62 protein-coding genes (1 of these 62 cut by a window edge) are annotated in these 54,958 nt (G+C 71.5%); 18 read left to right on the top strand and 44 right to left on the bottom strand.

Annotated features, from left to right (window positions below; genetic code table 11):
- The 3 genes in view from ACFY12_RS34355 to ACFY12_RS34345 are tightly spaced (each overlapping or abutting the next) and all read right to left on the bottom strand, a layout consistent with a single transcriptional unit that may run on beyond the window.
- A protein-coding gene (locus ACFY12_RS34355; protein ID WP_390719909.1) for a hypothetical protein crosses the window boundary here: on the bottom strand, positions 1-91 show its beginning. 821 nt of this gene lie to the left of the window's left edge; the window shows 91 of its 912 coding nt (coding positions 1-91); it begins with the start codon at positions 89-91; the stop codon falls past the left edge of the window.
- Positions 88-714 (bottom strand): hypothetical protein, encoded by a 627-nt coding sequence (locus tag ACFY12_RS34350; protein WP_390719908.1) that lies wholly within the window; start codon positions 712-714, stop codon positions 88-90. Before ACFY12_RS34350 ends, ACFY12_RS34355 begins: the two co-directional genes overlap by 4 nt.
- Positions 711-968 carry a hypothetical protein gene (locus ACFY12_RS34345; protein ID WP_390719907.1) on the bottom strand — a complete coding sequence of 86 codons (258 nt, stop codon included), beginning with the start codon at positions 966-968 and terminating at the stop codon, positions 711-713. Before ACFY12_RS34345 ends, ACFY12_RS34350 begins: the two co-directional genes overlap by 4 nt.
- Positions 969-1,189: 221 nt before the next feature.
- Here ACFY12_RS34345 and ACFY12_RS34340 point away from each other — a divergent pair, with 221 nt between their 5' ends.
- Positions 1,190-2,167, top strand: coding sequence for a tyrosine-type recombinase/integrase (locus tag ACFY12_RS34340; RefSeq protein WP_390719906.1), 978 nt, complete (start codon positions 1,190-1,192; stop codon positions 2,165-2,167).
- Positions 2,168-2,214: 47 nt separating this feature from the next.
- Here the strand turns inward: ACFY12_RS34340 and ACFY12_RS34335 are convergent, their stop codons facing one another.
- Together ACFY12_RS34335 and ACFY12_RS34330 are read right to left on the bottom strand one after the other, a co-directional pair.
- The gene (locus tag ACFY12_RS34335; RefSeq protein ID WP_390719905.1) at positions 2,215-3,639 is read right to left on the bottom strand and encodes a hypothetical protein; all 1,425 of its coding nucleotides are present in this window, start codon (positions 3,637-3,639) and stop codon (positions 2,215-2,217) included.
- 609 nt (positions 3,640-4,248) lie between these two features.
- Positions 4,249-5,319, bottom strand: coding sequence for a transposase (locus ACFY12_RS34330; RefSeq protein ID WP_390719917.1), 1,071 nt, complete (start codon positions 5,317-5,319; stop codon positions 4,249-4,251).
- 274 nt (positions 5,320-5,593) lie between these two features.
- Between ACFY12_RS34330 and ACFY12_RS34325 the strand changes: the two genes are divergently transcribed.
- From ACFY12_RS34325 to ACFY12_RS34295, 7 genes are all read left to right on the top strand, one after another.
- Positions 5,594-5,770 (top strand): hypothetical protein, encoded by a 177-nt coding sequence (locus ACFY12_RS34325; protein ID WP_390719904.1) that lies wholly within the window; start codon positions 5,594-5,596, stop codon positions 5,768-5,770.
- Positions 5,771-5,820: 50 nt separating this feature from the next.
- On the top strand, positions 5,821-6,054 hold the full coding sequence (locus tag ACFY12_RS34320) for a hypothetical protein (protein ID WP_390719903.1): 234 nt from the start codon (positions 5,821-5,823) through the stop codon (positions 6,052-6,054).
- Between the two features lie 49 nt (positions 6,055-6,103).
- Positions 6,104-7,030, top strand: coding sequence for a hypothetical protein (locus ACFY12_RS34315; RefSeq protein WP_390719902.1), 927 nt, complete (start codon positions 6,104-6,106; stop codon positions 7,028-7,030).
- A gap of 129 nt (positions 7,031-7,159) precedes the next feature.
- Positions 7,160-7,792, top strand: a complete 633-nt coding sequence (locus tag ACFY12_RS34310; protein WP_390719901.1) for a hypothetical protein — start codon at positions 7,160-7,162, stop codon at positions 7,790-7,792.
- A gap of 171 nt (positions 7,793-7,963) precedes the next feature.
- Complete coding sequence (locus ACFY12_RS34305) at positions 7,964-9,334, top strand: exonuclease domain-containing protein (RefSeq protein ID WP_390719900.1); 1,371 nt, start codon at positions 7,964-7,966, stop codon at positions 9,332-9,334.
- On the top strand, positions 9,334-9,609 hold the full coding sequence (locus ACFY12_RS34300; protein WP_390719899.1) for a hypothetical protein: 276 nt from the start codon (positions 9,334-9,336) through the stop codon (positions 9,607-9,609). The genes ACFY12_RS34305 and ACFY12_RS34300 overlap by 1 nt, the downstream gene beginning before the upstream one ends.
- Positions 9,610-9,643: 34 nt before the next feature.
- On the top strand, positions 9,644-10,228 hold the full coding sequence (locus tag ACFY12_RS34295) for a hypothetical protein (protein ID WP_390719898.1): 585 nt from the start codon (positions 9,644-9,646) through the stop codon (positions 10,226-10,228).
- Between the two features lie 5 nt (positions 10,229-10,233).
- On the opposite strand, the gene ACFY12_RS34290 is transcribed toward ACFY12_RS34295, so the two are convergent.
- From ACFY12_RS34290 to ACFY12_RS34210, 17 genes are all read right to left on the bottom strand, one after another.
- Positions 10,234-10,434 carry a hypothetical protein gene (locus ACFY12_RS34290; protein WP_390719897.1) on the bottom strand — a complete coding sequence of 67 codons (201 nt, stop codon included), beginning with the start codon at positions 10,432-10,434 and terminating at the stop codon, positions 10,234-10,236.
- A gap of 109 nt (positions 10,435-10,543) precedes the next feature.
- The gene (locus ACFY12_RS34285) at positions 10,544-10,837 is read right to left on the bottom strand and encodes a hypothetical protein (RefSeq protein WP_390719896.1); all 294 of its coding nucleotides are present in this window, start codon (positions 10,835-10,837) and stop codon (positions 10,544-10,546) included.
- Positions 10,838-10,878: 41 nt separating this feature from the next.
- Positions 10,879-12,420, bottom strand: coding sequence for a hypothetical protein (locus ACFY12_RS34280; protein WP_390719895.1), 1,542 nt, complete (start codon positions 12,418-12,420; stop codon positions 10,879-10,881).
- A 75-nt stretch (positions 12,421-12,495) separates the two neighbouring features.
- Positions 12,496-13,056, bottom strand: coding sequence for a hypothetical protein (locus tag ACFY12_RS34275; protein WP_390719894.1), 561 nt, complete (start codon positions 13,054-13,056; stop codon positions 12,496-12,498).
- Positions 13,053-13,436 (bottom strand): hypothetical protein, encoded by a 384-nt coding sequence (locus ACFY12_RS34270; RefSeq protein WP_390719893.1) that lies wholly within the window; start codon positions 13,434-13,436, stop codon positions 13,053-13,055. The genes ACFY12_RS34275 and ACFY12_RS34270 overlap by 4 nt, the downstream gene beginning before the upstream one ends.
- A 35-nt stretch (positions 13,437-13,471) precedes the next feature.
- A complete protein-coding gene (locus ACFY12_RS34265) occupies positions 13,472-13,819 on the bottom strand; it encodes a hypothetical protein (RefSeq protein ID WP_390719892.1) in 348 nt (115 codons plus the stop codon).
- Positions 13,816-14,580 carry a hypothetical protein gene (locus tag ACFY12_RS34260; RefSeq protein ID WP_390719891.1) on the bottom strand — a complete coding sequence of 255 codons (765 nt, stop codon included), beginning with the start codon at positions 14,578-14,580 and terminating at the stop codon, positions 13,816-13,818. Before ACFY12_RS34260 ends, ACFY12_RS34265 begins: the two co-directional genes overlap by 4 nt.
- Positions 14,577-15,665, bottom strand: a complete 1,089-nt coding sequence (locus ACFY12_RS34255) for a DnaB-like helicase N-terminal domain-containing protein (RefSeq protein WP_390719890.1) — start codon at positions 15,663-15,665, stop codon at positions 14,577-14,579. Before ACFY12_RS34255 ends, ACFY12_RS34260 begins: the two co-directional genes overlap by 4 nt.
- A complete protein-coding gene (locus ACFY12_RS34250; protein ID WP_390719889.1) occupies positions 15,662-16,225 on the bottom strand; it encodes a DUF1643 domain-containing protein in 564 nt (187 codons plus the stop codon). Before ACFY12_RS34250 ends, ACFY12_RS34255 begins: the two co-directional genes overlap by 4 nt.
- On the bottom strand, positions 16,225-16,677 hold the full coding sequence (locus tag ACFY12_RS34245) for a DUF4326 domain-containing protein (RefSeq protein ID WP_390719888.1): 453 nt from the start codon (positions 16,675-16,677) through the stop codon (positions 16,225-16,227). Before ACFY12_RS34245 ends, ACFY12_RS34250 begins: the two co-directional genes overlap by 1 nt.
- Positions 16,674-16,898 (bottom strand): hypothetical protein, encoded by a 225-nt coding sequence (locus tag ACFY12_RS34240; protein WP_390719887.1) that lies wholly within the window; start codon positions 16,896-16,898, stop codon positions 16,674-16,676. Before ACFY12_RS34240 ends, ACFY12_RS34245 begins: the two co-directional genes overlap by 4 nt.
- A complete protein-coding gene (locus ACFY12_RS34235; RefSeq protein ID WP_390719886.1) occupies positions 16,898-17,332 on the bottom strand; it encodes a hypothetical protein in 435 nt (144 codons plus the stop codon). Before ACFY12_RS34235 ends, ACFY12_RS34240 begins: the two co-directional genes overlap by 1 nt.
- Positions 17,329-17,643, bottom strand: a complete 315-nt coding sequence (locus ACFY12_RS34230; protein ID WP_390719885.1) for a hypothetical protein — start codon at positions 17,641-17,643, stop codon at positions 17,329-17,331. Before ACFY12_RS34230 ends, ACFY12_RS34235 begins: the two co-directional genes overlap by 4 nt.
- A complete protein-coding gene (locus tag ACFY12_RS34225) occupies positions 17,643-17,933 on the bottom strand; it encodes a hypothetical protein (RefSeq protein WP_390719884.1) in 291 nt (96 codons plus the stop codon). Before ACFY12_RS34225 ends, ACFY12_RS34230 begins: the two co-directional genes overlap by 1 nt.
- Positions 17,930-18,217, bottom strand: coding sequence for a hypothetical protein (locus ACFY12_RS34220; protein ID WP_390719883.1), 288 nt, complete (start codon positions 18,215-18,217; stop codon positions 17,930-17,932). The genes ACFY12_RS34225 and ACFY12_RS34220 overlap by 4 nt, the downstream gene beginning before the upstream one ends.
- A gap of 91 nt (positions 18,218-18,308) precedes the next feature.
- Complete coding sequence (locus ACFY12_RS34215) at positions 18,309-18,440, bottom strand: hypothetical protein (protein ID WP_390719882.1); 132 nt, start codon at positions 18,438-18,440, stop codon at positions 18,309-18,311.
- A gap of 5 nt (positions 18,441-18,445) precedes the next feature.
- On the bottom strand, positions 18,446-18,778 hold the full coding sequence (locus ACFY12_RS34210; RefSeq protein ID WP_390719881.1) for a hypothetical protein: 333 nt from the start codon (positions 18,776-18,778) through the stop codon (positions 18,446-18,448).
- Between the two features lie 267 nt (positions 18,779-19,045).
- Between ACFY12_RS34210 and ACFY12_RS34205 the strand changes: the two genes are divergently transcribed.
- The 4 genes from ACFY12_RS34205 (at position 19,046) to ACFY12_RS34190 (ending at position 24,829) form a co-directional block, all read left to right on the top strand.
- Positions 19,046-19,339 (top strand): hypothetical protein, encoded by a 294-nt coding sequence (locus tag ACFY12_RS34205; RefSeq protein WP_390719880.1) that lies wholly within the window; start codon positions 19,046-19,048, stop codon positions 19,337-19,339.
- Positions 19,340-19,366: 27 nt separating this feature from the next.
- Positions 19,367-21,358, top strand: coding sequence for a DUF2637 domain-containing protein (locus ACFY12_RS34200; protein WP_390719879.1), 1,992 nt, complete (start codon positions 19,367-19,369; stop codon positions 21,356-21,358).
- Positions 21,359-21,691: 333 nt separating this feature from the next.
- Entirely contained in the window at positions 21,692-24,196 is a 2,505-nt protein-coding gene (locus ACFY12_RS34195) for a type IV secretory system conjugative DNA transfer family protein (protein ID WP_390719878.1), read from the top strand.
- Positions 24,197-24,829: a hypothetical protein gene (locus ACFY12_RS34190; RefSeq protein WP_390719877.1), complete on the top strand. Its 633-nt coding sequence runs from the start codon at positions 24,197-24,199 to the stop codon at positions 24,827-24,829.
- Between the two features lie 70 nt (positions 24,830-24,899).
- On the opposite strand, the gene ACFY12_RS34185 is transcribed toward ACFY12_RS34190, so the two are convergent.
- From ACFY12_RS34185 to ACFY12_RS34145, 9 genes are all read right to left on the bottom strand, one after another.
- Complete coding sequence (locus tag ACFY12_RS34185; protein WP_390719876.1) at positions 24,900-26,081, bottom strand: hypothetical protein; 1,182 nt, start codon at positions 26,079-26,081, stop codon at positions 24,900-24,902.
- Positions 26,078-26,749, bottom strand: a complete 672-nt coding sequence (locus tag ACFY12_RS34180) for a plasmid partition protein (RefSeq protein WP_390719875.1) — start codon at positions 26,747-26,749, stop codon at positions 26,078-26,080. The genes ACFY12_RS34185 and ACFY12_RS34180 overlap by 4 nt, the downstream gene beginning before the upstream one ends.
- Before the next feature lie 99 nt (positions 26,750-26,848).
- Positions 26,849-27,337, bottom strand: coding sequence for a hypothetical protein (locus ACFY12_RS34175; protein WP_390719874.1), 489 nt, complete (start codon positions 27,335-27,337; stop codon positions 26,849-26,851).
- Positions 27,338-27,433: 96 nt separating this feature from the next.
- Positions 27,434-32,491 (bottom strand): MobF family relaxase, encoded by a 5,058-nt coding sequence (gene mobF / locus ACFY12_RS34170; protein ID WP_390719873.1) that lies wholly within the window; start codon positions 32,489-32,491, stop codon positions 27,434-27,436.
- A 921-nt stretch (positions 32,492-33,412) separates the two neighbouring features.
- Complete coding sequence (locus tag ACFY12_RS34165) at positions 33,413-33,871, bottom strand: HNH endonuclease (RefSeq protein ID WP_390719872.1); 459 nt, start codon at positions 33,869-33,871, stop codon at positions 33,413-33,415.
- 149 nt (positions 33,872-34,020) lie between these two features.
- The gene (locus ACFY12_RS34160; RefSeq protein WP_390719871.1) at positions 34,021-34,602 is read right to left on the bottom strand and encodes a hypothetical protein; all 582 of its coding nucleotides are present in this window, start codon (positions 34,600-34,602) and stop codon (positions 34,021-34,023) included.
- Positions 34,599-34,916: a hypothetical protein gene (locus ACFY12_RS34155; RefSeq protein ID WP_390719870.1), complete on the bottom strand. Its 318-nt coding sequence runs from the start codon at positions 34,914-34,916 to the stop codon at positions 34,599-34,601. Before ACFY12_RS34155 ends, ACFY12_RS34160 begins: the two co-directional genes overlap by 4 nt.
- Positions 34,913-35,197, bottom strand: coding sequence for a hypothetical protein (locus tag ACFY12_RS34150; protein ID WP_390719869.1), 285 nt, complete (start codon positions 35,195-35,197; stop codon positions 34,913-34,915). The genes ACFY12_RS34155 and ACFY12_RS34150 overlap by 4 nt, the downstream gene beginning before the upstream one ends.
- Positions 35,197-35,826 carry a hypothetical protein gene (locus ACFY12_RS34145; protein ID WP_390719868.1) on the bottom strand — a complete coding sequence of 210 codons (630 nt, stop codon included), beginning with the start codon at positions 35,824-35,826 and terminating at the stop codon, positions 35,197-35,199. The genes ACFY12_RS34150 and ACFY12_RS34145 overlap by 1 nt, the downstream gene beginning before the upstream one ends.
- 251 nt (positions 35,827-36,077) lie before the next feature.
- Between ACFY12_RS34145 and ACFY12_RS34140 the strand changes: the two genes are divergently transcribed.
- Positions 36,078-36,818, top strand: coding sequence for a hypothetical protein (locus ACFY12_RS34140; protein WP_390719867.1), 741 nt, complete (start codon positions 36,078-36,080; stop codon positions 36,816-36,818).
- A 58-nt stretch (positions 36,819-36,876) separates the two neighbouring features.
- Here ACFY12_RS34140 and ACFY12_RS34135 read toward each other — a convergent pair whose 3' ends face one another.
- From ACFY12_RS34135 to ACFY12_RS34075, 13 genes are all read right to left on the bottom strand, one after another.
- Positions 36,877-37,620: a nuclease-related domain-containing protein gene (locus ACFY12_RS34135; protein ID WP_390719866.1), complete on the bottom strand. Its 744-nt coding sequence runs from the start codon at positions 37,618-37,620 to the stop codon at positions 36,877-36,879.
- Between the two features lie 104 nt (positions 37,621-37,724).
- On the bottom strand, positions 37,725-38,279 hold the full coding sequence (locus ACFY12_RS34130; protein WP_390719865.1) for a hypothetical protein: 555 nt from the start codon (positions 38,277-38,279) through the stop codon (positions 37,725-37,727).
- Positions 38,276-39,226 carry a hypothetical protein gene (locus tag ACFY12_RS34125; protein ID WP_390719864.1) on the bottom strand — a complete coding sequence of 317 codons (951 nt, stop codon included), beginning with the start codon at positions 39,224-39,226 and terminating at the stop codon, positions 38,276-38,278. Before ACFY12_RS34125 ends, ACFY12_RS34130 begins: the two co-directional genes overlap by 4 nt.
- Positions 39,223-39,660, bottom strand: coding sequence for a hypothetical protein (locus tag ACFY12_RS34120; protein WP_390719863.1), 438 nt, complete (start codon positions 39,658-39,660; stop codon positions 39,223-39,225). Before ACFY12_RS34120 ends, ACFY12_RS34125 begins: the two co-directional genes overlap by 4 nt.
- A gap of 22 nt (positions 39,661-39,682) precedes the next feature.
- The gene (locus ACFY12_RS34115; RefSeq protein WP_390719862.1) at positions 39,683-40,147 is read right to left on the bottom strand and encodes a Pycsar system effector family protein; all 465 of its coding nucleotides are present in this window, start codon (positions 40,145-40,147) and stop codon (positions 39,683-39,685) included.
- Between the two features lie 6 nt (positions 40,148-40,153).
- Positions 40,154-40,897: a hypothetical protein gene (locus tag ACFY12_RS34110; RefSeq protein ID WP_390719861.1), complete on the bottom strand. Its 744-nt coding sequence runs from the start codon at positions 40,895-40,897 to the stop codon at positions 40,154-40,156.
- Between the two features lie 1,469 nt (positions 40,898-42,366).
- Entirely contained in the window at positions 42,367-43,101 is a 735-nt protein-coding gene (locus ACFY12_RS34105; RefSeq protein WP_390719860.1) for a hypothetical protein, read from the bottom strand.
- On the bottom strand, positions 43,094-43,462 hold the full coding sequence (locus tag ACFY12_RS34100; protein WP_390719859.1) for a hypothetical protein: 369 nt from the start codon (positions 43,460-43,462) through the stop codon (positions 43,094-43,096). The genes ACFY12_RS34105 and ACFY12_RS34100 overlap by 8 nt, the downstream gene beginning before the upstream one ends.
- A gap of 74 nt (positions 43,463-43,536) precedes the next feature.
- Positions 43,537-44,796 (bottom strand): hypothetical protein, encoded by a 1,260-nt coding sequence (locus ACFY12_RS34095; protein WP_390719858.1) that lies wholly within the window; start codon positions 44,794-44,796, stop codon positions 43,537-43,539.
- Positions 44,797-44,980: 184 nt separating this feature from the next.
- Complete coding sequence (locus ACFY12_RS34090; protein WP_390719857.1) at positions 44,981-47,215, bottom strand: hypothetical protein; 2,235 nt, start codon at positions 47,213-47,215, stop codon at positions 44,981-44,983.
- Positions 47,216-47,552: 337 nt separating this feature from the next.
- Positions 47,553-47,828, bottom strand: coding sequence for a hypothetical protein (locus tag ACFY12_RS34085; RefSeq protein WP_390719856.1), 276 nt, complete (start codon positions 47,826-47,828; stop codon positions 47,553-47,555).
- Between the two features lie 477 nt (positions 47,829-48,305).
- The gene (locus tag ACFY12_RS34080) at positions 48,306-48,887 is read right to left on the bottom strand and encodes a GNAT family N-acetyltransferase (RefSeq protein ID WP_390719855.1); all 582 of its coding nucleotides are present in this window, start codon (positions 48,885-48,887) and stop codon (positions 48,306-48,308) included.
- Positions 48,884-50,191: a hypothetical protein gene (locus ACFY12_RS34075; protein ID WP_390719854.1), complete on the bottom strand. Its 1,308-nt coding sequence runs from the start codon at positions 50,189-50,191 to the stop codon at positions 48,884-48,886. Before ACFY12_RS34075 ends, ACFY12_RS34080 begins: the two co-directional genes overlap by 4 nt.
- A gap of 195 nt (positions 50,192-50,386) precedes the next feature.
- Here ACFY12_RS34075 and ACFY12_RS34070 point away from each other — a divergent pair, with 195 nt between their 5' ends.
- The 5 genes from ACFY12_RS34070 to ACFY12_RS34050 all read left to right on the top strand — a co-directional run bounded on the left by ACFY12_RS34070 (position 50,387) and on the right by ACFY12_RS34050 (position 54,736).
- Entirely contained in the window at positions 50,387-50,881 is a 495-nt protein-coding gene (locus tag ACFY12_RS34070) for a hypothetical protein (RefSeq protein ID WP_390719853.1), read from the top strand.
- Entirely contained in the window at positions 50,878-51,279 is a 402-nt protein-coding gene (locus ACFY12_RS34065; protein WP_390719852.1) for a DUF6415 family natural product biosynthesis protein, read from the top strand. Before ACFY12_RS34070 ends, ACFY12_RS34065 begins: the two co-directional genes overlap by 4 nt.
- Positions 51,280-51,453: 174 nt before the next feature.
- Positions 51,454-52,683, top strand: coding sequence for a phosphotransferase (locus ACFY12_RS34060; RefSeq protein ID WP_390719851.1), 1,230 nt, complete (start codon positions 51,454-51,456; stop codon positions 52,681-52,683).
- Positions 52,680-53,606, top strand: a complete 927-nt coding sequence (locus tag ACFY12_RS34055) for an NAD(P)-binding domain-containing protein (protein ID WP_390719850.1) — start codon at positions 52,680-52,682, stop codon at positions 53,604-53,606. The genes ACFY12_RS34060 and ACFY12_RS34055 overlap by 4 nt, the downstream gene beginning before the upstream one ends.
- A complete protein-coding gene (locus tag ACFY12_RS34050; RefSeq protein ID WP_390719849.1) occupies positions 53,603-54,736 on the top strand; it encodes a hypothetical protein in 1,134 nt (377 codons plus the stop codon). The genes ACFY12_RS34055 and ACFY12_RS34050 overlap by 4 nt, the downstream gene beginning before the upstream one ends.
- Positions 54,737-54,958: the final 222 nt, after the last annotated feature.

Here is a 54,958-nt window from a genome sequence, read left to right as displayed (position 1 = left end):
CGTCGTAGTGCGGCGGGTTGTCCTCTCCGCATGGGCATCCCCACGCGCGGCCGGCGCGTTTGGCGGTGGCGAGGTCGGTCTCGTACGTCATGCGGTACCCCCTGTGGTCTGCGATTCGATGGACGACGCGGTGACCACGGTGCCGTCGTCGAGGAGGACGGATCCGTGCGCGACGTAGTCGTGCTTGCGCTCGTGGCGGTACTGCAGGGTGCCGGTGGCGTCGAGCAGCGCGGCGAGGGCCTCGTCCAGCGACCCGTCCGGGGTCAGGACCACGTGCAGGCGGGGAGTGCCGTGCTCGTCGTACATGTGAACGCTCTCGGCCCACCGTGTCCAGCTCTGCCGGGACCACGGGATGAGGGTGCGGATCCGGCGGCTGAGCTCGGTGGCCGGGTGGGTGCACGGCTTCTCGATGTGCGGCCGGTCCGCGTAGAGGTGGCTGCCCGAAATCAGGGTGCCGTTCCATGTCCCGTGGACCTGGGCGTATCCGTAAGCGTTGGTGCGCTCGTGGGTGATCGGCGCCTTGAGGACCGTACCGATCCGGTCCAGGGGGCCCACCTCGTCGGTGTAGGGGAGACCCGTTTGGACCAGCAGGCGGACACCCTCCGGGAGGGCTGTGTGGAGCCCGGCGCGTAGCCCGGCGACGTCCCCAACGTGGTCCAGGAGGTCGGCCGCGGCGTCGAACAGCTCGGGGAGCTGGTGCAGGTGCGGCTTCATCGGGTGCCCGCCTCCGTGAATCCGAGGGTCTGGGCGGCCAGCTCGGTACGGCGCTCGTGCGCCTGGTCGAGGTTGTCGCGCAGCTGTTGGGCGCGGGCCGCGGGGTCGTAGTCGAGGGGCTCGACCGTGGGGTGGCCGGCGGCGAGGACCTGCTCGTATGCCCAGCGGTCTTCCTGGCGGATCCGGCCCTCGACCTTGGTCGTGGCGACGGCTCGTTCCTCCCACATGTCGATGGCGATGCGTGCGTCGGCCACAGCAACGACGTAGGCGGGGTCTGAGGAACATCGGTGTCAGATCGTGCGCTAAGCCTTCGTCGGCCCTGGTGGGCGGCCGGCGGGCCGTCGGCAACGGGGCCGGTCTGAAGTCATCTCCCAGATAACACCCCAATATCTGCGGTAGCGTGATTCGTCACCTGCGGTGACGTTCTCCGGCCGCTACGTGAAGCGGCCCTGTTATCTGCGGCAAGGGGGAAGCGGTGTCCAGCGTCGTGCAGCTGCCGATCGGGAAGGCGCTGACCGTCCGGGCGGCGGCCGACGTGTTCCTCGACTCGCTCGGCAACCCGAACACGGTCCGGAACTACGGGATCGGGGTCGGCAAGACCGCCGAGCGGATCGGCGAGGGCCGGCCGCTGGCCTCGGTCGCGGACGACGAGATCGGCGAGGCCCTCGAACTGCTCTGGGGCACCGCCGCGGTCAACACTTGGAACTCCCGTCGGGCCGGGGTGCTGTCCTGGCTCGGCTGGTGCCGCGAGCGCGGCTACGAGGGCCCGGCGGTCCCGGCCTGGGCGAAGCGGCTGGCGGTGCCGGAATCCGAGACCCCGGCCCGCTCGAAGATGGCGATCGACCGGCTGATCGCCCGGCGCGAGGTGCACCTGCGGGAGAAGACGCTGTGGCGGATGCTCTACGAGACCTCCGGGCGGGCGGATGAGATCCTCGGCGTCAACATCGAGGATCTGGACTTCGCCGGGCGCCGCTGCCCGGTTAAGGCCAAGGGTGCCCGGACCAAGGCCCGCCGCCGCGGCCAGGCCCGCGAGGACTATGTGCTGGAGACCGTGTACTGGGACGCCGGCACCGCCCGGCTCCTGCCCCGGCTGCTGAAGGGCCGCACCCGCGGGCCGGTGTTCGTCACCCACCGCAAGCCCGGCCCCGGCAAGGTCGTCAGCTCGCGCGACGTCTGCCCGGACACCGGGTTCGCCCGACTGTCGTACGGGCAGGCACGCGCCCTGCTGGACGAGCACACGGCCGTACGCGGGCCGGGCACCGGCTGGGACCTGCACGAGTACCGCCACTCCTCCCTGACCCACCTCGGCGAACAGGGCGCCTCCCTGCTGATGCTGATGGCGAAGTCCAGGCACAAGAAGCCGGAGAACGTCCGCCGCTACTTCAAGCCGTCCCCGGAGGCAATCGCCGAGCTCACCAGCCTCCTCGCACCTCGCACCGGCACCCGGCGCTGAAGACCACGATGACTCCGATGCCAGGGCCATCCCTGCATGCCAGGTCGTCAGGCGTTCGACTCTCTCTCCCACCGCTCCAGCACGCCCCGTTTTGCCTCGTCGAATATCGCGGCGAGCAGGACGATGCCCGATTGGTCTCGGTAGGTGTACCGCAGCGGTGGCTCCTCGTCGGACCACAGACGCTCCGCCGCCTGTAGCGCCCGGCCCCAGGCCGTGATGAGGGAGGGATCCTGGATGATCTCCTCTTGGCCTTCAGGGCCGGGAACGGTAGCCCGCCAGAGTCCCAGGGATGACAGGTCGAAATTCACATCGCGCACCCCGGGCGGAGGCGGTGGGGCCGGGTCGGTTGCGAGATCATCGAAGTTGGTCGCCTCCACAAAGTGCCTGACGAAATCGTGGCCGTCGTCAAGAGACGTGGTTTCGGCCCTCAGGAGATCTGGCTGGAACGCGCGTCGGCGGACAAGATCGTCCATACGGCCACGGACCACATCTTCGGCTTCTTGGCGGCTTGCTCCGTTGGCCTCCTCAGCTTCGATCTCGGCCTTGAGCTGGTAAAGCCGTTGGTTGTTCCACTGGAGCACGATCCCGTGGTTGTCCACGAGCGCCTCGAAGGTCTGGTCGGCCGCTTGCTGTTCATCAGCCGGCAGGGAAGGCCGTGCCGCGGGATGGCGGGTGAGCATCAGGGAGGCCAGGTAGTCCTCAAACCGTTTGGCCTTCAAGCGCGGCTCCCCCCGCATCACGCTGCGGACGCCGAGACGGACCTGCCGCTCGCGTAGCGCCCTGCTCTCGACCAGGTCTCGGAGATTCGAGTCCATGGCCTCGACGAAGTGCTCCGACAGGGAGAGATAGGACTGGAAGACCATTGCAAGCACCGCGATCCGCTTCGCCTTTAGGTCATGAAGCAGGCTGGTGGTGACCGCACCGAAGTCGTCGATCATGGAGGCCAGGCGGCGGAAGCGGTAGATGTCGGCAGGAAATGCCGCATCCTCTGCGAACCGGTGGAAGACGTCGCGTGGCTCCATCGCGGGATCCAGCCCACAAGCCTGGACCACGGCCCTCAGGTACTGGTCGATCTCGGCTTGCATCTCCAGGATGCGGTCACGAACAGGGTTAGAGGTCGCTCGGCCCGCGGGTTTCTCGTTCAGCCCCTTCACCGTCTGCCTCAGTTGCGGGGGCTGCGGCAACCCTGCCTCGTCCTTGGGCCAGGAGGCCAGCAACGGGTTCTCTGAAGCCCATCGTCGGCGGGCGTCCACCCAGGCCCGAGCAGCGACCCACTCGTCCTCGACGTCCTCCGCGTCCCCGCCCAGGTACCCCGCGACAGCCACGGTGACCTCGCGGCTGCTCAGCTCTGGCCCGGTGAACACCGTCCCGATGGTCGGTCGGGCGAAGGAGATCGCCTTCTCGATCTCGGCGAGGCTGGGGTTCCCGGCTGCCTCCTTCAAGTCCCGCATCCGCTGGATCAGATCACGCACCGGACCGGGCTCTGCCTTGATCGGTGCCCGAGACCCCTCTCCCCGGCGGGCGCCGTTGCCGCTCGGTGTTCCCATGCCTTCCCCTCCCGTTTGCTGTCGGCCCATCAGCTCATGGCTGCTGACTGCCCGTTCCAGACAATCCCCAGACAGCCAGACCGTCATATCGCCCCTGGCCACGGGCCACACTGACGTCGTGCCACTTGGCACGTCTCCCACACCTGCAGGTGCGCCCGCTGCTCCTTGGATTGGCCTCCCGGGCAGCGGGCGCGGGGCAGCCAGTCAGAAAGGACGCCCGATGTCCAACATTCCCACGGAACCACGTACTGCGCCGGAAGTTGCCGAGCCAGCGGCTTGTGCGGACTGTGCAGCCCGCGCCGCGAAGCGAGCGCGGAGGCGCCGACGCCTCCGTGTCTGTGGCCAGAGTGCCGCAGGGGCATTTGCAGTCATCGCCGCCGCTGGCACTGTGGCTGCTCTCGTCATGGGACTTCCGCTCTACGCCGGTCCGCTCGCAGCGCTCGCCGCTGCGGGGATCTCGTCGGCGGTGGCTATGCGGTCCTCGCATTAGCCAGCCTTGCTGACACCGACTGCACGCCGGGTGACGAGACATCGTCACCCGGCGTACTTCATGCCCTTCTCGTCGTCGGTGGCGTCCGGGTCACGCAGGGGCCGCAGCCCGCCGGGCAGGTCGGGGAGCTGGAAGGAGTACCGGCCGAGCATGTTGACGTGGTGCCGGACGAACGGGGAGAGGCGCGCGACGTCCTCGTCGCGGACGTCGAAGCCGTCGGTGCGGAGCTGGGTGACGGCGGCGTCCATGTACCGGGTGTTGAAGAGGACCAGGGCGTTAAGGACGAGGCCGAGGGCGCCGATCTGGTCCTCCATGCCGTCCTGGTAGCGCTGGTAGAGCTGTCCGGCCCGGCCGTGGAAGATCTTCCGGGCGAGCGCGTGACGGCCTTCCTGGAGGTTGGCCTGCACCTTGATCTGGCGGCGGTAGCCGGGCTCGTCGGCCAGGCGCAGGATGTGCAGGGTCTTGGAGATCCGCCCGTAGTGGGCGATCGCGTCGCCGAGCGGGGTGGGACGGCCGTCGCGCGAGAGCATGCGGATGACGTCGTAGGCACGGACAGCGCCGGTGTGGATGGAGCCGATGATCCGCAGGACGTCCTCCCAGTGGCGCGCGATCCGGGCGAGGTCGATCCGGCCGCGGGCCGCGTCCTGGAAGGCGCCGTAGTCGGCCGTGCGGTCGATGCGCCACATCTTCTGGTCCGGCAGGTCGGCGAGCTGCGGGGCGTACGCGAACCCGGCGAGGGTGAGCAGGCCGAAGACGATGTCGCTGTACGAGGCGGTGTCGGTGACGATCATCTCCGGGCGCTTGCCGCCGTCACGGTCGTAGAGGACATCCAGCACGTACAGGGAGTCGCGCGGGGTACCGGCCACGACCTTCCCGCCAAGCCCGGCGGCCTGGTCGTTGATCATGTTGAGCCAGGTGGCGCCGCCCCGGCGTCCGAAGTACCTCGGGTTCGGCCGCGCGTACACGCTCGGCACCGGGACGACGAACCTCATCCCGTCGACCGAGGCGACCAGGCCGCCGCCCCACGCGCTCGCGAGGCCGATGGACGCCTGGTGCTCGATCAGGGTCGCGTTCGCGGCCCGCCATCCGGCCGGCCCCACGGCGTTCCGGCCCAGGCCGCGTGCCGGGGCGCGTGGGCGGCCGGCGGGCCGTCGCCCCGGGGCGCACCATCTGGGGTCTCAGATACACGAGGCACTTCCAACTCCCCCAGAACCCGTACGGCCCCGATTGCCTGCCCGGCAACCGGGGCCGCTGTGTTGCCCGCCCTCAGCAACGACCCCGTACGACACCGAAGTCACGCCGCCCTGGAGCCAGCCGGGGCGGCGTTCTCGTTCCCCGATTCACCCGTGCCGTGCGTCGATCCCGCACGCCCAGACGAAGGAGATCCCCGTGACCGCTTCCCAGCCCGGCCCCTTGATGGCCAAGCCCTCCGCCGATTCCTCCGGAGCGAGCCCGCGGCGGCGCCGGATAAAGGTGCTGCTGTGGCGGGCGGCGCTCGGGGCGGCCTCCGCCGTGGGCGCCGCCCTCGCGACGATCGGCGTGGACCGGCTCAATGCCCTGTTCTGACGCTCCCGGCGTTCCTGGGGGTGTCCGCTTTCGATGTGACCGTCCGCCCCATGAACAGGACAAAGATCCGCCTGCCCCGCTGGCTCCGCCCGGACTTCACCGCGCCCCACTGGATAGAGCTATACGCCTGGCTGCTCGCCGGCCTGGTCGTCGACCTCGCCGTCCGCAGTGGCGGAGACGGCTTCGACCCCGGGTCCGTCTGGCACATGGGCGTCGGGCTCCTGGCCATCGCGGCGGTCCGCACCGGGCTGCTGCGGTGGCTCGCCGTCTTCAAGCGGGACTGAACCGGCCGTCCTGCGGGCGGGCCACCGGGCCGTACGCGACAATCGGCGCGTGCCGGAGTTCCCCTCGATCACTGCCCTGGACAGCCTCCTCGACGACCTGGTCGTCGGCGAGGCTCGGCGCCGTCAGCTGGGCATGGTCCGCGGGGAGCTGCAGCGGGCCCTGGTGCGGGGGTCGCTGCCCATCACGGCACGCGGAAGTCTGCGGCGGCTCCTCGAGGGGGAGGCGCTCACCGCGTACAAGCGGCTCGCCGAGTCGGGCGAACTGCGGGCCCGCCGGGTGGGCGGCGGCTATCCGCGCACCTCGGAGGCGACCAACGAAGCGCGGGCGCAGTGCCTGGACCTGCTGCGCGCGGCGTACGGGCTGCCCGCGCTGCAGCTCGGCGCCGGCGGACGAGTGCCGCCCCAGCCCACCCCCGACTTCAGCGAGCTCGCGGCCCTGCGCCGCCAGCTCGACCAGGACCTCGGCGAGGCGCTCTCGCCGGGCCGGACCCGGCTCACCGCGGTGCTCGCCCTGGTCCTGGACGCCGCGCCGCGCGCCGGGGAACTGGTGGCGATGCGCCTGACCGACATCGCCCCCGACAACTCGGCGGTGTACGTCGACCGGCGCCCGCAGCACGGGGGAGGGGAGGCGGACGGCGACTGGTTCGAGCTGTCGCCCATCGGCCGGGCCGCCGTCGAGCGGTGGCTTCCGCTGCGCGCGCAGCTCGTCGAACGCGCCCACGGCACCTCGAAGTTGTGGGTGAGCCTGCACCCCAACCACGACGGCGTCCTGCACGGCGAGGGGCAGGCGATCCTCCGCCCGCCCGGGATGCCGCTGGAGGAGAAGGGCCTGATCCTCAGCTACGGCTCCGGCCGCAGCCGGTACGGCCTGACCGGGCTGCTCCCGGCGAAGCTGGAGGCGCTGCGGCGTGCAGTCCTCGACCACGCGCCGCCCGTCACCCGTGGGGATGCTCCCTCGCTCGCCCCGGCCGAGTAGTTCTCTTCTTCCTTTGTTGCTGCTGACCTGGTCTTTTGCCGCGCGAGGCGCCGGGGCGCCCCGAAGGGCCTGTTATTACGGTGAGCGGGTCACTTGCGGACGATCTAAACGACGTCGTTTACTGACCCTATGGCAAAGAAGCGCATCACCCTGCACCTTGAGGTCCGGCAGGCGGGGCGTCTGCGGGCGTTGATAAAGAAGCACCGGAATGCCGAAACGCAGTTCGTCGAGGAACTCGTGGCCGAAAGGGCGGAGGACCTGACGGCGGAGGAGGGGTCGAGGGAGTGGGAGAGGGCGGTCGCGCGGCTTCGGCGGCAGGCCCGCATAGAGGCGGCGGTGGTGCGGCCCGAGCGGTGGCCCTCGCTCGACGTGCTGATGGGCCAGGCCCTGGCGGCGCGGCTGCAGCTGCCGGACACGGCGGGCCCGTGGCGACCGCTGAGCCGGGCCGAACAGACCCGGCTGTCACTGTCGGGGCGGTGGCCGGCCTGCCTGTCCGGGTGCGAACTCGGCACGCGGGAGCGGGCGTTCACGCTCGATGACGACCAGGTGCTGCAGCTGCGCACGGCGGCCTGGCGCATCTCCGAGCCGGTGCTCAACGAGATGGAGGCGAAGAACCTGATCGGCCCGCAGCGGGACCTGAGCGAAGAGGCCCGCGCCGAGCGCGAGCAGCTGGCCGCGAAGCTGTTCCCGTCCAGCCGGATCGCACGTCAGGCGGTCGAGGACCACTTCCCGATCCCCCTGGTGGCGGAGCCCGCGGCGTGACGCGAAGCCGGAAACATTTAACGACGTCGTTTACTATTTCCGGCTTCGCGCGCGCGTATCTATACGAGCGACTTTCGGCCGCAATTCCCCTTTCCGGGAATGTTTGAAAAAGCGGCGGAAAGGGTTTATGACTGCTACGGTTTCAATTCCCTCGACGTTCGGGAGGTATGAGTGAGCAGCACGACCACGGCGGCGGCAGCGGAGGCGGAGATCCCGGCCTGCCGTACGGAGCCGGAGGCGGCCCCGGCCGCGCCAAAGGTGTACGGCTGGGGGCAGGCGCCGGCGCATCTGCGGACGCAGACGCAGCTGGCCGCTGAGCGGCTGAAGCTGGCTCCGGGGCAGAAGCCGGTCGCGTACCTGTACATCCAGCGGCACGGTCAGTTCGATCTGTACGACCCGGCCGACGCGGTGAAGATGAAGCCGCTGGGGTCGTCGACCAAGGCGCAGATGACTGCGCGGCGTACCTGCCCGGAGTGCGGCAAGGTCCGCAAGTACCCGGTGCGCAAGCGGTGTTCGGTCTGCCAAACCAAGGCGTATGAGGCGCAGCGTCGTCGTGAGGCGCGGACGTGCTGGGACTGCCGGACAGTGCGGGAGCGTCCGCTGCCGGCGGCGCACCACCGGTGTCCGGACTGCCGTCGCAAGCAGCTCGACAAGCAGCGCGAGCAGGCGGTCGCCTGGGTCGAGGATGTCACCGTGTGCGCTGGGGAGGGCTGCACGGTGAAGCTGCTGACGAAGAAGGAGGCCCGCTCCCACCAGAAGCAGCAGGGGCTGCAGCGGGGCTGGTGGAGCAGGGCCTCTCACTGGCCGCGCCGGTGCGCGCCGTGCACGGAGGCGGAGGAGCAGCGGCAGGCCGAGCAGCGGGCCCAGTGGGAGGCGGAGGACCAGGCACGTCGCGAGGCGGAGCGCCAGGCGGCGCAGGCCCGGGTGCGGTGGGCGGCCGAAGCGCTCGCCGACCCGGACGTCCTGGTGCTCGACACCGAAACGACCGGACTGGACGATGACGCGCGGATCGTCGAGATCGCGGTGCTGTCGTCCAGCGGCGAGGTCCTGCTGGACACGCTGCTGAACCCCGGCGTGCCGATCCCGGTCGACGCGTCGCAGATTCACGGCATCACGGATTCCGACGTCGCCTCGGCGGACCGGTTCTCGGACGTCCTCGCGCGGCTCGCCGCACTGCTCAACGGCAAGCGGGTGCTGATCTACAACAAGTGGTACGACGTCGGCGTGCTGCGGCACGAACTGACGCTGCACTTCCTCGACTGCAGCCCGGTCGAGGCGACCGAGGAGGAGGCGGCGGCCTGGGCGCGGGAGCAGGCGGCGGCCTGGCTGGGCGCGCTGGACGTCGAGGACGTGATGATCCCGTACAGCGACTGGGTGGGGGACTTCTCCGAGTACCACGGCAACAACAGGTGGCAGCCGCTCGACGGCGGGCACCGGGCCGCGGACGACTGCCGTGCGGTGCTGGACTGCCTGCGGGCGATGGGGCGCAGCTACGAGACGGCGGCTGTCGGCGGCGGCCTGGACGAAGGGGAGGTCGGCTGATGCCGCAGATTCGGCTCATGGGCTCGGACAGCGCCGACGTGCAGCGCACGGCCGACGCGGTCGTGCGGGCGCTCAAGGCGTGGCCGGAGACCCGGGTGGGTGACGTCTCGAGCCCGGTGCCCAACCGGCGCGGGAGCGGCTGCCGCATCTACATCGAGGTCCTGGCGGACGTCGCGACCGACGGGGTCGAGGTGGCCGTCGAGCGGGACGACCAGCCGCAGCAGTCCGTACGTCGAGAGCTGCCCTCCGGGCGCGGCCGTCGGCTGACGCAGTAGCGCCCACCCCCACCCCCGACACCGAAGGACCGCGATGCCTGAGACCACCACTCGACCCGAACCCCGCACCACCGCGCTCTCACTGATCAGGACGACCGCCCTGGATGAGGTCGCCCGCCGCGAGCACAGCGGGGACGCACCGCCCCCGGCCAACTGGGAGATGTACAACGGCCTGACGGCCACTCTGGGGAACTGGCACGCCGCCGACACCCTGCGCGAGGACTCGCTGCTGCTGACCGAGTGGCTGGCGGTCGAATTCTGTGGCTACCTCTTCCAGCAGCTCAATCAGGACCGGGCCCGGCTCGACCGCTGGCTGCGCGACTTCGGCGACCAGGTGTGCCAGAGCCAGCAGCACGAGCATCCGGCCGGCCCCACGGCGATGGAGATCATGTCGGTCGTCGCCGGTGACGTGGCCGCCCACCCGGAGGGGCCCGCCGGAGCGGAGCGCCTCGCCGGAATCGGGCTGTCCTACCTTTGGTATCTCCGAGAGGACCACGAGGTGGAGGACGCACGGGAGATGGCCTTGACGTTCGCCCTGTGGGCGGGCCAGCAGTTGGCCGCGCTGATGCACCACGACGCCGAGCGCATCAGGTCCTGCATGGACGCGCGCGACTGCTGAGCAGGTCAGACGGCCGGGGGAGGAGCGCCGAGCACGCCCCTCTCGCGCAGCCGGGCGAGGTGCTCCAGTCCGCCGGGCCGATACAGCGAGGTCGCCTCGACGTCGGCCTCGGCTGCGCGGATCCGGCGGGCGGTGCCCGTGGGCTGGGCGGCGGCGGGGGCCTGGGACTGCGGGCCGTGGCCCAGTGGCCGGCGTGCGGTGCTCATAGCGGCTGATCGTACGGATTCCGCCCGGGTACGGGCGAGTTGGACGTCTGGGGCCCTCATTCGGGGCCCGTTTCTATAAGAGGTCTGGGAGAGCGCAGGTCAGGGCCGGTTATCCGGCGATCCGGTCGGCGGCCTGATCGAGGGCCGTGGCGTCGTCGAGCGAGGCGTTGTAGCGCGCGGCCCGCTCCGGTGACCAGTGCCGACGCCGGTAGGCGAACAGGCTGACCAGCGTGACGAAGCGGAAGTTGCCGCGCTGCTCGACGGCCAGGTGCCCGCCCTCGATGAGCTGCCCGACGGCGTACGGGCGCACGCACAGCAGGGACGCGGCCACCGGCACAGGGACGGTCATCTCCTCCCACGCCCCCGACCACAGCGGCTCGCCCTCCGGCTCCACCTCGTCCATAACCTCCCCCTTCTCGTCGGTGCGGCGCGTGCCGCCAAGGTTCAGCGTCGGTTCGGTGCGTTGTTCAAGAAGTCCATGCGCTGCTGCGCGGCGAGCAGCTGCCGGGGGTCCAGCGAAGGAAGCTGTCGCAGCAGGTTGATCAGCTCCGGGCCGGTGCTTCGTCCCTCGGCCGGATCGGTGATCTGCTCCCAGCAGTAGTGGGCGCTGCGGGCCGCGTCGAGGACCTCGACGGCGTCCGGCGACTGGTGGGCCAGGCGGGTGCGGGCCGCCGCGATCCACAGCTGCGTGGCGAGCAGGTTGTTGCCGGACATCTTGGCGAGGTCCGCGCGGATCTCGGTCCACTGCGTGGCCTGCGGGGAGCTGATCCCGTACTTCTGCAGGGCGTACTGCTCCCACGCAACGGCCATCTGTGCGGCCTCCCGGTGGTTCCCGGCCTGGGCCGCCGCGGCGATGTACGGGCGGGGGTCCTGCTCCTGCTGAGCCACGACCGGCTGCTGCTGGACCGGGACGGGCTGCTGGCGAACCGGCGCCGGAGCAGCCGGGGCGGGGGCGGCCTGCTGGACCGGCGGGGCCTGGGCCGGAACGTGCTGAGCGGGAGCAGCGTACGGGGCCTGCGGCTGCGGCTGCGGCTGCGGCTGCGGTCGAGCCTGGGGCGCCGTCTGCTGGGGGACTGGGCCCGGCGGGGGCTGCGGGTGGTAGGCGGACCGCGCCGGGTGGTGCGTCTCCTCGACCCGCTGGTGGGTGGCGGACGGCAGGTAGTGGGCGAGGGCCTGGTCCTCGTCCCACTGCTCGTCGGCCTGGGGCGCCGGGGCGGGCGGCTCGGGCTGGCGCCGGCGGGGCAGGAAGCTGGTGTCCCCGGCGAGGAGGCGCTGCACGTTCGTCATCGGGCGCCGCGGCTCGGCCGGGCGCTCAATCTCCGGCGTGGACGGCAGGACCACGGCGCCCGGCGGGAGCGGCGCGGCGGCGATCGTGAAGGCGTGCAGCCGGGAGTTGGCGGGCCGGTCGGGGTTACGACGCAGCTGGTCGATCCAGGCCCGGGTGTAGGGGCTGACGCCCCCGTCACCGGGGAAGCCGGGCGGGGCGATGACCCCGTACGCGTCGACGGAGGGGGAGGCGGGCAGCGTGCCGTACTCCTGCACCAGCTCCCAGGCCCCCTTGTCGGCCGCGACGTCGAACATGACGGTGGTCAGGCCGGCCGGACGGTGGCGCAGCTCGGTGCCGAGCCATTCCCAGGGCAGTGCCGTGTAGCGGGTGGTGGCGGTCGTGGTGCCCGGCAGGGCGAGATAGAGCTGCCGGCCTCGGCGGTCCACGGTCAGGCGGCCGGAGAGGTAGATGAGCAGCGGGCCCGGGGTGGCGGCGGCGGCGCGCAGCCGCATCAGCAAGGCGTTCTGGTCGCGGGCGCCGTCGAGGTACGTGGTGTCGGTCGGGGCGTCGCTGCCGAGCAGGGCGGGCACGGGAACGATCGACAGGGCGGCGAGGTTGGCGCCAGGCTCGACCTGGACGCTGCGGCGGCTCGCGGCGACGTCTCCGGCGATCAGTAGTACGTGCCCCCGCTGCTGCTGTTCCGCCCCGTTGATCTGCATGTCAGCACCGTACTCACACGCGAAAAACCCCGGCGGACACTTTTCGCCGGGGTTCTTCGGGTTGGTGCAGCTCTGTCACATGCCGATGTCGGTCTCGTCGGTGCGCTCGGCGTACAGCTCGGTGACGGTGTTCAGGCCCCAGCTGTCGGGGTTGCGCTCGATCCGCTCGGCCAGATCGGGCCCAACTTCCTGCAGGATGCGCGTGGAGCGTTCCTCGACGAACCGCTGGAACTCCGCTTCCTTCGCCGGGTCGTTGCTGGTGAGCGGGTCCCATCCGCCCTGCTCGACGGGGCGCTGCTGCCAGTACTCGCCCATGGCGTGGGAGCGGGCTGCCTCGCGGGCCTGCTCGGCAGGGCTGACCGGCTCGATCGGCCGGGCCGGGATGATGCCGGCGGCCTCGGCGGCGGGCACGATCATCTCGTCCCACTGGCAGGCCGCGTACTCGGCGTCCTGGCCGGAGCCCTCGATGTAGCGCTGGCGCTGGGTTTCGCCGTACCCGGCAGCATCCACGTCCTGCTCGTACGCGGCCAGCTGACCCTCGTAGGTCTCCGGCTCGGCGGTGGACACGGTGACCGGTGCCCACAGGTCGTCGGCCGTGGGCTGCGGCTTCTCGCCGTTGTGCTTCTCGCCGTTCACAGGTCGATCTCCACTTCGTCGTCGATGTCCTTGTCTTGCGCGGTCTCGGGCGGCGGGGTCGCCTCGAAGGAGCGGGTGTGGGAGGCGTGGTCGAGGGCGCGCTCGGCGGTCCTGCGGGCCGCCGAGCCGCCGTGTTCCGCTGCGGCGTCCTTGATGTCGTCGGCGCTGAGCCCGCCCGCGCCGATCAGGTGCTTGGCGTGCTGGGCGGCCAGTTCGTACGAGACGACGCTGCCCTGGTTGATCTGCTCGCCCTTCTCGCCGGCCCGCTGTAATGCGCTGGCCTGCTGGTCGAGGGAGGTGAGGACGGGCAGCACGGCGGCGGTTGCCTGCTCGCGATTGGCGGCGTCCGGGTCGGTCGGGGTGCTGGCGGTGTCGCTCATCGGTGTTCTTCCTTCCGGAGTAGGGGAGTTGGGGGTCACAGGTCGATGTCGAAGTCGTCGTCGACCTCGGGTGCCGGCGGCTGTGGTGCCGGGGGGTCGTGCTGCTGTTCGGGCGGCCAGAGGGTGCCGGTGGGCCCGTGGACGGTGACCTCCTGGGGGTGGACCTCGGCCTGGACGTGGCCGCGGTAGACCAGCGCGCCACCGGGCAAGAACTGCAGGCTGGGGTGGGTCCGTACGTCGTCGGCCGGGCGCAGCGCGTCCTCGGCGGCGAGCGGGGTGGGATCGACGGTGCGTCCGTCGATGGCCAGCCCCCGCTCGCTGACCTCGACGGTGTGGCCCTGCCACTGCCTGACGAGCCGCCCCTGGGGCGCGGTGGGCTTCACCGGGTCGTCTCCTCGCGCTCGGCGGCGGTCAGCTCGACGGGCGCTTCGTGCCCGGCGGCCTTGAGCAGCGCGGCCACGTTCAGCTCGTCGCCAGCGGCGATGGTGCGGCTGTCGCGGGCCTCGTTCGCGGTGACCAGGGCCTCGACGGTCTTGCTGATGGCCTCGACCCGGGCGACCTCGGTGCGGTGCTCCCACTGCTTCTCGGCGATGCGGGTCCGGCCCTCGACCAGGGCGACGGCGACCTCCGTGCGGCTCTGCGTCTCCAGCAGGGCCCGCTCGTGGCACATCTCGCGCTCCAGGCGCCGGTCGCCGCGCCACAGCGGGGCGCACACCGCGTAGACGGCGGCGGTGCCCAGCAGCCACATGAGGGTGCGCAGCGGCCAGATCGAGGTCCAGGCGGTGATGCCGAGCAGTACGGACACCCCGCCGGCCGCGAAGGCGATCGAGGTGGTCTCTTTGTCGCCGTTGGGCTTGGCGGCAGAGATGGTCCCGGCGGCGCCCGCGAGGAGGGTGAGCAGTCCGCAGATCCACAGGGGCTGGGTGGAGCCGTCGGGCAGCTGCTCGTGCCATCCCCACGCCAGTGCGGTCGCCGCGGTGGTGACCAGGCCGGGCGCGATCCGGCCGAAGTGCTCCCACAGCACCCGGGCCGCGCTCTTCACGGGCGGGAGCGGCTCGACGTTCGGTACGTACGGGGCGGTGATCTGGTGCTCACGGCTGATGAGGTACTCAGTCGCGTCGAACGGCACGGGCTCGTGGCTCACAGGTCCATCTCCATCTCGGGCTCGGGGGAAGGGATTTCGGGCGAGGGGTCAGGAGTGCCTGGGGCTGGCTCCTTGTCGCTGGCCATCTCCGGCTCGCGCTCGGCGTGCCGGATGCGCTCGTGGTCGGCGATGACCGGCTGCAGCGCCTGTTCGGCGTGGTCGACCAGGGCGCCGGGCGCGAGGCCCGGGTGCCGGCCGTAGTTGCGCATGTCGAATCCGGCCGCATCGAGGTGGTCGAGGGCGGCGGTGTGCAGGACCTGCTCGCCGGTGTAGGCGGCAGTGCCGCCCATCCCGGCCTGCTCCAGCTCGGCCAGGACCTGCTCGCTGGGCTGGGCCCCGGGCTGGCGCTGGGCCTCCCACGCCACGGTCAGCGCGTCGATCGGCGCGTGCCGCTCGTCGAGCGTGACCATCGCCTGGTAGACCGCCGCGAGTTCGGGGTGGGAGAAGTCGTTCTTCTGCAGCCAGCCGGTGACCTCGGCCAGCTGGCCCGGCTGGTAGAGCAGCGAGGCGACGGTCTCCGCCTCGGCCTGCAGGTCGGTGCGGGCCCGCCCGGTACGCGGCACCGGAGTCACCGACTGCTCGGGCTTGGTGTCGAGCAGGTTGCGCACCACTTCGGGCGCCGCTTTCCAGGCGGCGTCCAGCGCGGCGAGACGCTGCCCGGTCTTGTCGGCGTGCTCCAGCGCCTGGCGGGCCTGGTCGACCTCGGCCTGCCGGGCGGTCTCCCGCAGCTGCTCGCCGGCGTGCTCGACGCTGCGGTGGATCGCCGCCTCGAGCGTCATCCCGCCATACAGCGGCGCGGTGCGCGGGTCGGGGCAGGAACTGGCGAGTTGGGCGAGCCGGGACGGGGTGAGCAGCTGGCGGATGCCCTGCTCCTCGATCCCGGCCACGGCCGCCGTGACCGTGGCCGGGACCTCGTTGGGGGAGACCTTGGAGAAGTCAATGCCGTGGAGGGTCTGCCACAGGGCGGCATGGTCCGGGCGGCTGAACGCCCCCGGCGGTATCCAGCGCATCGAGGCCAGCGCCTCGGGACGGAACAATGCCGCCCCGAGCAGCGCTTCCTCCGCCTTGCGGGTGAGCCCCTTCACCGGGCCACCCCCGGCTCGTACCGGGTGAGCGGCGCGGCCTTGGCCAGGTACAGCGGGTGGCGCGGGTGCCCGTCCTTCGTCAGCCCCAGCGCCCACAGGCGGGCGCCGTTGCCGGTGAGCAGCTGCTCGACGGCGGCGGCCCGGGAGAAGACCCGGCCCCAGATGCCCCAGCCCACGACGACGTCGCCCGCCTCCTGGGCGAGTAACTGCAGCAGCTCGTCGTTGTGCTCGCCGACGGTCGCGGCGAGCGCGGCCGGGCTGTGCGTGTCGAGGATGTACGGCGACTTCGACCGGACCGCGAAGGCGTTGGCGAGGACCAGCCCGCCGTGCCCCTCGCGCCGGGCGAAGCCGACCAGGCGGCGCAGCGTCGCATCGTCCTGGTAGGCGGTCGCCTCGGACGGGTTGAGCAGCACGAACACCGCGTGCGTGCCCGCCTCCCAGGTGCGGGTCAGGGCATAGCGGTGGGTGTAGCGGGCGCCGAACACCGCGGTGCCGGCCGGGCTCTGCTGCAGGGTGAGGCCGCGGGCGGCGGCCCATACGGCGATCTGCTCGGGCAGCATCACGGCGTCACCTCCACCGCGTCGGCCAGCTCGGCGAGCACGCGCGCGTGGCACGGCTCGCCCTCGGCGCACCAGCAGCCCAGCCGCTGACCCTTGAGCTTGGGGAGTTCCCGGGCGACCAGATCGGAGTGCTGGTCGAGCCACTTGCGGTACTTGTCGACGACCGTCTCGGCGTTGCCGTGCTTGCCGACGACGTACGGGTTGGCGAGCAGATGCCCGGCCAGCGTCCAGCCGCCCCGGTACATCGGCCGGCCGACGTAGACGACGCCTTCGATCTCCGGGTCGTCGCGGCGGCCCTTGAGGCACACCACGGTCGTCGGGCCGACGGCGGCCGGGGCCGCGGGCGTCTCCTCGACGGCGGCGCGCTGCTCCTGGTGCTCCTCGTCGAAGAGGTCGAGGCCCAGCTGCAGCCCGCCCTTCATCTCCGGGTCGAACACCTTCCTCGGCGTCACCGGTCTCCCTCCATGACCAGGGCGTGGGCGTGCAGCGGGTAGAGGGCGAGGTCTGCGGGCCGGGCGCGGCGGCTGATCCGTCGGGGCCGGGGCCGCGGGCAGCAGCACGGCGGCGACCACAGGGGCGGGATGACGGTGGCGACCTGTCCGCAGGTGCGGCAGTCGGCGACCTGGAAGGTGCCGGTCACTCGGCTAGCGAGGGTCTGCAGGGCGGTCTTCATCAGTCCGCCTCCGACTCGTCGAGCAGTCGGACCGCGGTGAGGTCGTCGAGCTGCAGGCGGACCTTCTCGACCAGCTCGGCGGGCGGGGTCCACAGCTGCAGGGCGCCCTTCCAGGGCACCGGGAGCGGCAGCGGGGTGACGTCGTCGAGGACCCAGTGGTGGTGGCCGCTATGCGACCAGGCGGTGCATTCGCCGTCGTCCTCGTGGACGTCGGTGATCCGGGCCACGGCGATGACGGCTCCGAGGTCGAGCTGCAGACCGCGCACGATGGCGGCCATCGGCGCGTGCCGGTTGGCGGCGCGGTCGATGCTCTTGGAACTGTGGAGGAGGAGGGTGCCCCGGTACGGCGTCGTCCAGGTGCGGTTCTCGACGCTCTTGTCGGCGTACGCGATGGCGGCAGCCCAGGGCTGGCGGACGGTCAGGGCGCGGATCACCGGCCCACCCCCGCCCACCAGTCGCCGACCAGCTCGGCGGCGAGGTCCTCGCTGATGGCGAGGGCGAGGGCGATCTCGGCGGTGGTGCGGCCGGCGGCGTTCATCTCGCCCGCCATCCGGGTCCAGGCGATCCGGCGTTTGGCGGGCGGGACGTAGCTGCTGCCCGGCTCGACGGCCAGCTCCGGTTCGTCGTCCTCGGTCTCGACGGCGACGCCCAGGGCGAGCAGCAGGTCGCGGGCGTCGTCGGCGTCCGTGGCGAGCGCGGTGACCTTCTTGGCGAGGTCGCGGTCGGCGGTCAGGTGGAGGGGCATCACACCAGCCCCTTGAAGGAGCGCCAGATGCCGATGAGCACGATGACGGTGATGACGGAGCCGATGAGGGCGCCCTTGGTGGTGGAGGTGAGGACCTTGCTCAGGGTCAGCGGCACCTTCCAGGCGATGCCGCCGACGGTGAGGATGTAGGCGAGCAGCCCGGCCCCCGCGATGTCGAAGAGGTCGGCGCCTCCGTGCATGGCCACGATCGCGACCAGGGCGGCGGCGAGGCTGGCGACCAGGGCGGTGAGACGCTCGGCGGTGAAGGAGCCGGTGGGGGCGAGCTTCATCGGGTCACCGCCGTACGCGGCGTAGGCACGGGGATCTCGACGTTCGCCAGCTCGACGGCCTGCAGGCAGGCGCGCATGTGCTCGGCGGCGGTTTCGGGGTGGCGCCCGTACTCGTAGGCCCATTCGGCGACCGCGCGGGACGCGCCGTCGGGGCCGAGCCGGTCGGCGGTCTCGTGGATCAGCGCGCGGGTCCGGTCCGGGTCCGTGGCGAACTCGGTGGCCGGGGCCTGGGAGACGAACAGGATCGTGGCGAGCGTCGTGGTGACGCGCGAGGTGGAACGCACAGCAGCCTCCGGGGAGAGGAAGAGAAGGGGGCCCTGCTCGCCCCGGGCGGGGTTCGTGACTCAGCCGCCCGGGGTGAGGTGCAGGGGGTGATCAGCCGTTGCTCTGGCGGGCGCGCTCGGCGGCGGCGCGGGCGGCGGCCTCGGCGGCCTCCTGGGCGCGGCGCAGGGCGTCGCTCGCGGCGGGGTCCTGGATGACGGCGGTGGCGCCGATCGCGGCGAGCACGGCGGTCAGCCGACCAGCAGCGCGGCGCGCGAGTGCGGACGCACGGGCTGCGGGGAGTCCTGCCGGCCGTCCCGCTCGTGCGGGGTCGGGCGCATCGGCAGCGGGGGCCGGTCGACCTCACCGAGCACCAGGCAGCGGCAGTTCTCGATGCCGTTGCGGGTGACGACGGTCTGGAAGTCGCGGCAGTCGCGGCAGCGGGGGCCGATCAGTCCGGTGACGGCGAGCCGGGGGCCGACGATCAGCGCCAGCGCGGGGTTGCCCTCCGGCGACAGGCGCAGTGCGGCCTTGTCGTCCACCTTGATGTCGGTGGCGGGGATGAGGCTGAGAGACTGGTTCACGAGGATCCCTCCATGTCAGGGGTGTTCCGATCCGGGAGGCGTGCGACCGCCTGTCCGGGCTGCAGCCGGGACCTGCAAGTCCCGGTTGAGAGAGGGGCTTTGGGGCCTGCAAGCCCCGGGGCCCCTCTCGCGTTATCCAATGTAGTTAATGCCTCCATTGACGTCAATGCCTCTAACGGATACGTTGTTGATGTCCGCCCGACTGAACTGGAGGTATTAGAGGTGACACTGTTGGCGCCAACAGCAAGGCCAGAGGAGGAAGTACTGGTGTCACCGTCCCCCGAGACCCCCGAGGGCAAGGCGCCCCGCAAGAAGGCGTCACCGGCGCAGCGGAAGCTCAACGCCTACGTCGCCCCGGAGGTCCAGGAAGCCATCAAGCGAGCCCACTACTGGACGTCGAACAGGCCGCGCCCCGGGGGGTATCGGACCTTCTCCGCGCTGGTGGAGGACGTACTGCGTGCGAAGGCGGAGGAACTGCAGGCCGCCTTCAACGACGGGCAGCCGTTCGATCCCATCCCTGACGGAGACACGCTCCAGCAGGGCCGGCCACTGGGGCAGTAGACCGCGACGACAGAGGAGTTTTCCTGCATGAGCCACCCCCAGGGAATGGCCTCCGGTCCACCAGTGACCACGGCCGCCCTCAACCCGATCGACTGGTCTGGCACGGCCGACCGCATCGTGACGGATACGCCCGCGTGGGCTCTGGCCGTAACCGCCGGCGCCGTGCTCATCACCGTGCTGGTCGTGGGCTTCCTGACGCTGTCGCGGGCCTCGAAGCGCCGGGCCGCGAGGGAGCAGCACCACCGCGAGGCCCTTGAACTCGCGCGTAAGGAGGGGAAGCCGCTTCCGCCGGAGCCCCTGCACATGGACCCCAAGCCGCTGCTCGGCGGCATCGCGGTCAGCCTGTACGGCCTGTGGGGTTTCGCCACGGGGACGCTCGACCTGCCGATCATCTTCGCGGTCGGCTTCGTGTCGATGTTCGACATCCTGGAGCTGCGGCTGTTCTCCACGATGTACAAGACGGCCGACCCGAGCCGGGGCTGGACGCCTCAGCTGCGCCTGATGCGGGCGACGGCCTGGGGCTTCGTCACGGCGTCGGCCATCGCGAATATCGTGCACGCGCCGAACGTGTGGGCGGCGCCGTTCATGGCGGCGATGCCCGTCGGTGCGGCCTGGGTGATCGAGCTGCCGCTCAAGAGCGCGCTCGCCGGGGCTGAGCCGGAGGAGGAGAAGAAGCGTCCCGAGGGGACGAAGCCGGGCCCGTTCCGGCTGCTCGCGCTGCTGTGGCGCCGTCTGTGGGCGTTCTTCTTCCGCAAGGCCAGCCTCGACGTCAACGACCGTGCGGACGAGATGGTCCGCAGGGCGCGCGCCCGGGATGCGGCGGATGCCTCGTACGAACTGCGCAAGGCGCTCAAGAAGAAGGACCAGCTGGAGGAGGCTCTCGGCGGCGCCGCCGTGCCGCGGGGCCGGGGCAAGGCGTCACCGGAGCAGAAGGCGCTGGACGCACTGAACACGGCGCTGGAGAACAAGATCCGGCCGAAGGCGCAGACCGCGCTGGAGCTTGCGGAGACCCAGGACCCGGAGCAGGGGCTACAACTCATGCAGCGGATGGCCTGGCTGACCCGGGCCGACGATGTGGCACTGCTGGACTACGGGCCGGACAGCACCGCGATGGAGCTGCTCGAGCAGCTGAACATCGCCGCGAACGCCGACTTCATCAAGTCCGCGAAGCGGGCCAAGGACGCAGAGGGCCGCGCGGCGGAGGCGGAGCAGGCCCGCAAGGATGCCGAAGCCGCCGTGGAAGAGGCTCAGGCCAAGCTGGCTGAGCTGGCCGAACGGATGGAGGGCTCCCGGGAGGAAGCGGAGAAGACCGCCGCGGCGGTGTCCGCCGAGATCGAGGCAGAGCAGCGCAAGCTCACGGGCCTGCGCGAGGAACGGCAGAGGCTGGAGAGCAGCGAGGCTTCGGCCGGCCAGCTCTACCAGCGCACCTCGAAGGAACTGGAGGAGATCCGCGGCCAGCTGACCGACGCTCAGGAGCAGGCCCGTGAGGCCCGTGAGCAGCTCGTACGTATGGAGGGCGAGCAGCACACCCTGACCGAGCGTCTGCAGGACCTGGCGGATGAGCGGGACAAGCTGGCCCAGGCCGCGTCCGACGCGGGGGAGAAGGCCCGTGAGGAGCGGGACAAGGCGCTGCGCCTGGAGGAGCGCCTCGCCGCGCTCGAAGCCCTGCAGGGCGCGGGGGTTCCGGCGAAGACGTCGAAGCCGCCCCGGATCGACGCCCGGATCAACGGCGGTGCACGCGGCGCCGCGGGGGAGACCCGCCAGCGCATCCGTGAGCTGCTGGAGTCCATGGACCCGCAGGAGCGTGAGCGGGCTGCGGCTACCTCCCGCCGGGAGCTGGCCCGGGTGCTCATCGCCACGTTCTCGCTCGACCTGGGCGAGGACGCCGTACGTGGCCACCTCAAGAACATCGAGGAGGAGGACGCCCTGCAGCAGTCCGAGGGCGGTGGGGACGTGCCCGCGCCGCGCAGCGAGGACGACCAGGCCGACGCCAACGAACACGCAAGGGCCACGGCGTGATCACCCGTCCACAGGCAGGAGCCTGCCTCTCGGAAATCGCCGGAAACTATCCACAGGCCCGCGCCTTCAAGCTGCTTGAAGCGGTGACCACCGCAGGCGGTGAAGGCACCGGACATCGAGTCGCGCCCGCGACAAAGGTGTCCGGTCTGGCGGGCAATCTGCCCTCGTCTTCCCGCCCCGCGGGAAGCTGCGGCACAAGTCGCAGCAGGTCAGTAACGATGGGCGATAACCATGCGGCGATTGTCAGTCCAGGGACGTATACCAACTGGAGTGGCCCCGGTGCTTGAAGAGCTTGGCGGCTACAGCACCGGGGCCCCGACGAAGGAGACCTTCGTGAACGACAGAGTAAGGGACAGCAGCACGACCACCACCGACGAGACCGCGACCGACGCCACCACGGGCATCCCGGTCTGCACGACCACCACGCGGATGCCCGGCCTTCCGCCCACGGGCACGATGACCGAGTGGCCGCCGAAGGACGCGCAGGTCTTCGACCCGATGCGCACCCCCGCCCCGCTCTCGCGTATCGAGCAGCAGCTGCGGGGCCGCCCGGCCCGCTACACCGCGCTCGGCGCCGCCGTGCCCGCCACCTTCCTCGCGGCCGGTGAGACGCCCGCCGACACGTCCGGTCCGGGCTTCGGTGAGGTCCTTGGCGTCATGGGCAAGATCGGCGGTACGGCCGTCGAGGCCATCGGCGCCGGCTTCGCCGCGCAGCCGCTGCTGGCCAGCGCCATGACGCTCGGACTCGCCGCCGCGGGCTACATGAAGGTGAAGGAAGGCGCCGTCCTCGGCGGCCTGGCCGGCGGGGAGAGCGACGGCTTCGCCCCGCCCCGGGCGATCCGCAAGAACGTCAGCCGCCGGGCCCTGGTGAAGAAGAAGACGCGCAAGACGCTGCGCCCGTCACTGGAGCACATTCCGGCCCGTCAGATCCCCACCACGGAGGTCGGCTTCCGGCTCGGCAAGGACCGCAAGACCGGCATCGAGATCTGGTCGTCGGTCGAGGACAGCACGGTCACCATCGCGCCGATGGGCGCGGGCAAGACCGCGCTGCTGGGCAACTTCATCATCGACGCCCCGGGTTCGGTGGTGGCCACCAGCACCAAGGTCGACATCGTGCGGCTGACCGCAGAGGCCCGCCAGCAGACCGGTGGCCGCACCTGGATCTTCAACCCGATGCGGCTGGGGGAGGAGAAGTTCCCCTCGAACCTGCTGTGGGACCCGGTCATCGGCTGCAAGGACCCCGTGGTCGCCATCCGCCGGGCCAAGTACCTGCTCGACGGCTCAGACATCACCTCAGGCATGGAGAACCGCAACTTCTGGAACAACCAGTCGTTCAAGGTCCTCAAGTCCTTCCTGTGGGCGGCCGACATGGCGGGCCTGAGCCTGCTGGACGTGGCCCGCTGGTCGAAGAAGCCGATGGAGACCCCGGCCAGCAAGATTTTCGAGGAGTACGCGGAGTACGCCCCTGCGGGCTGGGCGGACGACCTGAACCAGAGCCAGGCCGCCGCATCCCCGGACAGCCGCTCCAAGACGACGACCCTGGACAACGTCTTCCTGACCCTGTCGACCACCTTCGAGTGCCTCTCCCTGCCGGTCATCGCGCAGTCGGTCGCCGACGCGCACCGCCCGGACGTACCGCAGTTCAACGTCCTGGAGTTCATCGAATCCGGCGTCGACACCGTGTACATCCTGGGCGAGGACACCGGCGCCGGCGGCATCGGCCCGCTGTTCACCACGCTCACTGGTGAGATCTACGAGGCCGCGCGCCGCAGGGCCCCGGCCCAGGACGGCGAGCGCAACGACCCGCCGGTGACCTTCGTCCCCGACGAAGCCGCGCTGATCTGCCCGATCCCGCTGGAGAAGTGGACGGCCGACAGCCGCGGCCTGGGCATCGTCGTCCACTCCGCGTTCCAGTCCCGGGGACAGATCCGCGACCGGTGGGGCCACAACGGCGCCGCGACCATCTGGGACAACTGCACCGCGCTGGTCCTCGGCGGCCTCAAGGGCGACGACCACCTGGAGTCGATGAGCAAGCTCACCGGCACGAAGCGCGTCAGGGAAGAGACCGGCGCCAAGGGGCCGGGCCCGAACGGGACGACGACCACCAGCAGCAGCTACCGGTACGTCAAGGAACCGACGATGTCGCCCTCGGACATCATGTACCTGAAGCCGGGCGAGGTCCTGATCTTCCGCCGTCACCTCGACGGCCCGATCGTGGCCCGCTACACGGCGGCCTGGGAACGCAAGGACATCAAGCAGCTGGCGAAGAACAACAAGAAGGCAGCCCGCGAAGCGTTCAAGGCCCGCCAGCGCAAGGCCAAGGTCGCAGTGCCCGCCCCGGCGACGTGGACCATGCCACCCGCCGCGCCCCCTGTGGCCCCGGCCAGCAGCCCGTGGACGATGCCCGCCGCTCCGACAGCCGCCCCGGCACCGCCCGCGATGCCGCCCACCGCCCCGGCGGCGAGCGCATGGACGGCGCCGGCGGCCCCGGCGAGCGCCTGGACCACACCGATGGAGCCGGTCGTCGAGGAGCCGTGGGCCCCCGCGCCCCCGGCCACCAGCCCGTGGACCTCCGCCCCGGCGGTCAGCGGCTGGGCGGCGGGCGGTCTCCCCGGCCCCCGCGAGCACCTGCGGATCGTGCCCGGCGAGACCGTCGACTCCGTCCCGCAGCCGGAGCCGAGCGAGCCCGCGCCGATTCCGGCGGCCCCGGCCTCGACGCCGACGGTCCACCTGGAAGAGGAGATCCCGCAGCAGCCCGCCGCGGCGACGGACACGAATGAGAGCACCGACGCGCAGGACACCCCGCCGCGCCGGGCCCGGAACTTCGGAGCGTTCTAAATGGCCATCACCCCGGAGAAGATGCTCACCGGCCTGGTCGGGGACGTCGCCGTCCTGGACAACCGGGTCAAGGAGCTGGAGGGCAAGGACCCGTCCAGCTCGATCACGGGCATCCATGAGGCGCTCGCCGACATCATGGAAAAGATCGCGAAGCTCGAAGAGAAGGCCCCGGAGGAGCAGGCCCCGCCCACCCCGAACTGGGCCACGGCCGACCAGGAGCGGGCCCGTGAGCTGTGGGACTGGCTCATCAAGTGGTGCCGGGAAACGCTGTACCCGATGTACGCGAGCGAGCACTGGCGGCCCTGCTGGTACGAACACCCCCAGCTGCGCATCCAGCTGACCTGGCTGGCCCACTTCCACGACTGGGCGTACGAGCCCAAGGCACCGCCGACCCGGGCCGCAGAATGGCACGCGCGCTGGTGGCCCTTCATCAGGGACAACATCCTGAGCCCCACCGTTCTGAACTCCGAGCTCTTCAGGTGCGGCCACAAGGTCACCGACCGGAAGATGCTCCACGAAGTCCCCATCGGCGCGGACGAAGCAGCGTTCGAGGACGGCGGCCTGGACGACTACGTGAAGGAGTTCGTCGAGCGGCGGCCGAAGAAGGAGCCCAAGGAGAAGAAGGGCGACTGACCGCCCGGCCGAACGATGAAGGGGGAGTCACCCAAATTTGGGTGACTCCCCCTCGGCGTGCACGGACCGGTCAGCGCGTCGCCAGCTCCTCCTCGGCAGCCTCGGCAAGCGAGCGCGTCGCCTCGACGATCGTCTTGAGCGTCTCCGTGCTCGCGAGCTGCAGCAGGCCCGTCTCCACGAACCCCTCGCTCATCCCCGCCAGCTGACTCGCCGCGACCGCCACCTGCGCCACGCGCGGATCGACAGCGTCGTCCTCCTGCTCATCGCCCCCGGACCCGGCGCCGGCGGTCTCGGCCTCCGGCTCCTGGTGCTCCTCGTCGCCGCCCTGGTCCGGGGCCTGGTCACCCAAATTTGGGTGAGTCTCCGGCTCGGCCTCCGCCTCCGGGGCCGCGTCCGGGGCCGCCTCCGGCTCCGTGGCCGGGGGCTCGGTGTCCTTCGGCGTCTTCGTCTTCGCAGCGCTCTTGGCCTGCTGCTTCTGCCGGACGCGTTCCTCGCGCACCTCGAGCAGGCTCTCCCCGGTGAGCGCGGGCCGCTCGGCCGGCTTGTCCACGGCGGCCTGGGCGCGCTGGACCCAGGACTCCAGGTCGGCGGCGGTCACCTTCACCTTGTTCTCAGCCGCCCACGTCCGCATCCCCAGGTAGTTGCGGGCGACCTCCTCCTCGCCGCCGTACTCCGCCACGACCGGCAGCAGCGCCTGAACATGGGAGGAGGGCGTCGACAACGGCTTCGCCGTCTGCTGCGTGGCAATCGCTCGCTTGAGTGGCCACTGCTGGATCGACCGGTTGACTTCGGACTCGGACTCCCCGAAGACCTCCTCGCAGTACTCCGGCCACGTCCGGGTTCCGTCCGCGCCGCGGAACCTCTTACCGCGGCGCACCGACTCCGCGGCCATCCACTTGATCCAGTCGGCCTTGTCCGCGTTGGTGTACGCGGCCTCGCAGTAGGAGAGTTCGACCAGTTCCTCATCCGTCATCGGACCCTGGACGTCCAGGTCCTCGGGCTCGGGGATGAGGTCCGGGGTGAACGGCTGCGGCCGGTACGCCTGCAGCTCGCGCACCACGGGCACGACCGGTGAGGTCTCCGGCTCGGCTTCACGGCTGGCCGGCACCACGGCCGCCGCGGCGGGTGTCACCTCCGGGCCCTCGGCGGGCGCCTCGCCCTCCGGGCCGTTCCCGCCTCCGGCCTTCGCCTGCCGCCTTGCCTCAGCCGCCGCAGCACGCTGCGCCCGGATCTCCGCCCGACTCGGACTCACTGGCCGCCCTCCTGCTTGCCGACGGGCAGCAGCCCGCGCTTCTTCATCTCCGTCACCAGCGCGCCGAACGCCGTCTTGGACGCCCCCTCGACCGGAGCGCCGATGGAGTCGGCGAAGCGCTCGTGGCGCGGGATGACCGTGGTGAACACCTCGTACCCCTCCTTGGTCATCTCCTCGCGGTAGTAGCCCGTGGACGACGCGTTGGCCACGGTGCGGTTCAGCAGCACCCAGGTCGGCGGCATCACCCGCGTGGCCCGCAAGGGCGCGCTGCGGCGCAGGATGTCCATGAACGGGGTGGCGTCCTCGGGGTCGACAATCCGCTCCCAGTCGCCGCTCGTCGGTGACATGTGCAGGATCACCAGGTCGGCGACGCGGAGCACGGAGTCGGCGATGTGCGGGTGGTTCTCGCTGTGCCCGCAGTCCACCATCGCGATTTTCTTCCCGGTCGGCGGCACAAAGTCCTTGTGAAACTGGGCCGACGCCTTCAAGTGCACGGGGAAGGAGAAGCCGCCCTTGGCGGGCTTGCTCCAGCTCCAGAACTGCTTGCTGTGGTCGGCGTCGTACCCCTCGACCTCGTACCCCTCCTCGTCCTCCACCAGGGCGTGCGACAACCATCCGGTGTCGGTGGTCTTGGCCATGGTGCGGGGGGACATGTTCGCGATGAGCATGGCGCGAGCCTATGGGCACAGCGGAGATCCATGCACCAAAGCACCCGGACACGCGTGTGGCCCGCCCCGGAGGGCGGGCCACGACGGTGCAGATTCCGACTATGAACCAGTCGGCGGACCGAAGAGAGGACGTTCCTCGTCGGTCGAGCGGGCCCAGTTGATTGTTCGCTTCACGCCGCCGGCGTACCACTCGGATACGTCGTGCCACCGGTACTCGAAGATGCAGTCCTCGGCGTCGAGCCACGCCTGGCTGACGGGCAGATCGGGGTAGGTCGCGACCTCTCGGGAGAACGGCGCGTACTGCCGCTCACCGAGTAGCCACCGGGTGGTATCGATGATCCCCTCCATCCCGATGGGAATCCCCGTAGGTGAACACCAAGCCGCCCGGACATCCACAGGGTCCGCTGGCTGCGAAGCGATTGCGTCGTCGCGCAGCTGCTCGAGTTCCTGGCGCGTGCGGACGATGGTCTCGGGCAGGTCCCGGGCCGGCGCAGCGGCAGGCTCCTGGGCTGCGGGGGTCGGGGTTGTGGCGCCCTTCCAGCCCGGGGGATAGGCCGCCGGGTTCCTCCACCACGCGTTGTCAGTCATGACGGCACCGTAGCCAGGTGCTCTGACACGGATCCAGAGCAGCACGTTGTTGTCGTACGCGTCCGTGGCTTCATCGCGGCGGCTCCCGTTCTGGCATCACATGTCGATGTCGTGATCGAAGTCCGGTGCCGGGGGCGCGGGGGCCGGGGGCTCCGGTGCCGGTTCGGGCGCGGCCGGGGCAGGCTCCGGTGCGGCGGCCGGCTCGGGTGCGCCGGGGGCCGTGGGCTCGGTCTCGTGGTCGGCGGTGGCCAGGTCCCGGCCGATGCGCGCGTACTCGTCCTCGTAGTCGAAAGCCCGGTCCAGGCGCTCGCGCTCCTGTTCCTCCGAGAGTTCCGGCTGCACGGGCTGCTGCTGCTCGCGCTCGGCGCGCTCGGCGGCCCGCTCGGCGAGGATCTGCTGTGCCTCCCGGGCCTGCTCCATGGCCAGCAGCAGCTCGTCCTGGGTCGAGGGCTGCGGCGACGGAGCCGTGGTCGTGGCAGTGTCCGCAGTCTCCGGCTCGGGCTCCATCGTGGGGCTACGGCGCTCCAGCTCGACGCGCGCGAGGTCGGCCTCGTCGCGTACGGGCTGCGTCTCCTCGGACCAGCGCTCCCGGGTCTCGTGGATCTCCCGCAGCTGCTGGGCGCGCTCGCCCATCGTCTCGGCGATGCCCTGCGAGGTCTCCGCCCGGTCCATCGTGTCGCGGACCAGGTCCGACGGGTCGATGTTGGCCTGGAGCGTAGGCACCTGACTGAGTGCCATGGCCTGCTGGAGGGCCTGCCACTGCGGACTGCCGGAAGCCTTGTTGACCGCGTGCAGGGCGTCGACGACCTTCGTCTCGTGCTCGGCGGCCTCCTTCGCCGCCATGCTCTCGGCGTTGATCCGCAGCTGCGTGGCCTGGTCGGCGAACTTCCGCTCGGCGGTGTATGCGGCCTGCATCTCGTCGCCGACGTACGGCGGCGCCCACGACTCCTCGCGCTCGGCCCGCTCGACCATCTGCTGCAGCGTCTCGTCGGACGCGCGGGCGATGTCGGCCTCCCGCTCGTCGACCCCCAGCGCCCAGCGCGCACGCTCCCAGTCGGCGTACGCCTCGACCGATCCCTTCGGCGGGGCCTGGCCGATCGCGTTGGTCTCGTGGTCGTAGCCGTGCGCCTCGCGGTAGCGCTCGACGCGGCCGGCCTTCTGCTCCCAGTCGGCGCGAGCGATCGGGTCCTCGGGCACCGGGCCCAGCCGGTCGATGGCCCACGCGGGCTGGTCCTCGGCGACCCGGTGGCCCAGCCGCTCGGTGCGCTCGTCCATCTCGACGGCCCACTCCTGCATCATCCGGCCCAGGTCGCCGTCGAGCTGCGGCGTGCGCGCGGTGTAGGAGTCCAGGGCCTCCCGGCGGGCCGCGTGCTCGGCGTCCTGCCGCGCACGGACCTCGCTGTCCTGCCCGGCGTGCAGGACCTCCACGCCCTGGCTGAACGCCTCCTGCTGCCGCATCAGCTCGGCGAAGTGCGGGTTGTCCTCCGGCGCCGACGCCGTCTCGGCCTCCGGCGCGGGGGTGTCGACCAGCTGCTCGACCTCGGCGTCCGCCATCTCCTCGGCGGCCTTGAGGACGGCGGCCAGCTGCGCCTCCTGCTGGGCCAGTGCTTCCTCCCCGGTCCCGGCCTGCAGGGTCTCCACGCCCATCTGCGTGGCGAGGGACTGCTTCATCAGCTCGGTGTGCGTCTCGGACGGAGCCGCGGCCTCGGCCAGCTCCCGCATCCGCTCCGGGTCCACCGGCGCCTGGGCGGCGCCGATCGCGTCGTCGACCTTGCGGGCCTGCTCGGCGACCGCTTCGCGCTGCTCGGCCTCCTCGGCCTTCCGCTCGTCGCGCTGGATCAGGTTGAACGACTTCTTCAACCGGTCGTGCAGCACCTTACTGACGTCCTCGGCGGTCTCCAGCTCCCGCGAGCGCACGGTGCGCACCAGCAGGTCCTCGACGTCGACGCCCTGCTCCTCGACGTACTGGGCCAGCCGCATCAGCGTGCCGTACGCCTCGCTGCCCGCGGCCCGCTCGTAGTCGGCCTCGCCCATCGTCTGCAGCAGCACCGTGCCGTACCGCTTGGCGGCGTCCTGCTCCTTGACCCCCGACCACACCGGCTCGAGCACGGCGAGGTTCTCGCGCCGCTCCAGCTCGGCCTCGATCACCTTCGTCGCGGTCGGCTCCAGGCCGGTGCGCTGCAGGATGGAATCCAGCTTCGCGAGGTGGTGCGGGACGTCCTCGCGCTTGAGGTTCTGCTCCGCCCGGTGCGTGATGACCCACGCGTGGTTGTCGGCCTCACCGCGGGTGAGCATGACGTACAGCGCCTCGCGGTTGGTGGACTCATCCACCAGTGAGTGGCACACCCCTACGGTGCGGCCCTGCGCACCGTAGACCGTGGCCGCGTACGCCAGCTCGACGTGCTCGGTGACGTAGGAGGCGGGCAAGTGCATCCGGGCGCCGTCTCCCAGCTGCACCATGAGCGCGCCGTTGTCGCTGATGCCGGTCACCGTCGCCACGACCCGGTTGGTCGCGAAATCCTGCCCGTTGTCGGCTGTGATCCGCCGGTTGTTGCGGCGCATCTGGATCTTGTCGCCGACCCCGGCCTTGGTCTCGATGCCGCCGTACTCTTCGCGGACGGTGCGCAGCACGACGCCATGCTCGGAGACCTCGCCGGCGAGCACCAGGTCCGCGCGGACCTTGGCGGAGAGTTCGGCGACCTGCTTGTTGTCGGAGGCGATGAGCAGCGGGTTCTTCTTCGCGAAGTGGTCGGTCATCCATGCCCGGTAGGCGCGGTTGGTCATCTCCTCGGCTTCACCGCCGTCGAACCGCCCGTGCAGCTCGTACGCGGCGAGGCAGTCGCTGTCGCCCTTGCGCAGCTGCAGCGAGGCGTCTGCCTCCCACTGCCGGGTCTTCTTCTCACCAGTCGCCGGGTCGGTGTCGCGGAAACGCCTCACCTGGTCGAGGACATGCACGCCGGGAGCGTCCTCGACCCACTGGGCGAACATGCCGCCCGCGCCCACGGACGTCAGCTGGTGGTGGTCACCGGCCGGGATCATCTTGGCGCCGCTGGCCTCGACCAGTGCGCGCACGGCGTCCATGTCCGCGTTGTTGGTCATGCCGCTCTCGTCGACGATGACCAACGCGCCCTTCGGGATGCGATAGCGCTCAGCGTCGTCGACCTGCTTGCCCTCGGCCATCGCCTTGTTCTTGACCAGCAGGATGCTGATGTTGCTGACGTTGTCGATGCCCTCGTCGCGCAGCACCTGGGCGGCGCGTTCGCCGCTGGCGAGGCCGATGACCTGGCGGCCTTCGTGGGACTCCCAGACCTCGGTGAGGGCCGCCATGGTGAAGGACTTGCCCGCGCCGGCCGGGCCGACCAACAGGTCGACCTTGCGGCCGGACGTGGCGGCTTCCCTCACGAACGCCGCCTGCTTGCCCTTGAGCCCGCGGCGCTCGATAACCTCCTCGACCAGCTCGGCCGGGACTGTCGGGGCGCCCTTCTTGCCCGCGAATTCGGCCAGCCGCTCCTCGACCTTGAGGTGTTCCTCGGTGGCGTACCGGTCGAAGGTCTTCGGGTTCGGGTCGTACTTGAAGGTGCCGTCGGTGCGCTGCAGCTCGGGGGCGATCTCGACCAGGGCGGGCGCCTTGGTGCAGATCACGCCGTTGTCGGCGGTGGGGGACAGGGCGTCGTCGGCGAGCTGGTTGAGCAGGTCGCGGACCTGGTCTCGCTCCAGGCCCCCGAGGGTGTCGGGCAGCTGCCGGTTGAGTTCGACGATGAGGTCGGGGCGCGTCCAGGTCGGCTTCTGCTCCTGCACCGCGGCGATCGCGCGCTGCTGGATGACCTCGGCGTCCCACTCCTTGGCGGGGCGGTGCAGGTCGTGGACGGCCGACTCGTGGGCGATCCGGTCGGGGACCTCGGCGAGCGACTCGCGGAAGCGGGTCTTGTTGGCGTCCTCCCAGCGCTGCAGCAGGGTCTCCCTGCTCACCGCGTCGTGCTTCTTGCCCTTGCGCTGCCGCAGGCTGACGTCCTCGCTGATCCGGGCCAGCGTGTACGGGGAGGGGGCGACGCCGTACTTCTCCTCGAACGCCTTGCTGATGTCGGCGACCTCGGCGGTGATCGCGACCCGGCGGCTGCTGAAGGAGTCGCGCAGGTCCTGGTCGATGCCGACGATTTCGCGGGCCTTGCCGTCCGGGCGCATCTCCACCCGCCAGCCCATCACCCGCTCCAGCTCCTGCTCGGCGACGCGCTCGGCGAGGTGCCCGGCGGCCTGCTTGTGCCGGAAGAGGCCGGTGCCATCCAGCGCCCGCCACACCTCACGCTCGCGGCCGGTGACCGGGTCGGTCTCACGGCACAGCACCTTGTTCAGGACCGGAGCGTGGACGTGCAGCTGCGGGTCGTCCTGCCTCGACGTGTGCTGAGCGAACGCGCCGACGATGAACTTGTCGGTCTTGACGTACTCGCCGCTGGTGCGGCCGTCGATCTTCTGCCCGTGGTGGCCCTTACGGGTGTACCCGGCCTCTTCCTGCATGTGCTCGATTCCGGCCTGCACCCCGGACTTCCAGCAGTCCCACAGCTGGTCGGCCTGCTTGCTGAACCGCTCGGCCGTCTCCAGGTCGCCGGCCTCGCGCGCCTCGGCGGCCTTCACCTGCAGCGAGGCGTGCGCCACCGACCAGCTCTTCGGCGCGGAGAACGTCAAGTCGTAGTAGTGCGTCGCGGAGGGGGCTTCCTTGCGGGTCTGGATCTCGATGGCCTTGACCCGCTCGGGGCTCAGCACCCCGCCCGGGGCGCGGCCCTCGGCCGCGGCGAGGTTCTTCTCCAGCCGCTTCTCGTACGCCTTCTCGTAGTTGCGCGGCGCGTCCCCAAGCCGGCACTCCTTGCGGATCTTCTTCTCCGCCTTGGCGTACGCCTCGCTGTCCTTCGGGTGCTCGATCGCCTCGATCCGGGCGTACATCTCGTCCCGCTTCCGCGGGTCGATGAAGTCCGTGTACAGGTCCGTGAAGACGTCGTTGTCGATCGTTCCGGACAGCCCCAGGTCCGCGATGCCGTCGCCGAGCCAGTAGCCGGGCGGCTCGCCCTGCAGCTCGATGGAGCGCAGGTAGTAATGCTCGGCACCGGCACTGACCTCCTTGGTCAGGTAGCCGGGATCTGAGCCTGCACTGATCGACAACATCGCGACTCAGGGTAAGCGGTTTTCAAGATCATCGGTAGCCATCGGATCGTGATGCATTGGTGTGGGGATTGATGTAGTGAGAAGTTGGATTACGGTCTGTAGATGGTCGGGATGATCAAGGGGAAATTCGGGGTCCGATGACCTAGGGCTGAAGAGGGTCGGAATCGGAGGTTCCATGGCGAGTGTGAGGCGGTCCAAGAGACCTTCTCGGCGGGGCTCCGGCCCCTGCCTGGGGGCCTCGGCCGGTACAGCGGCGCGCGCGGTTTGCACCGAAATGCGCCGGTCGGCGGATGGCGGCCCGCGCCCCGCGGCGGGCTGCGTTCGGGCGGGAGCGCCCACCGGGCTTTCGTCGCGGCAAACGGGAAGGCGGTGGCCACGGCCGCGCCCGTGCGCTACGGTCGGCGGCGACGACATCGACCCCCCGCGCGGCTTCCGCTCGGGGGGTCGACTGTTACCAGGACCCGGTGGGGATTCGGCCCGCCCCACCCCCGGTCACCGCGCCCGGCCGGCGGCCGGGCGGCGTCCCCACGGACCGCCGGATCGTGTACGGCGCGTGACCGCGCGGGCGGTCACCATCCCCACCCCCGCAGCGCCCCGCGCTGGGGACCATCACCACGCGCGGCGCCGTGGTGACCGTGGTGATGGTGACGGCGGCGGCCGGAGTCACCACCAACCCCGTGGGGATGGCGCGCGTGGTCACCAAGTCGATTTGGTGACGGTGGCGGGAGCGGGGCGCTGGGGATCACCACGGGCCTGGTGGGGACGGCGGCGGTGAGCATCACCAGCCGCGCCCGGGGCGGCCGGGCTGGGGACTGGTGACGGGTGGCGCGGGGATCTGCTGCGCCGAGATCGCTCACCAGGAGACGGTCACCAACGACTGCGGCCCCGGGCGCCGCCCGGGGCCGGTGGGGACGGGGCCTGTCACCAGAGGGCGTCCTGGTGGGCGCCGCCGGGGTGGCCCGCCGCGAGCGCGGCGGCGATGGCGGCCTCGATCTCGTCGGGTCCGGTGGCGGCGGCGATGGCGGCCTGGACCGCCCGCGCCCGGCCCGCCGCGCCCCTTACGTCGGTCAGCGCGTGCCCGGAAAGGTGCCTCCGAGCTGCGGCGTCGCGGTTGTTGTCGCCCCTGGATCCGGCGAGCCAGTGGGCGGGGTTCTGGCACGGCGGCTCATCACATCGGTGGCGCACGACCAGCCCGCCGGCGAGCGCGTCGGCGCCGTGGGCGAGCCGGTATCCGTACAGGTGCGCGGGGACGACGCGGCTGGTCTGGGTGGTGTGGGACCCGGCGCGGAAGGTGCCGTGGCCGGTGTCGGTGAGCCCGGACCGCCACCACCAGCAGGCATCCGGGCCGAGCCGCAGGACGTGGCTCCAGTACCGCCTCACCGTCTCCTCGTCACCAAGCAGGACCGCCCACGGCACTGGTGACGACCGTGGGGACGGGAGGGTCCGACCGTTACCAGGGGCGGTGATCTCACCACGGCCGTCGGGCTGGGGACCGTGGTGAGGAAAGAGCCCGTCCCCAAGCCCGGACGTCACCGGATCACCAGACCGGCGGGGCCCGGACGGCTCGCCGTGGGGATGGTGTCGGGTCCGGCGTGCACCATCCGGGCCTGGGGCCACGGCTCCTCCTTCACCACCTCGCCGTCGCTGTACGTGATGGTGACGGTGGTGTCCCCAGCCTCGGGGTCGTACGTGGCGCTGGTGAAGAACCGCCACCCCTCACCATCCCCGTAGATCCACACCCAGCCGCCGGTGAGCACGTACGCGAGGTCCTTCACCCTCACGTCGCGCACCTCGGGCTCCCAGCCGCCGGCCACCGGGCCGGGGGCGCCGGGCTCCTCGGCGTCATCGAGGTCGTCCTCGTCGCCGTCGTCGTCCTGCGGGAACTCGGCGGTCGCCTCGAAATCGGGTTCGCCGTCGCCGTGGTAGATGATCACGGCCCCGTTCTCGTCGACCTCGCTGAACGAGGGCAGGTCCTGATCGTCGTTCTCGTCGCCGGTGCCGAAGGTGCGCAGCCCGCACGCCGGGCAGCGGAACAGGTCCTCGCCCTCCACGGTGATCCGCTCCGTGACCGTCGAGCAGTCCGCGCACGGCGGCGGTGTGACGGACGTCACGGGCGGCTCCCGTCGTCGGCGGGCGGCTCGACGGCGGCGGCGCCGCCCGCGAGCCCGGTGCCCCGGCAGTGCCCGCACGTCCCGTCCTCGTCGGGGTGCGCGTTGCGGAAGGTGTCCAGCTCGCCGCGCACCAGGCTGGTCACCCAGTCGAGCTGGCCGGGCTCGATCGGGACCTGGTGCTGCTCGCCGGTCGTCGCGTTGATGACCGTGACCGTCAGCAGCGGGGTTCCCTCCGGGTCGGTCGGGTATCCGTCGGCGAGCTCGGCGAGCGCCTGGGCGAACTCGGCGGCGGCCGTGGTGGTCTCGGTGCTCATGCGGTGGTCTCCGTCCGCTGGGTGATCTCCTCGTCGAGCAGGTACGCCTGGCCCCACGGGTTGGGCTCCTCGACGGGGCGGCCGTGGGCGATGTCGCGCAGCCGTTCGCGGCGGCGGTCCTGGACGTAGCCGCGGCACTGCAGGGCGTCGTGCTGGCTGGTGGGCCAGTTGGAGGCGGTCGCGCACCATCCGCAGTGCGGGGTGCGGGTGAGCCGTCGTCGGACGGCGAGGGCGAGCAGGGTGGTGGCGGCGCCGAGCAGCGCGCCGAGCGCGAGCATCATCACTTCGGGTCTCCGTTCGTGGTCGGGAGTGCGTGCTGCTGCAGGAAGGCGCCGGCGTTGGCGGCGGCCTCCTCCTTGGTGTCGTACGTGACGTCCTCGCCCGCGTCGGCGCCGGTGCCGTCGGCGCCCTGGCCGATCCACCACCAGCCGCCCTCGGCGCCGTGCCACGACAGGTCGGCGGTGCCGCCGAACGCCTCGATCGTGGTCCGGGCCTCCTGGCCCCCGGGCGGGGCGGCCATGGCGCTGACCGCGTCGGGCCACTTCTTGCGCGCGCCCTGGCGGGTGATCGCCCATGCGTCGCCCAGCTGCGGGTAACCCGCGCCGCGGATGCCGGCGGCGGCCACGGTCCGGTCGGCCAGCACGGCGGCGGCCGTACGGATCTCCCGCAGCGCCCGCAGCCGGGCGAGCTGCCAGTCCCCGGCGTCCCGCACCACCAAGTGCGCGTCCTCGGGGGCGTCGGCCGGGAGGTCGCGGACGCGGGTGGAGAGCTGGTCGGCGAGCGCGTCGGCGAGGACGTCGACCTCGTCGCGGAGTTTCGCGGTCTGCTGGCTGTCGGGGTCGGTCCAGGCCGGATCGCGCAGCTGCTCGACGTCGGCGGCGAATGCGTCGGTGTAGAAGTCACTTCCCATACTGACAACTTAGTTACCCAATGGCCTCGTGACAACCTAGTTACCGGCATTGGCATATGCCGTTCTGGGGCTCGCTGCCGCTGCCGAAAGTCACCCAAATTTGGGTGACGGGCGCACCCAAGGGCCTGTTATTACCGCGCGATCTTGGGCGGGGCCACGCGGCACGGCTGATCTGCGGCGGTGTAGCTGTACGGGCACCGGGGCGGGCAGATATGACAGGGGACGTCATAGGCGAGGCAAGGTGGGTGGGGGTGAGCAGCGTGTGGCCGTGGGACCGGTCTCCGGTCGGCACGCGGCGGGCCTGGCGCAAGCGCGAGGAACTGCGGCTGCGGGTGAGCGGGCAGTGGGGCCCGGAGTGGTGGGAGGTCCTGCCCGGCTTCGCCGCGGTGCTCGTGATCGTCGGGTTACCGGTCGCCGTGCTCGGCTGGCTGTGGGCGCGGGTCGGATGGTGGGCGCCGCTGCTCGCGGCGGCGGCGATGGCGTACGGAGTGCGGGCCGCGGTGCGCCGGCGCCGGGCCCTGGCCGTCGAGCGGCAACGGCTAGCCGTGCGGTTTGGCCTGGAGCAGGTCGACGCGGCCGACGACCGCCGGTTTCGGACCATCGTCGGCAGGCTGCTGCTGCGCGACGGCTGGACGAACGTGCGCGGGGTGCTGATCCGGCCGGGCATCGTGCACCTGGTCGGCGACGGCCACGGTCGCCAGCTCGGGGTCGCCTTCGAGCGCGGAGTCGAGCGCACCGGGCAGGCAAGCGGGGGCCGGGCGGCGCTGCGCCCGGTCGGCGGGAGCCTGCCGCTGCCGGAAGGGGCCACCGGGCCGCGGGCGCTGTTCCTCGTGGTCAGCAGCGGCGCCTTCGCCCGGGAACGTGTGGTGTGGGCCGCGCGCAACGACATCCGTCTCGTCGACCGCGCGATGCTGCAGCGGTGGGCCGGCGGCGAGCACCTGGCGGTGCTCCTCGGCCTCGGCCTGGACGACGTCCGCTCCGACGCGTCGTAGCCGCGGAGGCATGAAAGAGGGCCCGGGGATCCGGGCCCTCGGCGTTGCGGTCGTACGGTCAGCCGCTGTGCGGAGGGAGCCGCTGCTCGGCCAGCTGCCCGACGGCGCTGACGCGGGCGGCGTCCCAACCGGGCTGCGGCGCAAGTCCCTCGAGCATGTTGCGCAGCTTCTTCGCCTCGACGACGGTGACGCCGTGCAGCTCGGTGCGCCCGCGCGGGGCGGGGACCTTCGCGCCGTGCACGGCCAGGATCGGGCGGACCGGCACACCCAGCGCCTTCGCGGCCTGCTGCGCCTCCCACACTGCGGTCTCCAACGTCTTCGTCTGGTCGTACCGGCCGTACCGGAGCAGCCCGCCGTTGATGACGATGCGGGACTTCTTCGACCGCCAGTTCTTGCTGTCCACCAGGGCCACCCCGAACAAGCCGACAACCAGGTGATCGAGGTTGGCGCGGCTTCCGGGTACGGCCCGGTCGTGCAGGACGGCGTAACCGCGCCGGGTCATCGGAGCGAGCAACCGAGCGGTCGCCTCCTCGCCGGCCGCGCCGACGGCCCAGCTGTTGTGCTGGCGCCGGTAGGTCTGGCGGATGCCGTAGGCGAGGACGGCCACGGCGGCCAGCGCGCCGACCACCCACCCCATCAGCGTGCCGGCGGCGGCGCCGATGACGGCAGCAGCTCCGGCGGTCAGCGGCAGCGTGGCCTTGGCGCGGCGGTGTTGCTCGATCCGCTCGGCGGTGCGGGCTAACTCGCCGACGCGGCGGGCGCTGGCTCCGGCTCCGGTACGACGTCCTGGTGCGATGGCCATGAAGTCCCCTCCCTGGGCTGCCTGTTCGGCCTGTAACGGGACCGTAGCGCTGCGCACTGACATGGCATCAGTGCGCCGTCGCCCGGCCCGGCGACGGCGCACGGTCAGGTCCGGCGCCGGAACGGGTCGGCGATCTCGCCGTGCAGGATGCCGTGGACGATGGCGGCGACCTCCTTGGCGCCCTCGGCCGTGTGCGGTGCGTAGATCGAGTGGACGCTGCCTGCCCCAACCTGCTGGTTGACGGTGAGGTCCCAGCCGCCGTCCGTGTAGATGCTGACCGCGAGCCCGGTGCGGCCGTCCAGTCCCCAGGTCGGGCCGCCGGCCACCGGCTCGGCTCCCACGCCGTTGCGTGCGCCCGTGATGGTCAGCCCCAGCTTGGTGAGTTCGGTGCTGAGGGCCCGGGTCAGCTGGTTCACCTCCTCGTAGGTCCTCTTGTTGCGGTGGCTGCGGTACTTGCTGCTCGTTGCCTCAGCGGCGGCCATGACCAGCCAGCTCAGGCCCTGGGATTGGTCGGTGCGGTCGTGGCCGTGCTTCTCGGCGGTGTCGAGCAGGTCGTCGAGGAACGCGGCGGCCTCGGTGACCAGGCTGGGCGCGTACAGCCCGCGGTGGCTGTCGTAGATCTTCTGGATGCGGTCGCGGGATGCGTTCGAGGCGGTCATGCGGGGGTCTCTTCCTTCTCGGAGGGGGCGGGCGGGTTGAACGGGCTCATCCAGGCGCCGCCGGACCAGTTCCAGCCGGTGCTCGTGTAGTGCATGACCTGGTAGGGCTGGCTGCGGTCGATGCCGGGCCGGTCCGGGTAGGTGGGGTAGCTGATGTGGGAGCAGGGGAATTCGGTGGCGTCGCCGAGCAGGGCGGTGGCCTTCTCGTACGTGGCGTCGTCGAGGTGGCCCTCGACCGCGAGGCTGCAGATGATGACGTCAGCGCCGATCGTGCCGTCGTCGAGGCGCTCCATCTCCACGCTGGCGTCGAGGAAGGGCGCGTATCCGGCGTCCTGCAGGACTTCGAACGTGTCCCGGATGACCGGCCACGGCACGGTGTTCCAGGGGTTGGTGATGGTCAGCCCGTTGCCGGTGTGCTCGCGCTCGATGCGGGGCCAGTCCAGGGGGTCCCAGATCCTGCCCAGGGTCAGGCTCGGCATCTCGTCGTCGACCAGGTGGCCGTCGAACTCGGTGCGCATCCACTCGCGCACCGGGCTGCTGTCGCCGAAGCGGTAGCGGCGCTCGCCGACCGGGACCATGTCCTCCATCACCGCGTCGTACAGCTCGGTCTCGTCGTCGGGCCATCGCGACCAGTAGGCGGCCTCGCGCTGTTCCTCGGTGGCGGCCTGGACGACGGCGTCGGCCAGGCACGGCTCGCAGTTGTCCAGGTGGCGGATGTGCTCTGCGGCGGCGTTGGCCTGGGCGCCGTTCGCGGGGTTGGTGAGGATCCCGACGCGGTCGCCCTCGACCCACACGACCTTCGCGCGGTAGTCGTCGCCGGGCGGGAGCTGCACCATGTCACCGACCTGGAAGTGGCCGGGCTGCTCCCAGGCGGGGAGCGCGGGCTGTTGCGGGACGGCCGGCGCGGGCGTCGCCGTGCGGCGGCGAAGCAGTCGGCGGATGTTCACGGTTGGTCCTCCTGGTGCTCGTAGGCGTCGGTGATCAGGTCGGGCCAGCGGGCGTGGCCCCGGCACTCCAGGCGGTGGCGGAGCATCGCGGCGGCGTCGGCCCGGGGCACACGCAGGACGAAGTCCTCCAGGGCGCGGGCGATGACGTCGCCCGTGGTGATCCGCAGCGGGTGGACGATGTGCAGGTCGGTGATGGGCTCGGCGAGGCGGGCGCGGACCGCCGTGGTGATGGCGTGGTCTGCGGCGGCCTGCAGCTGGCGGCGGTAGTGCTCATCGCCGCGGCGCTGTCCTTCGGCCTCCTTGCGCTGCTGCCGTTTGCGGTCGAGCCGCATGAGCAGCGGGGGCAGGAGCACGGCCACCAGGCTCGCGGCCAGCGCGATGCCCATGAACCAGGTCGCGCCCGCAAAGATCGTGTCGACGACGGAGTTGAACACGGTGCTTCCCCCCTCGGTCCCGTCAGATCAGGGCGGCGAGGACGGCGGCCACGGCGAGGCACCCCACGCCGACCAGGATGGAGTCGACCGCGTACTGGACCCGGCCGAACTTGCGGCGGGCGGCGGCCTGCAGGACCTGGACCTCGTCGAGGCGGTGCCCGTCGGCGAGGCGGGTCTGCAGCTCGGTGTCGTCCAGGCGGTGCCACATCGGCCAGCCGGTGCCGGCGAGGCTGGGCCGGACTGCGAGGAGCAGCAGCACGGTTGCCGTGACCAGGGCGGTGGCGCCGACGACTCCGGCGACCACGGCCGCGGCGGGCAGGTCCAGCTGGGGCGCGGCGGAACCGATGCCGGCGAGGGCGGCCCCGGTGAGGGCCAGTAACAGGCTCGCCTTGCTGTCGGCCCTGCCCAGCTCGCTGCGGAGCATGGCGGCGGCGTCGGCTGCGCCCTGCGTTGCGGGGCGGACGGGCTGCGGCTCGGTGGTGGTCATCGGCGGTTACTCCTTCTCGGTGGTGGTGCGGGGCTGCACGGGCGGGCGGACCACTCGGCCGTCGGCGATGTCCGGGCGGGTGCGCGGGACGTGGGTGGCTTGCGGCGCGTGCCCGTCTTCGGGCTCGAAGATCTCGGTTGCGTTGATGCCGTACTGGTTGACGGCCTCGCGGTAGTGCTGGAAGCCCTCGTGGCCGTAGAAGTGGCCGATGGGCTGGCGGCAGGTGACGCACAGGGCGTCATCGGGGGCCGTCAGCTCGTCGAACATCTCGATGGCGTCGGCCAGCGCGCCCTCGGGTGCCTCGAAGCGGCCGGCGACACCGTCGAGCAGCTCCTGGGCGGTGCCCATGTGCCGGTCGCTGACGGCGGCGAGGGCCTGGCCGACGACTCCGAGCAGGGCGGCGGTCTCGGCGGTCACGCTGGCGAGGTGGGTGTGCAGGGCCTCCAATGCGGCCCGGGTCCACTGCAGTTCCTCATGCGAGGGCTCCAGCCCGCCGCTCTCGACGTCGATGCCGAAGCGCCCGCCCTTCGCGGAGGGTGCCGGCCGCAGCGGGCGGCCCTGGGAGTCGAGCGGGGTCCGGGCCGGGGGCCGTGCGCCGCGCTCGGCGATGGGCAGGGGGACGACGGCGGCGACGCGTTCTCCGTTGCGGGTGACGTAGGTGATGGCGCCGCGGTCCTTGGCGCGGGAGATGACGGTGGCGATGTCGTCGCGCACCTTGCGGATCGGGTGCTCGTACTCAACTGCTGTCATGTACCAATGGTACCGCGTTACGTGTACCAAAGGTACGCATTCGTGGAACTGGCTGAAGAAACCCGCAGCCTGGCCGGATCGGGTGGGGGAGACCGGGGTGTCTCCCACGGGCGACGGCTGTCCCGCGCGGCTCGGGTGTGCTCCTCGGCGGGTCCGGCCACAACGCGGCGACAGCCTTGGGCGGTGGGACGACACGCTCCTCAGCCGCGACGAAACGGGCACCGACGCGGAGCGACCACACCGGCCGCCATCGGAGCGCGGCAGCAGGGCGCTCCCCCTCAGCCACGGCCGGCGGCGCGGTCTCCTCACGCGCCTGCCATCCGCGACGGCGGGAGTACGGCGAGCGGCCCAACTCCGTCCGGGCAGACGGCGAACTGTGCCCCAGTCCTCCCCCCTCCCCTCCCGTAGCCAGCCTTCTTTTGCAGCCCGAAGCAGCTGCAGCCGCGCACGCTGCAGGCCACGGAGAATTACGGATCTTGGGCGTGCTCGCCCGGCGCTGCACCAGCGCTCGGCAGCACTCATGCGGCCTCGCGTGCGGCACGTCGAGGGCGGGGAGGGCGCCCGGTCCGGTGATGTCGACTGCGATTCCTTACGCGTGCGCGCGCGTAGAGGACGCTCAAAACTCGCAAAATTCGGCTCGCGCTGCGATGCGCGGACCAGTTTTTCCGCAGGTCCGGGCGCTGCGGACCAGCGGACCAGCCGGGTTGGTCCGCGCGGACCAAGGTGGTCCCGGACCAGCGGACCGCGTGGTCCGGGACCGTCTGGGGACCGTGGTCCGCACAGACCAGCGTGGTCCGGGACCAGGACCAGCAGCACGCTGTCTCCCGTGGGAGACAGCTGTCCGAGGGTGTGACCGTGATCGCCGCTGTGTGCGGTCGTGAGGATCCCGGACGCCCACCGGGGCTCGGAGCGCGCGAAAGACCGCGTGCGGGCCGCACAGGGGCTCTCTCGGGGCGTTTCCTGTGGTCAGGAGGGGTGCCGAGTCACATCCGGCAGCGCGATGGGTGGGTAGCAATGGGGCGGGGATCGGCGCGGGCGCCGCGCGCCCCGTAGGTACTGATCCAAGATCCTAGATCCAGGCACGGAGCCCTCCGGGATGACTACGGGAGGACTCCCGGAATGTGCTTCGACCAGGGGTTTCCCGGCCACGCCCCCGGTGCTGGCCTGCGACTGGACGGACGGCGGTCGCGGAGACGGGGCTGCTGTCGGTATCGGTGGCGAGTCGAGCATTCCGGCGGATGGAACCCTCCCGGAGGAGTACGGGAGGACGCACGGAACGGCTGTGTCTGAGCCGGGACCAATTGGTCCCGCACCGTAGTTAGAGAGGGCCCACCGGCGGCGCTGATCTGTGACCCGGGCTCGTACGACGGTGGCTCGGCAGGCGAGCAAGTTATCGCGAGAGTGCTACTTCCCACGGGAAGTAGCACTCTCGCTTGTTCCCGGACCGAGGGCGGTCCGGGAACAAGGGCCTATGTCATGTCCCCCGTGGGGGACGGCGGGCCGCCGACGGCGATGCGGGCACCGACCAGCCGCCCGGCCTGGGCCGCTTCGCGCAGGGCTTTCAGGCGGGCCTTGGGCTCTGGTGGCAGGTGGGGGAGTCCGACCTCGCCGACGTACAGAACGCCCCAGCCGTAGCGGGCCACGGCGGCGAGCCAGCCGTCGGGGATGACGACGGCGCCGCCGTAGAACTGGGCCCCGTCCGGCTCCAGGACCAGCAGCCCGTCCTCGCCAGCGGGCCCGTGGCCGAGCAGCAGCACGGCGATCCACTCCTCGGCAGGCCGGGGTGCCTGGCGGACGCGGGAGATCAGGGTGAAGCCTGCGGCGAGCAGCTTGGCCGTCACCGCGTCGGTGAGGTCGGTGTCCGGGCCCCTGAACTCGTAGACCGTGCCCGCGGTTTGGGCGATGAGCACAGGCAGAGCGGCGCCACCGTGGTCGAGGACGTCGAGGACCAGGTGCATGGTCTCCTCGGCGGCCGTGGTGAGGGAGCCGGTCAGCGGCAGCACGGCGGAGGGAGCGCAGGTGGCATGGACGTGCTCGGTGCGCGTCTGCTTCCCGTCGGTGCGGACCTGCAGGTTGACCGTGCCGTCGAGCCGCTGGCCGCAGCTGGTGCAGAGCGCCCTGGTCAGGGGGCGCGCGCTCTCCCGGGCGGCGGCTTCGTCCCCGATGACGGCCCGGACCTCGTCGCTGATGTGGAGTTCAGGCACCGGGCTGCTCCTGGTCGTGCTCGTCGCGTAGGGCGCCGACGTGCTCCTGGTGGACGTAGCCGCGCGGGTCAGCGTCCCACCGGGAGTCGGCGGCCGGCACGGGCCCGCGCCCGGTGCCGTGGGCGCGGTCGTGTTCAAGCAGGCGGCGGGCGGTCGCCTCGGCGTCCTGCTCACTCTCCTCGGCGGGCTCGACCTCGGCGAGGGCCGACACGGCCCGGTCGGCGAGAGCGGCCCGGTGCACCAGGTAGGCGCGCTGACGGACCTGGTCGTCCGGGTGGACGGTCCGTTCGATGTCCAGGCCCTCGACGGCCGCGGTCGCGCGCAGCAGGGCGAGGTGGTCAATGGGGGAGATCGTGCTCATCGGGTCCTTCCGGAACAGGGCCGGGCCGGAGTCAGCTCCAATGACTCCGGCCGCGGCGGGTGTACGGGTGTGGGTCAATCCTGCTCGGTGTCGTCGTCGGCGGTCAGTGCGTTGCGCAGTTCGCCGACGGCGGTGTGGGACATCGAGGCCAGCGCGCCCAGGTCGCGGTCGGTGCGGTCGCCGGACCAGGCCAGCACGCGGGCCAGGGAGGTGCGGCGGCGGCCCCGGGCCTCCTTGAGCAGCCCTTCGAGCCGGGCGACCTCGGCTCCCTCGCGGTGCAGCAGGTCCTCGACGGCCCGGTGTTCGGCCGCGCGGCGGTGCTGCAGCTGCTCGGTCAGCCCGGTGACGGCGAGGTTCTCGACCACGGCGGCGGCCTGCAGGCGGGCTGCGAACTGGGTGAGCCGGTCGTCGCTCTGGCCGGCCAGGGCCCCGTACTCCTTGGTGGCGGCGGCCACCGCGCGCTGCCCGGCCTCGGTGCCCAGCCACTGCTCGGCGGACACCTGGGTGCGCCCGCCGGCTGCCTTGGTGCGGTAGGCGTACAGCGCGGCGCGGTTACCGAAGAAGGAGTTGCCGCCCCAACCGGCGTCGTAGATCTCGCTGTCGTGGGTGCTGAGGTAGCCCGCTACGCCCCCGTAGCCGGCCTTCGGCTTGTACGCGGCGATGCGGTCCAGCTCGGCGTCGCTGGCCGTGGCGAGGTCGGCGGGGATCAGCTCGGGGTAGCGCTCCAGGAATTCCGCAGCCTCATGGCGCCAGTCGGACACCGGGTGGATGACCGGCTCGGGCCAGGTGACGGTGCCGCGCTCGATCCTCGGCTCGGTCGCCTTCTCGAAGTCGCCCCAGGCGGCGCTGGCGGCGGCCGACCACTCCAGGTCGCCGCGCGGGCCGACGCGGTGGATGGTGTCCATCATCCGCTGGACGATGGGCAGCGCGGCGGTGGCGACCTCGTACAGCTCGTCGGCGGTGAAGAAGCTCCACTCGTGGCCGTGTTCGCGGGTGTAGCCGCTGTGGTCGATGAGCCGGATCGCCACGTCGTTCGGCGGGGCGATCTCGTCGTTGCTGTAGCGCCGCAGGTGGCCGGGGAGCTGCTCGCGCAGCCACTCCTCGGGCTTGGTGTAGTCGGTGTCCCCGAACCACACTTCGCCGGTGCGCAGGTCGATGGCGAACCACTGGTGGTAGCGGGTCCCGGCTCCGGCCCGGCCGCTCTCCTCGTGGCACCAGACCTCGGCGGCCGGCGGCGGGGTCAGGGTCACGCCGGTGAACGCGTCCTCGGGGTGGAAGCCGTCGCGTACGCGCGCGGTCCGTACGACGGGCTTCTCGGTCTCGGTAGCGGCCATCTGGGCTGCTCCTCTCATCGGGGTACAGCCATCGTCCCGCCCAACTCCCCAGCTTGGAAGGTGGTTTCCAGACATGCCGCATCTTTGGCAAGTGGTTTCCAGCCGAAGCGATCACGTAATAACAGGCCCTTTGGACGGCGCCCGCCCAAAGATCGACAGGAAGACCGCGGCTGCGCCCGGGGAGTCAGGCCGTGGCGAGACGGCGCAGGAGACGGGTTCGGGCGGCGTGGTGGTCAGCGCGGCCGTCGTCGGTGCGGGGGAACACGCGGTGGGGCTGGCGGGGCAGCGTCGTGATGGTGAGAGCGGCCTGCTCCTGGTGGACCTGGACGCCGGTGCGGGTGCCGGCCTTCGCCGCGTACATCCGCTCCTCCTCCCGCTGCCACCAGTGCCACAACTCGATCTCGACGGCGTACCAGCGGGCCCGTGCGGCTCCTCGGCCGTGGACGCCCAGGGCCTTGGCCGCGGGGACCAGGGCGCCCTCGCGGAGCCGGTAGAAGGGGGCGCTGGCGCGTTCGGCGGCGAGGGCCTGGCGGACGGCGTGCTGGGCGGTGCCGCGACCGGGGAGCAGGTGGCCCTGGGCCGTGCGGCAGCGGGCTCCGGGTCGGGCCTGGCAGGCCGGGCATTCGTGGTGGACGACCCGTACCGCGCGCGTGGCGACCATCAGGTCCCGCATTCGGGAGAGGTGCCGGGCTACCGTACGGGCGGTGTATCCGGTGCGCTCGGCGATCTCCGTGATGCTCAGCGGACGGTGGGCGTGCTCGACCAGCTGCTGGTAGGTCCGCCCGGCGTGGTGCCCGAGTCCTCCCGCGTATCCCAGCGAGGCCCGGCCGTAGGAGAAGAGATCAGCCCGACCTGCAGAAAGACGCTCCTGGAGGCGGGCAATCAGGGATTCCCGCACCTTCTTAGTGGGGGGCGGGGTTCTTTGTGTCCCACCCCTGACGCCAAGGGCATCGGAGTCGTATCCGGGGTGCTTCGGGGTGATCGGGAGCAGCTCGTGGGTACCGGCCGGGCCGTCGCTCTCACGGTCGGTGAGCCAGCAGTCGAGGCTGAGGCGGTCCTGGGCGCGGTGCATGGTGCTGCGGCCGTAGCCGGTGGCCAGCGCAGCGCGGCGGACGTCGAGGGCCAGGACCAGGGAGCCGGAGCGCAGCGCGAGCAGGCAGCGCACGTCCAGGGCGGCGCGGTCGGCCGGGCCAGACTCGGTCGTCCAGCGCTCGGGCCACGCGTCGGCGGCGGCCTGGATCTGCTCGACGACCTCGACGACGTGGGCCAGCTGCTCGGACCACTTGGCGGACTCCTCGGTCAGCGGCAGGGTCGACGCGTACGCGACGCAGCGCTCCCACTGCCTCTTGAGCTTCTTGCGGGCGTCCTTGAGGTCCAGGACGACGCGCAGCGAGCCGCTGGTGGTGTCGACGCCGGCGTTCGTGCAGGCGTGCAGCAGTCCGCCCTCGCGGTGCCGGGTGTCCTTGAGCAGGGCGGCGACCATCGGCCAGTTCCAGCGGCGCAGCGCGAGCCGGGTGAGGACGGAGGCCAGCACTTCGCTCACCTGGTCGTCGGCCGGGCGGCGGGTCAGCAGCCGGTGCGTCACGTCGTCGAGCAGCGTGTTCGCCGTGCCGGGCAGGCGGTGGCCCTCGTCGCCGTCGGTGAGGACCTCGACCAGCGGCTCGCCGACCGGGCGCAGCTTCACGTTGGCCCGCGCGGGTACGGCGTCGATGATGAGCAGCAGGCGCGTGAACGCCTCGGAGTCGTTGCGGCAGGTGGCCGGGGCGAGCAGCTCGGCGGCCCGGCGCGGGTCCTCGGGGGTCTGCAACTGGCTGCGGGTGCCGGAGCGGTGCAGGGCGCCGATCGGGCGGATCGCGCCGGTCTTGGCGTTGTTCAGCGGGCTCTTGTCGAGGGTCGGCAGACGCTTGGCCGCGGTCTCGTTGATCGCTTCGACCAGCAGCGCGTCAAGCCGGTCGGCGCAGGCGATCCAGACGTGCCGGCCGCGCTCGGACCCGGAGGCGGCGACCACGTAGGTCAGCCCGGCCTCCTCAAGCCAACGGGTCAGCGTGGCGAGGTCGACCAGGGTGTCGCCGCGCTTGCTGTCGAGGTCGAAGCACACCCACTGGAAGCGGTGCTCGGCGTCCGTGAGCAGCACCGCCCACGGCCCGCTCGGCGCCACGGCGGGCCGGGCCGCCCGGACGTACTCGTGGGTCCATTTGCCATCGCCAGAGAGGGTGTCCACCCGGATGGAGTCACGCGGGGACAGCGTCAGGAACAGGTCCTGGAAGTCCACCCGCGGGAAGAAGTCGGGGGGGAGAACACCGGTGTACGGGTTGGCGATTCGAGCAGATGTCGGGCTGTACTCACCCGACTCCAGAGACACTCCGGCGGCGGGTGCGAGCTGTCCGGCATCGCAGCTGTCCGCTACGATGGGAAGCACTCCTAGCGCTATATGAACGACGGAAGCCCCTCTCGCCGTGAGGCGGAAGGTCTCCTGAACGCTTTAGGGCTGGTTACTCCTGAACCGTCGAAAGATGGTCCAGGGGGTGTGCTTCACCTCCGTTTCTTCTGCAGATCGGATCGGGCGGGAACCCGTTCTTCACTGCGGTTGGGTGGCGGTGGCTGACTTGGCGGTCAGCCGTGGGTGGGGTGTGTTGTTTTGGTTGAAATGCGGGGCTCAGCACGCTGGGGAGTGATGCTGGGTCCCATCCGAATGGGCGCCGCCCCGGTTGGATAGGCCGGGGCTTTTTGGCGCGTCCGGATTTCTTGCGGTGGTGCTACCCCGTGAGGGGGAGCGGCTTCTGCTCGTTGAGTTCGGCCGCCCAGGTTGGGCGGCCGTTCTCGTCTACGGGCATCTGCCGCAGCAACTCGTTGACCAGGCCGGCGAATGACATTCCGATGGAGTCTGCTGCCTTGATGGCCTTCGCGGCCTGCTCGGGTAGCACCACCACACCGGTCCGCCAGTTCTGGCCGGATGACGGGTCGTAGGCCACGCGCCGGTAGGGCTGCGCCTTGCCGCGCACAGATCCCGATCCTTTGCTGGTACGTGCCATGGAGTAGATCTTTCCATACGGATCAAGGACTTCACTACAGAGTTGCGGGCGTGTCGCGGATTTTCTCGTGAGGCGGATGTTTCTTCCCGCTCTGCTGACCCGCCAGAGTGACAGCCAATGAGGGCGGTTCGGCCGATTTCGAGTTGAGGGTGGCCCGTCGTGGCGACACGGCGCACGGTCAACTGCCGTACGGCGACATCACCTGATTCGGTCACCCGGCACCCTCCTCAACTCGCGATCGCAGCCTTTCACTAGCCATATATACGGATCGACCCTCGAAATCGTTACAGGTTCGGGGACACCAGTTTTCGCAGCTCAGGTGTTGTCCCCCGTGGCGGCATGGCGAGTTGGGGTGGTGTCCCGCAGGGCGGAACTCGGGCGTCAAAGCGGGGTGTCTCCCGGGAGACGGCTGTCCGGTGCTGAGCGGGGCATCGTTCGTATCGTCACGCTGAGGGGAACGTCGTCGCCCGGATTCTGTTACACCCCGCCCGTAACCGGTCGGTCCTTGACCTGGAGGAGCAGCAGGTCGTAGACCGGGCCGCCCGGCTCGTTGTGGTACGGGCCCGCGTGCTTGTAGCCGAGACGGTCGTACAGGCCGCGTCCGGCGGTGTTGTCCGGGCGGACCAGGAGCGAGGACCACTCCGGGGCGATGGCCTTGAGCAGCTCGGCGTGCAGGCGGAGGCCGACCCCCTGGGACTGCCGGGCGGGGGTGACGGCAAGTTCGCACAGTCCCATGAGGCGGCCCTCACGGACGTGTTCGGGGATCTGGGGGAGAAGGTCGCCATACCAGTACTCGGGCGTGCAGGGGAAGGCGTACCCGAAGCCCACCATGGAGCCGCTCGCGTAGGCGGCGACCAGCGTGAACCCTTCGTACTTGAGGTGTCCGAGGACCTGGCGGCGCAGGGCGGGCACGGACAGGCCGTCGGTGGAAGCGCCGGGTGTGTCGACGAGTTCGGGGTGCGCGTCAGCCCAGATGTCGGCGATCGTGTCGAGCAGCGGCGGGACCTGGCCGGGGCCGTAGGTGCGGATCACGACGTCTGTGCGGGTGCTGGGGGTCACGCCCGTCCTCCTCCGGTGGCGGTGGTGGTGCGGTACTCCTCGATCCAGTCGGCGACCGCGGGGACGCGGTTGTGCCGCTGCAGCGCGCCCGCGACGTTGTGCAGCGATTGCAGCAGCCGGTCGGAGCGCACCTCGGGGAGGAATGCGAGGACCCTGCCCGCAGCCTCGGCCGCGGCCTCCGGCTCGGGACGGTCCCTCACCGCATGTTGGATGGCGACGTCGGCGGTGTACAAGGCCCGGTTTCTGGCGAACGCATCACCGTGCAGCAGTACGGCCTGCTCGGCGCCGGACGCGGCACGCTCGTGCTGTCCGAGGTCCGCGCGGGCGAGGCATTCGAGCCCGGCCAGCTCGCCGGGCGCGTAGAAGCCCAGCCATGGCGGGTCGTTGTCGCAGGGGCCTTTGGCGTAGAGATGGTGGGCGCGGACGATCGCCTGGTCGGTCGCGCTGGCGTCGCCCATCAGTGCCCAGCCGCCGGCCTCGCGCATGTGGAACAGGCTCAGCAGGCGCGGCGAGGCGAGGCTGCGGGCGACGGTCTGCGCGCCCTGCGCGGCGGCAACCGCCTCGCGCGGCCGTCCCTGGGCCTTGGCCAGCAGGCTCAGACAGCCGAACGCATGCGCCTCCAGCTCCGGATCGTCCGCCATCCGTGCGGCGGCCAGGGCCTCGCCGTACAGCGAGTGGGCATCTCCCGGGCGGCCGGAGTCATAACTCAGCCACCCGGCCGCGATCGACAGCGCGCCGACCGCCGAGCGCAGCTTCGTCTCCGTCTTCGAGCTGTACGTGCCGGTCTGCAGCCACTGGTAGGCGGTGTGCAGCGCCTGGGAGGCTGCCTGGCGCACCGTCGCCGAGCCGTGGTCGTGGTCCTTCTCGTACAGGGTGGCCACAGCCTTGGTGACAGCACGCACTTGGGTCGCGCCGATCCTCCCCGGGGCCTTCTCGTCGGTGCCGAGCGGAATCCCCAGGACGACGCCTGCCCCGTCGAACAGGAAGTCGCGCCGTTCCACCGGATCACTCTCCTCCACCGGCCCGTACGTCGCGACGGCCGCAGTCGGGACGGTGTGGAAGCCCAGTTGGGCCATGCTGCGGCCGGTCATCCGGGTCAGGATCCGCCGGTACACGCCACGGGGACAACCGACCTCCCCGTCCTCCCAGGCCGCCACTAACCGGGCCTGGCACCCGACGGGCTCGCCCATCTCCTTGCCGGCCTTGCGTACCGCGGCGGCGAACTCCATACGGCTCATCTGGAATTCGTCGACGCGCACCTGGCGCAGCACGGTGTTGGGGATGGCGCTGCGGCGGTCGGCCATGCCGGGCTCCGGAGTCCGCGAGGTTGGAGAGGGTGCGGCGACCGTACCGCCCCCCTCCGTCCCATGCCCGGACTTGGCCAGGGTTCACCCGTCCTGGACCGACTTACATCGTTCTTGCATCGGGCTGGCGTCGCTCCCACTCGGCCGCTGCTGCTTGCGTGGACGGTGACGTGACGACTAATCAGGGAGGCGGCCGTGGCGAAGTCCTCCGCCAACGGAGCGGCCAAGAGAACCAGGAAGCCCACCCCAACGTGGGATGAGCTGGCTGCCGAGACCGACAGCAAGCGAGCGCACTGGGTCCGGGGCCGCAATCACACCGAGTTCGTGGCATGCGGCGAGGACTGGCAAGCGGTGTCCGTGAAGCCCCTGCAGCTGGGCCTCGACGCGCTCGCCGCGATGCGCGTCGGCACCCGCCGCGGCTACCTGATCGTGGCCGACCACTTGCGCGGCATGCTGTACGTGATGGTGCCGACCGGCACCGGCGAGACGTTCGCCGGTATCCCGGGTGTGCGGGTCCTCGGCCGTGGCCACCAGCTGCTCATGCCGCGCACCCCGCAGGACAGCAGCGTGGCGGCCGACTGGGTCGGCACCCCACGCGACCTCGACACCCCGGTGCTCGTCGACCCCGACCAGCTGGCCGCGCGCCTGCAGGAACTGGCGCCCTCGTACGAAGAGGCGATGGCGTCGTGAACGACACCCCAGTACAGACCTCCGGCACGGTGCTGTGCGACCCCGACGGCTCGCTCACCCGGGATCTCCCCCTCGACCGGGAACCGGTCATGCTGCTGGCCACCGCGGTGATCACACTGCCCACGACCGGGGACACGCCTGCGCCGAAAGACTGCGAGCAGATCGCCCGGCTGCTGGCCGGGCACGCACGCCTCGTCGCTGACGAAGTACGGGCGCTGTGTGCCCAGCTGCCGCGCCTGAGCCCGCTGCGCCCACTCACCGAAACCGTGCTCGGCGAGGCCCGCCGGCGCCTGTCGGTGGATCCCCGCCCCACCCTCGCCTCCGCGCAGAACCGCGCCCGGGTCGTTCGCATCCTGTACGAGCGTCTCGACCGGCTCCAGGGCCTCCCGCCTTCCTGACCATCCCTCCCCGAGACGCCCGATGCTCCGCCCCCGTGGGCTCGGGCGCACGGGAGTCCCCGGCAGGTGGGCCGCTCCGCAACCGGCCTGCCGGGGACTCCCGATCAGCCGCCATGCGCCGCGCTCAGCCCGGTGCCCCGGCGGGGTTCCCATCCACTGCCATTGGAGGCGTACGTGAGCACCACAGCCGTGAGCACATCGCCCGAACCCGTTCCTCCCGTCCCGGACGCCGGCGAGGTGTTCGCCTTCGCCGCCCGCGAGATCGCTGCCGCTGCTGTCGACCTGTGGCCGCGCGCCGACATCGACCTCGGCGACCACGTCCCGAGCGTCACCGGCTACGTGCGCCGGATCCGCGTGGACGGGCGCACTCTGTATGCCAAGTACGCCTTCCTCGGGGTGTCGCTGGTCTCGCTGCTGCGGGGCGCCTGCGGGCCCTGGCCGGATGTCCGGGCCGCGCAGCAGGCGTACGTGCAGCGTCCCGGCGCGCTGATGGATCGGGAGGCCGCGCAGCTGCGGCTCCTGGCCCAGCAGGACTCTCCCCGGGTCTGCGCCGTGGCCGGACTGGCGCGAGGGGTGCTGTTCACCGAGTCGGTGACCGGCCCGACCCTGGCCGACCTGCTCCTGCAGCGTCCGCACGATGCGGCCGATCTCCTCGCTGGCACGTTCGGCGAACTGCGGCGGCTTCACCACCCGTCCGCGGCCCGGCTGCTCGGCCCGGCCCGGGTCATCGGGGAGCGCAGCATCCGGGGGACCTTCAAGCGCAAATTCAACGGACTGAGCGGCCCCACCTACGTGGAACGGCTCGGGGCCGAACGGTGCGCGCCCGACGACCGCGCCCTGGTCGTCGGGCTGCTGCGCGATGTCGTGGTCCGGCTGCACCGGCTCCAGGCCACGGGGCTGCCCCAGCAGGCGAGCCGGAGGGTGCTGGCGTACGGGGATCTCAAGCCGGAGCACGTGGTCTTCCCCCAAGGAACATCCGGTCAGGCGGTGTTCATCGACCCCGGCCTGCTGCTCGCCCCGCCCGCGGTGGATGCCGCCAAGCTGATCAGCCGGACCGTGCTGCTGCTGGCCGCTGCCCGACCCGGCGCCGATACGGGCCAGCAGGCCATGCGCGGTGTCGGCGCCTTCGCCGCGGCGCGGACGGACGTCCTGCCCGCCCGGGTCCGCCGCTCGTGGCTGCGGGAGCTGCTGGTGCTGTGGCTGATGGACAGCGTCAACATCCTCACCACGTACCTGTCCGCGCCCGGCGCGCTGCCGCTGCCCGCTCGGGGCAGCGCTCTCGTCGGCCGGGCCGTCGACCTGTGCCGGATGACCGACCAGCTCAGCTCGGAGCTGGCGGCCGGCGTCGATGCGCGCGCCGTGTGGGAGAGCGCGCTTGGCCGGGCTCAGGCGGTCGCCGCGTGAGGCCGGGGCCGGTGGGCGCGGTCGGTGTCGTCGGTGCCGGAGCCGTCGGCCAGACCATCGCGGCCACGCTGGTGGCCTCCGGCATCTGCGATCGCCTGCTCGTCGTCTCGCGCACTGTCGAGCAGGCGGCGGCGCTGGCCGCTGACCTCGACGACATGCGCCAGACCACCGGATCGACCGTGCACCCCGAAGCCCGACGTGTGGCGAACCTGATCGGCTGCCACGCCGTGGTCGTCGCCGTGCGGACCGCGTTCACCAACACCCGTTCCGCCGACGTACGGATGGGCGGCGCGATGGCCAACGCCCCCGCCATCCGTGCTCTGGCCACGGCCCTGCGCGGCTACCAGGGGACCGTGCTCGTGGTCACCAACCCGGTCGACCTGATGACTCGGCTGTTCGCCGAGACCTCCGGCTGCCCGCGCGTGTACGGGATCGGCTCGAACCTCGACTCCGCCCGCTACCGGCTCACCCTGGCCCACCTGCTCGACGTGCCCGCAACCGCCGTGCACGGCCACGTCATCGGCGAACACGGGGACGGCGCGGTGGTGTGCGCCTCGTCGACCACCGTCAACGGCACGCCTGCCGCCGTCCCCCTGACGGAGGTACGCGCAGAACTGTGTACCCGCCCCGGCCGGATCAGCGCGGGCGTCGGCCGCACCCGCTCCGGACCCGCCGGCGCCGTGCTGTCCGCCCTGCGCAAGACCCTCGGCCTGGTCGACGGCACCGAGGAACTGACCTGCGAACACCGAGGCGACTGGCTCGGAATTCCGTTGCGCTTCAGCGCCGGTCAGCCCATAGCGTGCCTGCCTGCCCTCGACGCGGGCGAAGACGCGCAACTGGCCGCGACCGTCACCAAACTCCGTGGCGCCTACCAGGCGTTACGCCGTCCTGCCCCATCTTCGACCCGACTGGAGACGACGTGAGTACCCCCACCGCCACCCGGCTGCACGCCGCGGACGCGAGCGTGACTGTCCTGAGCAACACCCCCTCCGTCACCGACTGGGCCCGCCGATACTTCGGGTCCTGGTGGAACGCGTTCGAGGTCCCCGCGAGCAGCGTCTGCGCCGGACCGCTCGTCACGGCCGACCTCGACGACAAGGCGTACGCCGACCTCAACGCGCTGGTGACCGCCTGCCCCCACGACGAAGTCACCTACGCCAAGGCCCGGCTGCTGCTCGCCCGGGACAGCACGGGCACCATCACCGGTGTTTCGCCCGGAGAGGGACTCGCCTACCGCTCCGAGCAGCTCGGCGGCCACGTCACCATCGCCGGACGTACGTCCGAGCAGCTGGCCCTGGCCACGGCCCGGATCGCCCGGGAGATGATCCGGGCGGCACTGCTGCGGGACGGCTGGACGCTCCTGCACGCATCCGCCGTCGTCTGCGACGACCAGGCCCTGCTCGCCTTCGGCTCCAAGGGAGCGGGCAAGACCACCACGGCGCTGCTGCTGGCCAGCCGCGGCGCGCGGCTCCTCGCCAACGACCGGGTGTTCGTCAAGGTGGTCGGCGATGAGCTGCGCGTCCTGCCGTGGCCGTCGGCGGCGGCCGTCGGGCTCGGGCTGCTCGATGCCCTGGGCCTGTACGACGTCGTGCGCGAGCGGCTCCAGGCGGGCGAACAGCTCCACCCCACGCAGCACCAGGACGTCACCGACGCGCTCCTGGCCGGTCGGCGCGAGCCGCTGTGGGAGCCGGGCGGCAAGCGGGAGAGGAAGGTCCAGGTGTTCCCCGACCAGTTCCACACCTGGTTCGGCATGGAACTGGCGACCGGCGGACGCGCGGCAGCGCTGCTGTTCCCCCGCATCGACCCCTCCGCCGTGCCGGCCGTGGTCGACGGCGAACGCAGCCTCGGCGAGGACGACTTCATGAGCGGAGCCACAGAGGACCGCTACCCGGACCACTTCGGCCTCGCGCCCGGCATCAACGGCGCCGGCGACGACCTGGCCCGTGCCACCGTCGCCGACCGGCTGGCCGCGCTTTCGCACCACCAGGTCGTACTCGGCCACGACGTCCAAGCCAACGCCGACTTCCTCGCCAAGCTCGCGGGCGTCCAGTGAGCGTCCAGTCCCACGGCCGATAGCGGGCCAAACTGACCCCGGGAGCGTCGTCCAGCGCCATCCCCGTGGGCCTGGGCGACGGGCGTCTCGGACCTGCCCCGGGGGTGGGGGGGGGGGGGTGGGGGGGCCCCCCCCCCCCCGGGGGGGGGGGGCCCCGGCGCCCCCCCCCCCCCGCCGGGCACGCGTGTGTGGCGGCCCCCCCGCACCTGGCCCCCCCCCGCG

Origin of the sequence: Streptomyces sp. NPDC001339 (assembly GCF_042895955.1) — a bacterium.
Classification (GTDB): Bacteria; Actinomycetota; Actinomycetes; order Streptomycetales; family Streptomycetaceae; genus Streptomyces.
Note: the sequence above shows the minus strand (reverse complement) of the source record. Positions and strands in the feature narration are given on the sequence as shown.

Excerpts from the sequence above, each read along its gene's own strand:
- ACFY12_RS34075 (WP_390719854.1), bottom strand. The coding sequence starts at position 50,191 with ATGGCCGACCGCCGCAGCGCCATCCCCAACACCGTGCTGCGCCAGGTG.
- ACFY12_RS34190 (WP_390719877.1), top strand. The coding sequence starts at position 24,197 with ATGGCCATCACCCCGGAGAAGATGCTCACCGGCCTGGTCGGGGACGTC.
- ACFY12_RS34240 (WP_390719887.1), bottom strand. The coding sequence starts at position 16,898 with ATGAAGACCGCCCTGCAGACCCTCGCTAGCCGAGTGACCGGCACCTTC.
- ACFY12_RS34100 (WP_390719859.1), bottom strand. The coding sequence starts at position 43,462 with ATGAGCACGATCTCCCCCATTGACCACCTCGCCCTGCTGCGCGCGACC.
- ACFY12_RS34225 (WP_390719884.1), bottom strand. The coding sequence starts at position 17,933 with ATGAAGCTCGCCCCCACCGGCTCCTTCACCGCCGAGCGTCTCACCGCC.
- ACFY12_RS34290 (WP_390719897.1), bottom strand. The coding sequence starts at position 10,434 with ATGAGCACCGCACGCCGGCCACTGGGCCACGGCCCGCAGTCCCAGGCC.
- ACFY12_RS34150 (WP_390719869.1), bottom strand. The coding sequence starts at position 35,197 with ATGATGCTCGCGCTCGGCGCGCTGCTCGGCGCCGCCACCACCCTGCTC.
- ACFY12_RS34175 (WP_390719874.1), bottom strand. The coding sequence starts at position 27,337 with ATGACTGACAACGCGTGGTGGAGGAACCCGGCGGCCTATCCCCCGGGC.
- ACFY12_RS34135 (WP_390719866.1), bottom strand. The coding sequence starts at position 37,620 with ATGGCCATCGCACCAGGACGTCGTACCGGAGCCGGAGCCAGCGCCCGC.
- mobF (WP_390719873.1), bottom strand. The coding sequence starts at position 32,491 with ATGTTGTCGATCAGTGCAGGCTCAGATCCCGGCTACCTGACCAAGGAG.
- ACFY12_RS34280 (WP_390719895.1), bottom strand. The coding sequence starts at position 12,420 with ATGCAGATCAACGGGGCGGAACAGCAGCAGCGGGGGCACGTACTACTG.
- ACFY12_RS34270 (WP_390719893.1), bottom strand. The coding sequence starts at position 13,436 with ATGAGCGACACCGCCAGCACCCCGACCGACCCGGACGCCGCCAATCGC.
- ACFY12_RS34295 (WP_390719898.1), top strand. The coding sequence starts at position 9,644 with ATGCCTGAGACCACCACTCGACCCGAACCCCGCACCACCGCGCTCTCA.
- ACFY12_RS34110 (WP_390719861.1), bottom strand. The coding sequence starts at position 40,897 with ATGACAGCAGTTGAGTACGAGCACCCGATCCGCAAGGTGCGCGACGAC.
- ACFY12_RS34285 (WP_390719896.1), bottom strand. The coding sequence starts at position 10,837 with ATGGACGAGGTGGAGCCGGAGGGCGAGCCGCTGTGGTCGGGGGCGTGG.
- ACFY12_RS34095 (WP_390719858.1), bottom strand. The coding sequence starts at position 44,796 with ATGGCCGCTACCGAGACCGAGAAGCCCGTCGTACGGACCGCGCGCGTA.
- ACFY12_RS34310 (WP_390719901.1), top strand. The coding sequence starts at position 7,160 with ATGGCAAAGAAGCGCATCACCCTGCACCTTGAGGTCCGGCAGGCGGGG.
- ACFY12_RS34250 (WP_390719889.1), bottom strand. The coding sequence starts at position 16,225 with ATGCTGCCCGAGCAGATCGCCGTATGGGCCGCCGCCCGCGGCCTCACC.
- ACFY12_RS34085 (WP_390719856.1), bottom strand. The coding sequence starts at position 47,828 with ATGGCACGTACCAGCAAAGGATCGGGATCTGTGCGCGGCAAGGCGCAG.
- ACFY12_RS34230 (WP_390719885.1), bottom strand. The coding sequence starts at position 17,643 with ATGCCCCTCCACCTGACCGCCGACCGCGACCTCGCCAAGAAGGTCACC.
- ACFY12_RS34115 (WP_390719862.1), bottom strand. The coding sequence starts at position 40,147 with ATGACCACCACCGAGCCGCAGCCCGTCCGCCCCGCAACGCAGGGCGCA.
- ACFY12_RS34180 (WP_390719875.1), bottom strand. The coding sequence starts at position 26,749 with ATGCTCATCGCGAACATGTCCCCCCGCACCATGGCCAAGACCACCGAC.
- ACFY12_RS34145 (WP_390719868.1), bottom strand. The coding sequence starts at position 35,826 with ATGGGAAGTGACTTCTACACCGACGCATTCGCCGCCGACGTCGAGCAG.
- ACFY12_RS34320 (WP_390719903.1), top strand. The coding sequence starts at position 5,821 with ATGAACAGGACAAAGATCCGCCTGCCCCGCTGGCTCCGCCCGGACTTC.
- ACFY12_RS34155 (WP_390719870.1), bottom strand. The coding sequence starts at position 34,916 with ATGAGCACCGAGACCACCACGGCCGCCGCCGAGTTCGCCCAGGCGCTC.
- ACFY12_RS34130 (WP_390719865.1), bottom strand. The coding sequence starts at position 38,279 with ATGACCGCCTCGAACGCATCCCGCGACCGCATCCAGAAGATCTACGAC.
- ACFY12_RS34350 (WP_390719908.1), bottom strand. The coding sequence starts at position 714 with ATGAAGCCGCACCTGCACCAGCTCCCCGAGCTGTTCGACGCCGCGGCC.
- ACFY12_RS34300 (WP_390719899.1), top strand. The coding sequence starts at position 9,334 with ATGCCGCAGATTCGGCTCATGGGCTCGGACAGCGCCGACGTGCAGCGC.
- ACFY12_RS34200 (WP_390719879.1), top strand. The coding sequence starts at position 19,367 with ATGAGCCACCCCCAGGGAATGGCCTCCGGTCCACCAGTGACCACGGCC.